The organism is Pontimicrobium sp. SW4 (assembly GCF_039954625.1).
Taxonomy (GTDB): Bacteria; Bacteroidota; Bacteroidia; order Flavobacteriales; family Flavobacteriaceae; genus Pontimicrobium.
This window is the reverse complement of record NZ_CP157199.1, coordinates 864087-921757: the sequence shown is the minus strand read 5'-3', so window position 1 is coordinate 921757 and position 57671 is coordinate 864087. Positions and strand designations below refer to the sequence as shown.

Here is a 57671-nt window from a genome sequence, read left to right as displayed (position 1 = left end):
AAGAATATGTTCTAGGTGACGATTTACGAACTATAAATTGGAAGGCTACAGCAAAGTCCAATCAATTAATGGTGAATCAATTTCAAGATGAGAAATCACAACCTGTATATTCCGTTATTGATAAAGGACGTTTAATGAAAATGCCTTTTGATGGATTGAGTTTATTGGATTATGCTATAAATGCTGCTTTGGTGATATCTAATATTGCCATAAAAAAACATGATAAAGCAGGGATTTTTACATTTTCAAAGAAAGTAGAAAACATGGTAGTTGCGGAAAAGCGAACCTCGCAAATGAATTTGATTCTAGAAGGGCTTTATAATATTAAAACCGATTTTTTTGAAAGTGATTTTGGTCGCTTATATAGTGATGTAAGGCGTAACATTACCCAACGAAGTTTACTTTTACTATATACCAATTTTGAAACCTTAGATAGTTTACATAGACAATTACCTTACTTAAAAGGTATGGCAAAGAATCATTTGTTAGTGGTTATTTTCTTTAAGAATACAGAATTGAATAATTTAATTGAAAACAAAGCAGAGACTATTCAGCAAGTATATGATAAAGTAATTGCTGAAAAATTTGCGTTTGAAAAACGTCTTATAGTCAACGAACTTAAAAAGTATGGTATCTATTCCATTCTAACTACTCCAGAAAATTTAACGCTTGACACCATTAATAAGTACTTAGAAATAAAAGCTAGAGGCTTATTATAACAATTCAGAAGTAAAAAAATACAGTTCGGTAACTCAAATTACCTTACCCCGTTTTTATAATAGACTTTTACAGTGTAAAACAAAATAAAACTATACTTCATGAAAACATTATCACTATTTATTGCACTTATTATAAGTACAACTTTAAGCTTTGCACAAGAATCTAAAGGACAAGACATTACTGTAACAATTGAAAATATTTCTAACGACAGAGGTCATGTTGTTATTGGGCTACATACAGCTGACACTTTTATGAAAACTGAAGCTTTGCAACAAACAGCAGCGAAAGTAAAAGATGGAAAAGTAGTTTACACTTTTAAAAATGTTGCTCCTGGGAATTATGCACTTTTAGCATTGCACGACGAAAATGATAACAAACGTATGGATTTTGAACCTAACGGAATGCCATTAGAATCGTTCGGATTATCAAATAACCCAATGTTAATGGGGCCTCCAACTTTTTCAGAAGGAAAATTTGTAGTAGCAGATAAAAGTATTGAACTAACAATAAAGTTCTAATAACTTACCATATCAATCAAAAAACAAAAAGGAGCATGTTTAAAATATGCTCCTTTTCCAATCAATCAAAAACTAACTATTAATCAATAGTTATACTGTTTCATTTAACCAAGCTTTCATCATCCATACAGTTTTCTCTTGCTGAGAGATAAAATCGCTCATCATCGCATTAGTTCCTTCATCATCAGTATCACCAGACTTATTCAAAATCTCTCTTTCTATCTTTAATAATTCCGTTAGGGAATCAACAATTAACTTTACTGCCTTATTATCTTCCGAAATGTTTTTACCAATTGGTATCTTTTTGTGGCTTGTATAGTCATCAAATGTGTGTAAAGGTATTTCTCCAAGTGTCAAAATTCGTTCAGCAATCTCATCAACTTTTATATTGGCATCGTTATAAAGCTCTTCAAACTTTACATGTAAATCAAAAAACGCTCGTCCTTTAATATTCCAATGAATGCCTCTTAAGTTTTGATAATACAGTTGAAAATTTGCTAATAATGTATTTAAATCTTCTGCTAAAATTTTGGCTTTTTTGCTATCTAAACCTATGCTATTTATTGTTGCCATATCTTATACTTTTTTTATTTACTACAAATTTAATCTATTAAAAAGGTGTTTTTGTATAAATTTTATTGATAGTTTTTATATCTTTATAGCATAAAATTATAAGCATGACAATTACACAATTATACTATGTTTTAGCTGTAGCTGAACATCAAAATTTCACTAAAGCTGCTGAAAAATGCTTTGTAACTCAACCTACATTGAGTATGCAAATTCAAAAACTTGAAGACCAACTAGATATTCAAATTTTTGATAGAAGTAAGAAGCCTATTGAACTTACAGAAATTGGAAAAAAAATAGTAGCTCAAGCAAAAAATATTGTAGATGAAGCCGATAGAATTAAAGATATAGTAGATCAACAAAAAGGATTTATTGGTGGTGAGTTTAGATTAGGAATCATTCCTACTATCATGCCTACTTTATTACCTATGTTTTTAAAAACCTTTATTAAACGTTACCCAAAAGTTAAGTTGAAAATTGAAGAGCTAACTACTGATGAAATTATGCAGCGTATTAATGATGGTCACTTGGATGCTGCCATTGCAGCCACACCATTAGAAAATGAATCCATTAAAGAGCGTCCTCTTTATTACGAACCTTTTGTATGCTATATTCCTCAAGGACATCGTTTACACGACAAGAAAAAAATTGACACTTCAGATTTAGAGATTGAAGACATGCTACTCCTTGAAGATGGTCACTGTTTTAGAGATGGTGTTATTAACTTATGTAAGTCGTTTAAACAGCAAGAGGATGAGACTTTTCAGCTAGAAAGCGGAAGCATAGAAATGTTGGTTAAACTTTCAAATGAAGGCTTAGGTATGACTTTATTGCCATATTTAAACACTTTAGATATTAAAGAAAAAGAGAAAGAGAATTTACATCATTTTAATGACCCAGTTCCTGCTAGAGAGGTTAGTATTATTTATCACAAAAGTGAATTAAAAATGCAAATTATTGAAGCTTTGCATAATGCTATTTCTGGAATTATTAGAGGAGCTATTGCTTTTCATAATGTCAATATTATTAGCCCATTACCAAAATAAAAAAGCGACTCAAATGAGTCGCTTTTATTTATGCTTTTAAATAAATTAAACACTTATTTAATTCTGGGTTCTGCTGTATTAGAGAATTAATAAAAATTTTCAACTCCTCAATTTCATAAGGTAATAATCGTTGAAGTGCTTTTTCAAGTTCTCTACAGAACAACGTAGCGTCAAAACTAACTTTATTAAGTACTGTTTTAGTGTACTCAAACATTGCTCTTGCCATAAGTTACTTAGGTTTTATTGTTAAATAATAAAAAGTAAAAATGTATCTATAGGCTGTTTGTTTATATTTTTATACTTCTAAATGTATAAAAAAAAACGATTGAAAATATTTTTTGTAGAATATTTAACAGCCTTAAAAACATAAATGATTGAAAATCAGTTGGTTTTTAGATAAATAATTAAAATCTATTATCTCCATCCAAGATATCTCCAATCCCTCCTAAGATGCTTCCTTCTCCTCTACTCTTTCCACCTCCTTTTGGAGCTGTTGCTAACACACGTCCAGCTAATCTACTAAATGGCAAGGATTGTATATAAACCGTTCCTGGACCTTGAAGCTTTGCAAAGAATAAACCCTCACCACCAAAAACTGTATTTTTTATGCCACCAACAAATTCGATATCATAATCTACATCTTGAGTAAATCCAACAATGCAACCAGTATCAACCTTTAATGTTTCTCCCGATTGCAACACTTTTTTAGACATAGTCCCTCCAGCATGCACAAATGCCATTCCATCTCCTTCTAGTTTTTGCATGATGAATCCTTCGCCACCAAATAAGCCACGCCCAAGTTTTTTACTAAATTCAATGCCAACACTTACACCTTTTGCTGCACATAAAAATGCATCTTTTTGACAAACGAATTTTCCTCTAAACTCTGTGAGATCAATTGGTATAATTTTCCCAGGATAAGGAGATGCGAAAGATACATTTCTTTTACCACTTAGCGTGTTATAAAATGCAGTCATAAACAAACTTTCTCCTGTTAGGATACGTTTTCCTGCGCCAAGTATTTTCCCGAGAAATCCTGAATCTTTTTGTGAACCATCTCCAAAAATGGTTTCCATTTTTATACCATCGTCCATCATCATAAAACTTCCTGCTTCAGCTACGACACCTTCTTGAGGATCTAATTCAATTTCCACATATTGCATTTCTTCTCCGTATATTCTATAATCTATTTCGTGTGCTGTCATTTTAATATTGTTTATTTATTAATTCGCTTATTTGTTGATTTGTTTTGATTTTTGTTACAATTATGCTCTAACTTTCATAGACCAAGTAAAACTAAATCTTGAAACTTCTTCATTTTCGCTATCACTTCCAATAACATTAAGCGTTACTGTTTGGCCTTCTCCTGTTTTAATAGCTTGTTCTATAACCGAATCTACCAAAAACCCTTCCTGACATTCAAAAGTTATTCTTCCCGTTGCTTTTTTAGAGTAGCTAGCTTCATTCTTTACTAACAACATAGCTATATTTCTTTCACTTTGCTTAATCTTACTAATAATTATTGCGCCTGTAGAAAGTTCGGCTGCCATACCTTGAACTGCCCAAAATAAAGATTTAAAAGGGTTTTGATTAATCCATTTATGCCTTACTGTAGTAATACATTTTTGCTTTTCTAATAATTTCACTCGAACACCACATATATATGCCGACGGCAGCTTAAACATTAAAAAAGTATTGATTTTACTAGGAGTTAGAGTCATCTACATTGTATTTATAACAAAAATATTGAAAATAAACGACATGACAATTTGTTAAATTTATGTTAATTTTTAGTACTTTGTATTGCATAATACCTTTTTTTAGATATATATTTGCATAAGAAACTATTATATGTTTTAAATTATGTTATCAAACCACCATAAAAATGTTGCTGCAGTTATACATTTATCTGCATTATCAAAGTTCATATTTCCATTAGGTAATTTTATTATGCCTTTAATTTTTTGGACAATGAATAAAGATAAATCTGAATTTGTTGACAAGCATGGTAAACAAGCTATCAATTTTCAGTTAAGTATATTGCTTTATACTTTTTTTATAGGAGCTATTACAATACCATTATTTTTATTTGGGGTTTTAAACCATATAGATTTTCCTGAATTTTGGCAAACCTATGATTTTGATTTTAACTTCCATTTGTCTAGTCACGATAGTTATAATGTAATTATATTTTCAATTTTGGCTGGTCTTTTGGTAATTGCAGCGTTTATACTTGAAATCATTTTCATTATTATAGCAACCAGTAAAGCCAATCAAGGGGAACCTTATAAATACCCACTAACAATCAATTTTTTAAAATAAAACAAATCATCAATCAATTATCAATCAATCATCAATCAAAAAATGAACAGTTATTTAAAAACTTTAATTCTAATATCACAAGACCTAATCAATTTTGATATGTTATTAGAACAAAAACAAAAATGAACACATGAAGATAGAAAACACAAAAGCACAAATGCGTAAAGGCGTTTTAGAGTACTGCATACTATCGATCTTAAAAGATGACGATGCGTATGTTGCAGAAATTCTAGACACTTTAAAAGACGCAAAAATGCTAGTTGTTGAAGGCACCATTTATCCGTTGCTTACGCGTTTAAAAAATGCAGGTCTACTCAACTATCGCTGGGAAGAATCAACATCTGGCCCTCCAAGAAAATATTATGGTTTAACCGAAACAGGTAAATTATTTTTAACCGAATTAAATACCACTTGGAGCGAATTACAAAACGCAGTTAACCTAGTAACAAGACAAAAAATAACAAAAAAATGAATAAAACAGTCAATATAAATTTAGCAGGTACATTCTTCCACATAGATGAAGATGCTTACCAAAAGTTACAACGCTACCTTGAGGCTATTAAACGTTCATTTACAGACTCACAAGGTCGAAATGAAATAATTGCAGATATAGAAATACGTATTGCAGAGCTTTTTAATGAGCGTGTTGAAAACGACAAACAAGTAGTCTCTATAAAAGAAGTAGACGAGGTTATTACCATCATGGGACAACCCGAAGACTACATGGTAGATGAAGAAATATTTGAAGATGAGCCAAAACAATCTTACACGTCTTCTAGAACAAACTCTACAAGAAAACTATATAGAGATACCGAAAACGCATATATAGGTGGAGTTTCATCTGGTTTAAGCCATTATTTTGGTATTGAACCACTATGGATTAGACTTATTTGGGTACTATTATTTTTTGGTGCAGGAACAGGAATACTTGTTTATATTTTACTATGGATATTAATGCCAGCAGCCGAAACAACGTCTGAAAAACTGGCAATGTCGGGAAAGCCAGTTAACATTACTAATATAGAAGAAAAGGTAAAAGAAGGGTTTAGTAATGTTAAAAATAGTTTGGATGAAGTTACAGACAAATTAAAAAGCGGTGATTACAATAAAACTGGTGATAAAATTAAAACCAAATCTCGCTCATTTTTCGACGCCCTTGGAAATATAATTATGTTTTTCTTTAAGATTTTTGCCAAATTTATAGGTGTTATCTTAATTATTATTGGTGCTACAACATTGATTTCGCTTATTGTAGGTTTACTTTCAGTAGGTGTGGTAGATTTATTTCATTTTGATGGTATAGAATTAGCAGACACCTTTTATTCATCAACCTTACCAATTTGGGTAGTATCATTATTAGTGCTTTTTGCAGTAGGAATACCATTTTTTTACATCTTTATACTTGGCTTAAAAATATTAGTCGACAACCTTAAATCTATTGGACGAACTGCGAACTTTACAATGTTAGCCTTATGGTTGGCTTCTATAGTAACTTTAGCAATTTTTGGAGCAAGAGAAGTAGCAGAATTTGCAAGGGAAGGTGAATTTACCGATAATATAGAATTGAATGTAAAAGCAAATGACACCTTATTTGTAGAGATGGTTAATAATGAGAAATATGCACGTAACAATTATAGAAGCAATGATTTTGATATTGTTTATAATGAAAACGATGTAAAGCAAATTTACTCATCAGATGTAAGATTTTCAGTAAGATCAACTAGTGACTCTGTTGCGTATATGAAAATTGTAAAAGATGCCAGAGGAAGAACTTATCAAGCTGCAAGAAATCGTGCTGAAGAAATTATATACAATTTTGATTATAACAATGGGAAATTAGTGCTAGATAATTATTTCTTAACAGATGTCGATAACAAATTTAGAGACCAAGATGTAAACATCACTTTATATATGCCAGAAGGAAGTATCATTTATTCAGATAAAAGCACTCGCAACTTTAGAAGCTGGAGATATTCATCAGATATTATATCGCGTAATAAAGAAAACCATTATTTAAAAATAAAATATAATGATGTTGAATGCTTAGATTGTGACGATGAAGAATCAATTATAGAAATTAAAGACGATAAAGGAGCTTTAGAAATAGATAGAAACAAAATTGAGTATAAAGATGGAGAAGTAAAAGCTACTATAGATTCTAGTGGTATTACAATAAAGTCGACAGATAATTAACAGTTTGGAAACAAAATTCTACAATTCAGAATAAAACAAATTGTAGACCATTTAATAACATAGATATTTACAAAAAATATAAAATCAATCAAATCAAATTATGACAACTATATCAAAATTTATCACAGCCCTAATTGTAAGCATATTACTGGTTTCATGCAACTTCGATTTTGGAAGTGGTTTTGGAGTTAGAGGCAACGGAAATGTTGAAACCGCTGAGCGATTTCTTAATGAAGATTTTACCGAAATTAAAGTAAGTAGAGGAATGGATGTGTACTTAACACAAAGCGATGAAGTAAGCTTAAGCGTAGAAGCAGACGAAAATTTACATGACATTATTGTTACTGAAGTGGAAAATGGCATATTACGTATTACTACCAATGAAAACATAAGCTACTCAAAAACTAAAAAAGTAATGTTGAGCTTTGAAAATATTTCTAAGATTACAGCAACTAGTGGAAGCGATGTATACTCAACCAATACAATTGTAGCAGATAATTTAGAATTATCTACTACTAGTGGAAGCGATATGGAATTAGACATTAATACACAAGTAGTCAATTGTAGCTCTACAAGTGGTAGTGACCTGAGAGTTTCTGGAACAACAAATAAATTATACGCTGAAGCTACTAGCGGAAGTGATATAAAAGCTGGAAATTTAAAAGCAAAAATTAGTGAAGCAAGAGCTACAAGTGGTGCAGATATAACAGTAAATACCTCACAAGAATTATATGCTAAAGCTACTAGTGGTGCAGATATTAAGTACTATGGAAACCCAGAAAAAGTCACAAAAAAAGATGGTGTTTCGGGTAGCGTACGTAAACATTAAACCAATCAAAAAAATATACTCTTTAAAAGGGGTATACTAATCAATCATGTTTAACCATTCCAAAGTAAAATATAACTTTGGGATGGTTTTTTATGCTGTAAAAGCATTCTATTTTAAAGCAGTTATATTTAAGTCTAGTGCTATTTCAATTTCATCTTCAACAATTACTAATCCTAAAACCTTCTTTGGAGGCTTCAATTTAAAATCACTTAATTTTAAATTCAGACATCCTGTGGCGTTTAATAATTTAGAATTATCAACATCTAGCCAAATACTATAAAATCTAGAAGTTCCTGCTATATTAATATTTGTTAAAGCAATAATTTCATTATCTTTTTTAGGGTTTATTATAATTTCTTTTAACTCTAAAGTTATATAAGGATGATTTTTAGTATCTAGCATATCTAAAAAATCATTATTTATCATTTTACTCCCACAATCGAAACAAGAGTTAGACAATTCTAATCGCGAGTCTATAAATTTAATTTTATCTCCTTCTTTTTTATAAAAAGTCTTAACTTCTGAGTTTATATCACTAAAAGCTAAGTCACAACTAAATTGACTGATATTTGTTGTTCCCTTTATTCCTAACTTACTATTTCCTTGAATGATATATGAAGCAATTTTATAATCAGTGTTATTAGTTGTAAAACCAAGCATCAAAAAACAAAAAAAACTAATTAATAAATTTTTCATTTTAATATGAATAAGTACTTCGCTTTAAATTTAATAATACTAAACGAGTTTTAAAAATAAGTCTAAATTTAAAACTCGTTTATATAACTATAATCAATGAATTAACTTTAGAAACTAATTGCAGCTTCTAACACCAACCCACTAAATTCACCACCTTCATGAATATCACCAATAGGATAGTCTTTATATTTTTGAGAAACATACTCAGCTTTCATCAAGATGTTTTTTGTCATAAACCAACCAGCCGTTAACTGAAATCTATTTACTTTAACATCGTCACCAGTTGTTAACTCACCACTCACAGAATTGTATCTAGTTCCTAGGTATACATTTTCGCTATCACCAAATCTATAAAGTAATTCACCAGAAAATTGATTCCAAGTTCTTTCGTCAGTCTCTCCGAGTTTCTTTCCTTTTGCAGTTTCAATAATTCCAAAGAATTCTAAACCTTGATATTTAAAGAATGGGTTAATCATGAAAGCGGTCATCTCATTTTTTAAATCTGGATTAATTCTACCAGCTCTAAATCCATCTCCAACAGTTGCTCCAGTACCATCTTTTCCAGACATAACAGTATAATAACGAGAACCTGCTCTATCACCACTGTATAGGTAAATTCCTCTAGCATTATTATGTGCACTGTGAAAAAGTGATCCCGTTAAACGGAAACGAAAATCATCACTAGTTTGCTTATCGTACCCAAATTTTGCTAAAAATGACGGACTAGTTTGATCTTTATCAGTTACATTTTGGTTTAATTTACCATTAGTAAAGCCAACCATACCTAACCAACCATTATTTAAATAGTATACTTCTGCACCAACTTCAGTTGTAAAAGCATCCATCAAATAATTTCCAACAAATGGATTATGAAGCGCCATGGCATTATCACTTCTTCTAAAATGACCATCACCATAGTTATTTTCCATATGACCAATTTTAATTCTCATATACTTCATCAAATCGCTTGCGAAGCCTTCACTAATAAAGTTTAATTTATCAATTTGAATATAACCACCTTTTACATAAGATTCTGTGTGGTGTTGAGATGATAAATAGGTGCGTAAATGCATTCTAACACCATCATAAAGTGCAACATCTAAATCTAAATTAGCAGTCGCTAAATTAAAATTCTTACCTAGGTCTGTAAGTGTAATTGTACTACTAGAGTTATCTTGTGCTAAAGATTGATATTGTAATGTTGAAGCTCCACCAATTCTAACTTTCAAATCACTAAAAGTAGATGCGGAATCTTTTTTTGCCTCAAAATCATTTATACCTCTTTTATCAGGTTGCCTATAGTTATCTAGGCTTCTACTTTGTGCTGAAACATTCAGGGCGAACATTAAAGCTACAGTGTACATCGTGTATTTAAATATTGTTTTCATAATGTTTGTATTTTATAATTGTTTTTAATTGCTTCGTTTTTTTATAAAATTTGAATTAAATTTTATTGTTATTTGGTCGCCTGTTTTAATAGTTCCCAATAATGCAGTGGGTGGTTCAATCTTAAAATCTGTCATTTTTATTATACAGCTACCAGTAATATTTATTCTATCTCCGTTAAGTGTTAACAAAAAATCTAAAGGAACTGAATTAGTTACTCCACAAATAGACATGTCCCCTGTTAACTTAAATTCGAATATCAAATTATCAATTCTTTTTTGCGACTTTACACTGTTCAAGCTAAATGTTACATTAGGAAATTCATCAGTTCTTAAAGCTTTATATGTCTTTTTATCCATAGCTTTTTTACCACTCTTTAATGTTTCTGAATTCACATTAACATATAAAGATTCTAGTTTACCATTTAAAACATCTTGTAGCTTCATATGGCCAGTAAAATCATTAGAAATTACATCCCAATCATGTAAGCTTGAAGTTCCTGAAACTGTAATTGTAGAGCTACTCTTATTTAAGGTATAATCTTGAGAGCATACTTCAATGCTCAACAATAACATAAAAAATACTGCTACTTTTGAAATGCTTAATTTTTTCATGATGCTTGATTTTATACTTTAAAGTTCCTAAAACAGTCTAGTAAAAAGGATGACTTTTATCATATAATCAACCAATACCAAATAATTAATTTTTTAACATTTTTATTGAATTATTTTCATTAAAAATTAAATAAATCGTAGTTATATTTCACAAATCAAACAATTCAATATTGATGTAATAAATTAAAATTCAATAAAATAATTATTAAACCTAAAAATACATACTCTAAATAGTCTAATAAACCATTTACTACATGCTTTTTTTGATAAAGACAGATTATAATAATTAAAACCAAACTATCTCAAATAGCTTTTAACATGATAAGGATGGTTTTTTGTATATATTTGTTAAACACAAATTTGATTATGATGCTTAGAAAAGGATTTATACTAGCTTTAATATTACTCTATAATACAGCAGTTTTTGCTCAAAAGAAAGAAAAGATAAAAGGGAATAAAAATGTAACTACTCAAGAAACACCAATAAATTCATTCAACAAAATCTTGGTTGGAGAAGATTTCTTCATAGATATTATTGAAGGTGAAAGTGCCTCAATTTTTATTGAAGCTGATGACAATCTCCATGACATTATTCAGTTTAATGTAGCCGATAGTGTTTTAAGCTTTAAAACAACTAAAAAAATTACTTCAAGTAAAAAACTTAGTATAAAAGTTATTTACACAACATCTTTAAAAAACATTGAAACGATTGATGATGGAGAAATTAGTTCACTAACATCAATAAATTTAGATGATGTTTCTGTAAAAAGCAGTGGGACATCAAAAGCGTTTTTAAATATTAAATCTCAAACTTTTAACCTAAAAAGCAGCGATAGAGCAAGAGTAAAATTAAATGTTACAGCAAATGAAACTAAGTTTGAACTTAGTGATAATAGCAAATTAGACGCTTTGATTAATGCAGACGGGATGCTTATTGACTTATATCAAAGGTCTGACGCTAAAGTTCGTGGTCATTTAGACAAACTAAAAATAAGAGCAGGCAATTCTTCTAATATCGAAGGAAAAGAGCTAGTCTCAATAAATTGCGAAATCCTATCCGAAGACAATAGCCATGTTGCGGTAAATGTCAACGAAGAATTATTTATAAATGTTTCAGGGAGTAGTGAGATTTATATTTACGACAACCCAAAAATTACACTAAGCAAATTTGCTGATACAGCTAAACTTCATAAAAAGGAACAGAAAAAACAGTAAATATTTTTAAATAATAAAAAGGCGTAAAATAAATTTTATTTTTTTAGATATAAGGTGCAAGTTTAAAAACATCTCTTAGACTTGAAAAAACCGCTTCGTGATTTAAGATGTTTTCTTTCGGAATATCAGAAGCAATGAACTATACACGTTACTATATATAGTTTTTTTGTGATTGCTATCTGCTTTATTAAAATTGATGTCATAAAGAGATTCTCAGCAATTTATATTAGACCTATAAACTATTTTTGAATAGCCAACGAAGTCCATCGGTATATGCTCTAATTTTTGCTGAAGCGTGGCTTTCTCCATTCAAAGTGATAGCCTTCTTTGATGATGTCAATAAATTGTTGTTTATAAATTTGGATAATTTGTTGTAGGATTCGTGCATCATTGGTGTTTCATTCGATCCAACGGATAGAAAAATTGCTTTTTTTGAAAATGATGAGTTTAAATTTTTCAAAATAAAATAGTTGTCCCACCATACAGAAGGGCTCGATACCACATAATTGTCAAATAAGGATGAATTATTAGTGAGTAAATAGGAGCAAAATAAGCCTCCTAATGAATGTCCAAAAAGTGTTCTTGAGCTTTCTTTAACGCGATATTTGTTTTCAATTGTTGGAAAAACTTCGTCTGACAAAATATTGACAAATTTTTGAGCACCACCTGATTTTTCTGCTTTTACATCCTTTGAAGGAGTATAATCTACTCTTCGATGATACTTTGGATAATGCTTATAGCTAATGCCTACAATGACATATTCTTTAAACTCATTTGGAGATTGTAATCGTCTGTAGATACTTGTAAGTAACGAAAAATCATCATTTGCATCAAGTAAATAAATTACAGGATATTCTTTTGTGGAATTTTCATAATCAAATGGTAAAGCAATGAGTAGATTGTATTCTATCTTATTTATACTTGAAGTTAGAGTTAATTCGTTCGTACTTGGTATGGTGACTAAAGATTGCCCGAAAGTATAGTTGTTTATAGTAAGAAAATAAAATATTGCTAATCTATAAATAGTTATAATATGAAATTTTGACATTAGAATTTGTGTTTATTATTTTGTTTGACAATTGGTTATTATGATAAACCGGTTTACTGTATGATTTTGTTACATGTTTCAATAGTTTAAACCCTTTAACTTAGCATGTTTTCTGGTTTGTTAACACATATAAAGTATTCTGAGGAGTCATTTTTAAGAATGCAAATATCTAGAGTCTTTTTACTGATACCAATTCCTATATTTTTTATATAAAGTATTGGCATATCATTACGTATTTTATTGAGAAAAATCTTTTAGCCCTCAAAATTCATAGTCAATTCCAAGTTGGCATTGCATCAAATTCTAAATTATTGGTCAACTGTTTCTCCTCTTTTGTCCCCAAATTAATTTTGAAAATTTCTTGATTTCCTTTCACGCTACCAGTAAATAATAATTCATTTCCAGACTTCGACCAAGAAGGACTTGAGTATGATATAATATTTTTAGCAACAATTTCCAGTTCTTTACCTTTTGGCGACATAATAATTAAATCATAGCCCTTTTCTTTTTTACGGTTAACCGCTATGCTCAGACCATCGGGAGAATACATTGGACGCGTAAAGCTTTCTCCTTCAGGGCTTAATCTCTTTTTGGTTTTTGATTCGAGATGAAGACTATACAACACGTTTTCTCGGATATATGAATAAACTATAGACTTACCATCTGGATGAAAACTGCAAACAGCTCCCCAATTTGGTTTTATTGATTCGTTTTTATTATCAGAAAGTAACTCTTCAATTCCTCCTTCACTAGGAATAAGTATAATTTCCCAAACTCCATGTCTTCGTCCACTAAATATTATTTTTTTACCATTTGGACTCCAATTTGGGTACATTCCTTCTTTTGTAGTAATTTTCTTTAGATTGGAACCATCAGTATTCATTGTCCATATTGTATATTTATCATGACCATCAGGATCACTTTGAAATACAATTCTTGAACCATCAGGCGAAATCTGCGGATTTATATTATGAGGATAATGCCCGTTTCCTATTTTCTTAGTAAGTTTTTGTTTATTACTCCCATCGGCGCTCATTTTATAAATATCTCTACCTTTAGAATTTGATTCTGAGGTGTAATAAATATCATTGTCATTGATGTTATTGACGTTGTCAAAGCGTGAATTTGAACTAAAAAAGAACAGCAGTAATAATATAGATAATATTTTCATTTTTAATTGATTTAGTTTTTATAATGTTTGCTAACTCGAACAACCTATTCGTAAGCTAGACTTTTTAAACTTTAATAAAAGTATCTTATGACGCTAGCTATACAACCAGCTTAGTTAATTTACAGATGATAATGTCTGTTACCAAACACTTTATGGTTAGGGCTATTTTTCTGTAATTTTTATTTCATTTCTACCATCACGGTCTATTAGGAATATATCTCCTTTATCTTTCTTGCCATATCGGTAGGAGGAAAATGCAATTTGAGTTCCGTCGGGAGACCAACTTGGTAATACGTCTTTATTGTTATTGAATGTAATCTGTCGTTGATTAGATCCATCGAATTTCATCGTGAACAATTCATAGTCACCATCCCTATTTGATATGAACACTATCTCATTATTTATAGACCAATCTCCATGAATATCTAAATGTTTATTGTCTGTTAATTGTATCAATTCTGTAGTTTCTAAATCCAGCACAAATAATTCAAAATTACCAGTTCGATTACTTTCAAATAAAACTTTTTTACCATCTGGTGACCAACTTCCATATCTATCTTTTGATGGATGATTTGTAAGATTTACTGGGTTTGTTCCATCTACTTGTATTAAAATCACTTCACTGTTTACATCATTACCCAGACAATTGGAGCAGTATAATAACTGTTTACCATCTCTTGAAACCCGTGGGCTTATATTAAATGAAGTTGAATCTGAATCATAAGTAATTCTAATCAAGGAATCATTTTTGTCTAAAGCAAAAATTTCAGATCCACCAAATCGTTTTGATTTTCCATAGTCTGAGCTAATGAAAATTGTACTGTCTTTAGGAGAAAAATCACTCCACCATTCGTTATGATATGTATTTGTTATTCTGGTTAAACCAGTTTTATCAGGATAAATAGTGTAAAGTTCGGCACCTTCTGAATCATGTCTGTAGGTGTAGAACAAAATTCTATTACTTACTTTGGACCATCTTGGACCAGTATCGTAAACTAATGAATCCTGGTTCATTTTAACTTCTTGTGCTGAGCTTTTTTTATGTTTTTTTTGACAACCTGATAGAGCCATAAGAGTGATTAAGTAGACTGGTATAATGTTTTGAATTCTTTTCATTTTATTTTACATGTTATAGTAGTGTTCATTTTTAAATTAATTACAAATCCTAATGTGTTTAGGTAGGTTCGAATCTGGCCTCGTCCTCCGAATTACGATTATATTTTGTAGGTAATAGTATTATTTTAACATTTTCCATATTCAATTCCATTTATAAGATAAAATTCTCCAATAGGTTTAATCCCAAAACCTTTATTACATTTTTAGAGATGTTGTAGTAAATGAAGCTGCATAATTATACCCATTATTGGTTAACTTTTTTACATTGCTTCCATTGCTATCCATAATATATATATGATGGTTACTTCCTTTATTACCGCGTTCAAATATGATTTTTTTATCATCATAAGACCATCGAGCTCTCATATCCATTAAAGGATGATTCGTTAATTGGGTGGTTTTGTTTTGCTTTAAGTTCAATACATAAATTTCCAGATTTCCAGAAGCATCACCATAATAGAGCAATTGTGTTTTGTCATTAGACAGCTGAGGCATTAATTTGTTGCCATTGCTGTTGGTAAGAACTTCCTTTTTTGTACCATCAGGATTCATTCTCGCTATTTGATATGCGCCATTCATTTTTATGGAGTAGTAGATTTTGTTATCCTTGCCCCAAGACGGAGTTGCGTATGCTTTATTATCATCTGTTAAATTTTGCTGACTTTTTCCATTCGCATCCATTTTAAATATTTGAGAACTGCCGTTTCTAGAGGAAATAAAAAGTATCTCTTTACTATTTGGAGACCATGAAGGGAAATATTCAGCATTTTTAGAGTCAGTCAGCTGTTTATAAGTATTTGTTTTAAGATTTAATAACCAAATTTTCCACCATCCAACCCTTTCTGAGGTAAATACAATATACTCTCCATTTGGAGACATAACTGGACTGCTATCTTTTCTTTTGTGTTTTGTTATGATTTTAGACAGGCCTTCTTCATTGATAAGATAAATATTATCATTATTGTTTTGTTGCTTGGTAATGAGCATTTCGTAACTCTGTGAAAAAGAAGAAATTGAACAGAAAGTATAAAGCAAAAACAAAATCGTTTTATTTTTCATTTCCTGTTATTTGAGTTATTTGTCCTGTTTTTAAATTCTTTTTATAGAGAAAAAAAGATTTCTCCGATCTTCCAGAAGAAAATACTAAAAATTTTCCTGTTGGATCAATACTTGGCATGTAGTCGCTACTTTCATGGGTGGTTATCCTTTTCAGGTTTTTCCCACTTAATCTTACAGAATAAATATCAATATTTCCATTCTGAGTCGCCTCAAAAAATATCATCTTATTTTTCTTAGAAAAAACAATGTTTCTTGCCACCAAATTAGTAAGTTTTTTTGTGGTGCCATCCATACCCAATAACCATGCCCCTTTTTTAGACTCATCCTCAACTGAAAGTATGCGATAGTCGTTGTTATTACTTGTTACCAATGAGTACTTTTCAAAACCTTGAATTTTTATGGGTGCTGTATTGTTATGAGCAAAATTATAATTGTAATATTTTAATCCGTCTTTATCTTTTAAGGCAAATTCCAATCCTTGTTGGGTCCAACTACTTATAAACTGAGTTCCTGTCATTTCTTTCTTTAAAGGAAGCATCATTGTTTCTTTATTCTTAATGTTGAACGTATTAACTTTTAAACTCCCCATATTCTCTCCCATAGAAAAACCTATTGATTCATCGTCTGGAGACCATCTGGGTTCTATAGCCCATTTACCATCAGAAGGAGTAATCTGCTTTAGATTTTTTCCATCGGCATTGATCACAAAAATCTCTGGCTCACCATTATTTCTATACGAATAGAATGCTATCTTATCTCCCTTATTTGAAAACCTTGGCGAGAAATCTTTTTGGGCAAATACAAGGGTTGTACTTAATACTAAGAATGTTGTAAAATGTATTTTTTTCATGATTTAAAATTTGTTAAGACAAACCTAAATCATAATGCCCTATGAAAAAGTTAAGAAATTTATAAACAATCATTCATTTCATGAATTGAACAATTGTTTATAGTTAGATGGAGTCATTTTTTCAACTTTTTGAAAAGATCTATTAAAGGTTGATATAGATTTAAATCCACTTTCTTTAGCAATCGCTTCTAGAGTATACATTTCATATTTCTTATTTTGTATAAGTTGTTTTGCATATTCAATTCTAAATTGATTGATAAAATCACTAAAGTTTATTTTGTAAGAAAGATGAATTGCTTTTGATAGATAGTTGGAATTTGTATTAATAGATTTGGAAAGTGATTGAAGATTTAAATCAGGATCCAAAAAGACTTTTTGGCTAATAATGTAATCTTTAGCTTCTTTAGCAATTTTATATAATTCTTTAGAGTCTTTTTTCTTTTTTACATAAGCTTTTGGTATTCCTTCTGTGTTTGTTAAAGCTAATTGTGATATTAAAAACACTTCACCAGCTATAAATAAAATGGGAACAGGATTTTTAATAGAAATAGGAATAACAAAATACCCTAATAAAAATAGCAGGTATTTAATAACCCAAAGTATAAGAAAACCATAAATTAATATTCTTAACCATTTTTTACTGAGACCATTTTCTTGACCTTCTGAAGTAGACAAATAATTTCCAATTTTTCGCAATAAGATGATAATATAAATTAGTGGCTGCAATCTGTATAGAACAAAATCATTGAAAAAAAAATTCAATTTAAAATCTCTAATTGATAGTGCTCCTGAATCCAGTTGTGCATAAAAGTCTATGAGTAAATTGTATTTGTCATTCCCAGACATGCTGTAATCGTTAAATCTGTAAATTGTGTATAGCATAAATGGAAGAAAATGCAGTACGTCATATGTGTTTACTTTTTCGTTAAGGATTTTTTTAGAAATAAGATAAAGAAGAGGCCAAATAGCCAACGTTAATGCTTCTCCAGTAAAGGTAAAATGAGGTGCTTTTAGAATATATCTAGTATGAATAATCAATTCATGTATTATAATAAAACCTAAACAAAGAAGTAGTAACAGAAAAAATCTTGAGATGATTTTTTGTTTAAGGTGTTTTATTGAATTTACCGATAGAATCAGTAATTGTCCAAGGGCCATTAACGCAATAATACTATAAAATGTCATTTATTCAATTTCAACTAAATAATGTGTACTAATATATGAACTTGAATGAAAAAACTAGAAAAAAGAAGAGAGTTTATGCTATTAATTTTTGATTGTTCATTTCTATTTCAAATTCTTCTATAGATTTTATCCCTAAAGTAGCGTGCATTCTCTCTTATTGTACCAAATTTCTACCCGTTTAAATGAAGATAACGTTGCTTCGGATATCGTTTGATTTTTAAAGGTGTATACCCATTCTACATTTAAAGATTTAAAAAATGATCCTGCTGCTGCATTCCCCCAACAATTTTCTTTTCTACTGATGATTGTTTCATTAAACCAAAAAACACTGAAAATCATACGATCAACAGTGTTTTAATTCTAGTTGTTACTAGGTTCGTCGGGGTGGCAGGATTCGAACCTGCGGCCTCCACGTCCCAAACGTGGCGCGATAACCGGGCTACGCTACACCCCGAAAGGTTATTAAAATTAGAGGTGCAAATATATAGTTTTCTTTTAAGAACAAATAATTTTTTATTTGTATTTTCAAGTCAAAATAATAATACCATGAAACCATATAATTTATCTTTCTCTCTACTACTAATAATTAGTCTTTTTTCTTGCAAAGAAAATAAAACAAATGATGCTATATCTATAAATAGTTCGGTAATAGCAGACTATTCACATGAAGTAGTTGTACCAAACATAAATATTCCATGGGGATTTATTTTTCTTCCAGACGGTTCCATGTTAATTACCGAAAAAAGTGGTGAATTAATTCATTTTAAAAGCAATAAAAAAACATCTGTTAGTGGTTTACCAGAAATTAAAGTACAGGGTCAAGGAGGTTTAATGGATATAGAATTGCACCCAAATTATAAAGATAATGGCTGGATTTATTTGTCTTATGCATCTTCTAATGATGGAAACGGTGCAAATACAACAATTATGAGGTGTAAATTAGAAAATAATACCTTAATTGATAAGAAAGTGCTGTATAAAGCGCAACCAGATAGTAGACGTGGGCAACATTTTGGGTCAAGATTAGCTTTTGATAATGATGGATATTTATATTTCTCAATTGGAGATCGTGGTAATAGAGATATTAACCCACAAAACATAGAAAGAGATGGCGGCAAAATTTACAGGCTACATGATGATGGTCGTATTCCTGTCGATAATCCATTTGTTAAAGATAGGAATGCAAAAAAAGCCATTTATTCTTATGGACACAGAAATCCTCAAGGTATGGTAAAGCATCCAGAAACTGGAAAACTTTGGGCACATGAACATGGACCTAGAGGAGGCGATGAAATAAACATTATCGCTCCAGGTAATAATTATGGTTGGCCAGTAATAAGCTATGGTATTAATTACAGCGGTACAAAATTTACCGAAATTACCGAAAAAGCAGAAATGGAACAACCTATACACCAATGGACACCATCTATTGCACCGAGTGGAATGGCATTTGTTACAAGCAATATTTATCCAGAATTTAAAGGAAACTTATTGGTTGGGTCGCTCAAGTTTCAATATTTAGACTTGTGTATTTTAGATGGTAATAAAATTGTTAAAGAAAAGAAGCTTATTGAAGGTTTAGGACGTGTAAGAAGCATAGAACAAGGTCCAGATGGCTATATTTATGTTGGAGTAGAAAATGTTGGTATTGTTAAAATAATTTCGAAGAAATAACCTTAAATTTGCTCTGATTAATCAAACAAACTATTCATGCTAATAATTGGAATTGCTGGAGGTACAGGTTGCGGAAAAACAACAGTTGTTAACCAAATACTTAACGAATTACCTGAAGGAGAAGTTGGTGTAATTTCTCAAGATTCCTATTACCAAGATACTACGCATCTAAGTTATGAAGAGCGTGTAAAAATAAATTTTGATCATCCAAGATCTATAGATTTTGGTTTGTTAGCAAATCATTTAAAAGAATTAAAAAATCAAAAGCCAATTAATCAACCTGTATATTCTTTTGTTCAGCATAATAGAACTGGCGATACCATACTAACACATCCAAGAAAAGTGATGATTGTAGAAGGTATTTTAATACTTACTAACCCTGAACTTCGTGATATGTTTGATATTAAAATATTTGTACACGCCGATAGTGACGAACGCCTTATAAGACGTTTAAAACGTGACATTTCAGAAAGAGGAAGAGATCTAGATGAGGTATTATCTCGTTACCAAACTACCTTAAAACCAATGCACGAACAGTTTATTGAACCTATGAAAGAGTATGCCGATATTATTATACCAAACAATAAGTACAACACCGTTGCAGTTGACATAGTAAGAACAATTATTAATGAAAGATTGTAATGGTAAATTTTATAAAAAAAAATAAGCGCTTTCTTAAACCATTTAAAAATGTTGTCTTTGTCATTTCTTTAATATTTGCTATTTGGATGCTTTTTTTTGATACTAACTCTTGGTTTATTCACAACGAATTAAATAACGATATCAAGGCTCTTGAGAATGAAAAAGAATTCTACAAGAAAGAAATTGAAAAAGATAAAAAAGAAGTAAAAAAACTTAGTAGTGATAAAGGTATCGAAAAATATGGTAGAGAAAAGTATCATATGAAAAAAAAGGATGAAGAAATTTATTTAATTGAATACGAAGACAGTCTTAAAAATAATAAGAATGACTAAACAATTATTCAACGAGTTTGACCCAGTTTCAGCTAAAGCTTGGAAACAAAAAATTCAGCTGGATTTAAAAGGTGCAGATTACAATAAAACTCTCATTTGGAACTCTATAGAAGGCATCGATGTAAAACCTTTCTATAGCGCTGAGGATATAGAGAAAACTACTTTTACTGTAAATACAAACAAAGACTGGAAAATATGCCAATCTATCGATGTTAAAAACTCAAAAGAAGCTAACTTAAAAGCTCATGATGTTTTAAATAGAGGTGCCGAAAGCTTGCGTTTTATTATAAAAAATGAAGAAATAAACGCATCAGAACTACTAAAAAACATAGGCTTAAAAAACATTCCTGTCTTTTTTGAATTGGACTTTCTTTCTTCTGTTTATATATCAGAATTAAATAATATTGCAGAAAAAGAAAATGCCATTTTCTATCTTCAAGTAGATATTTTAGGTCATCTGGCAAAAAGCGGCAATTGGTTTTATAGCCTAAAAGAAGATCATAAAATTTTAGAAGATATCATCTATAGGTACTCCTTTTTAAAGTCATCAATTTCAATAGATACATCATTATACCAAAATTCAGGTGCAAATATTACGCAACAATTAGCGTATGCCTTAGCTCATGTAAATGAATACCTAAACCATTTTGGAGAAGCGATTAAAAACAAGATATTGTTTAAAGTTTCAGTTGGCTCTAATTACTTTTTTGAGATTGCCAAACTGAAGGCTTTACGATTATTATGGCACTCGTTAGCCTCAGAATATTATAAAACCCCTTTCGATTGCCTAATTATTACAACTCCAAGCAAACGAAACAAAACCATATACGATTACAACACCAATTTACTTCGTACCACAACGGAATGCATGAGTGCAAGTTTAGGAGGCTCTGATTATATTGATAATCTTAGGTATGATACAATATATCATAAAGAGAATGAATTTGGAGAGCGAATTGCGCGTAATCAGTTACTAATACTAAAACATGAAAGCTATTTTAACATGGTTAACAATCCAACTGAAGGTGCCTATTATATTGAGTCTTTAACACATCAATTAGCGGATAAAGCCTTAAGTGTCTTCAAAAATATTGAGAGTAATGGTGGCTATTTAAAGCAGCTTAAGGAAGGTGTTATTCAAAGGAAAATTAAAGAAAGTGCCTCAAAAGAGCAGGAATTATTTAATAAAGAAGACATTGTGCTATTAGGAACCAATAAGCATAAAAATAAAAACGATAGTATGAAACATGATTTAGAACGTTTTCCATTTCTTAAAAAGAACAAAAGAAAAACCCTTATAGAACCAATAATACCACATCGATTATCCGAAAAAAATGAACAAGAACGTTTAAATGATGAAAAATAATAACAACCTACTATTACATATTATGAGTTTCAAATTTAACTATTACATACTACTAATCTTACTTTTCACTCTATCGTGCAAAGATAGTAGTAACTCAACAGCAAATAAGCAAAGTGAACTATCGAAAAACCTATTAGGGAAATATCATTTTCTAGAAGATACTGGAACTCAAATTTATTTACCAGAAGCTTTCGAAAGGTATTCTTTAACAAAATATCAGCGCTTATTAGATTCGTTAACCACAAAAAAAGAATATAAAATAGAAACCGAAAGATTAGACGCTTTGGGTAAAATGGATGGTTCTTTGTATATCTATTACAATAAAGACAATGGAGCAACATATACTATAAATACTAGGCCTTATTTTGCTTTTACAAAAGATGACGCACCCCAATTGCTAGGTTTAATAACTTCCAGTAACGATAAAGTAAAAGAAAATAGCGATGCAGTATTTACAAAAATGACAGCCAAGTATGGTGGCGATATAAACCAGCAATTATTTAAAACGGTTTACAAGGTTAGTGGCAAGAGCATGAAAAACGATGTCTACAATACGTCCTATATTATATCCTCTAAAGGAAAAACAGTTTTTATACAATTATCAACATTAGATGATATAAATTTTGATCCATATATTGAAAAAATGCTGCTGAAATAATTTTATGAAATTTAGATTTTTACTCATATTGATTATTTCACTCTTTTCTTGTCAAGAAACGAAAACTGTAAAAAGCAATAAAGCAATTGTTGATGGAAAGCACATAAAATTAGATGGTGAGTTTCTTAAAATATTTGTTCCTAAATCATTTACTAAATTTACTTTAGATGAGTATAAAAATGAAATTTTAAAAATTGAAGATTCTTTAACAAGAAAAAATCAACTATTAAAATTTAATCAATTAAAGTTCTCAAAAGGGGATATTTATTTTATAAAAGAAGAAAACAGCACATCCGAAATTTTAGTCAAAGAAATGGATTACTTTCCTTTTACTAAAAAAGAATCTGGTATGCTTCTTACAATGCTATCTAATTCATGTCAAGAATTTGCAAGTTCTAGTGGTGCAACATGCGAAAAAAGAGATGCTGGTTATTCCGGTAATTCTAAAACTAAAGTTTTTAAAGCTGTCTTTGAAATTGATTATAAAAGTCATAAAGCGTATAATTGTTATTATGCTATTACTTCTAATTCTAAAACATACATGGTTAGGGTTTTTACAAATTATCCGCTTAACTATGATCATTACTTAGAAAAATTAATTATTCGATAATGAGAAAAAATGTACAACATATTAGTCTTAAGTCTAAAGTAAAAGGCAAAAGCAAAAATGTAGAAAGCCATTTAACTGCTGAGGAAATTTCAATTAAGTCTACATACACAAAAGAAGACTTAAACAATGTTGAACATATAAATTTTGTAGCAGGAATTGCACCAAATCTTCGTGGACCATACAGTACAATGTATGTTAGACGACCTTGGACTATTAGACAATATGCAGGATTCTCAACAGCCGAAGAAAGCAATGCTTTTTATAGACGTAATTTGGCTGCTGGACAAAAAGGACTCTCCGTAGCGTTCGATTTAGCAACACATCGTGGTTACGATAGCGACCATGAGCGCGTCGTTGGAGATGTTGGAAAAGCTGGGGTTGCTATAGATTCTGTTGAAGATATGAAAGTATTATTCGATCAAATTCCGCTTGATAAAATGTCTGTGTCCATGACCATGAATGGTGCAGTGTTACCAATTATGGCATTTTATATCGTTGCAGCCGAAGAACAAGGTGTAAAACCTGAGCAGCTAGCTGGAACCATTCAAAATGATATTCTTAAGGAGTTTATGGTACGTAATACATATATCTATCCTCCTACACCATCGATGAAAATCATTTCAGATATTTTTGAATATTCAAGTAAGAACATGCCAAAATTTAACAGCATTAGTATTTCTGGTTATCATATGCAAGAAGCTGGGGCAACTTGTGATATTGAATTGGCTTACACTTTGGCTGATGGTTTAGAATATATTAGAAAAGGGCTGGAGGCAGGAATGGATATCGACACCTTTGCTCCTAGATTGTCATTTTTCTGGGCAATTGGCATGAATCATTTTATGGAAATTGCTAAAATGAGAGCAGCTCGTATGCTGTGGGCGAAATTGGTCAAGCAATTCAATCCTAAAAATCAAAAATCTTTAGCATTACGAACACATTGTCAAACTAGTGGTTGGAGTTTAACCGAACAAGACCCATTTAATAATGTTGCTAGAACCTGTATTGAAGCAGCTGCAGCCGCTTTTGGAGGCACACAAAGTTTGCATACCAATGCATTAGATGAAGCTATTGCTTTACCAACAGATTTTTCGGCAAGAATAGCTCGAAACACTCAAATATATCTTCAAGAAGAAACAAATATCGCAAAAACAGTCGATCCGTGGGCTGGAAGTTATTATGTAGAAAAGCTAACACATGATATTACACAAAAAGCGTGGTCTCTAATTGAAGAAGTGGAAGAACTTGGTGGAATGACCAAAGCTATTGAGGCTGGCATACCAAAAATTAGAATTGAAGAAGCTGCTGCACGTAAACAAGCACGTATTGATTCTAGTCAAGATATTATTGTAGGCGTGAATAAATACAGACTAGACCAAGAAGATGCTATTGCTACTCTAGAAGTTGATAATCAAACTGTAAGAAATGCACAAATTGAACAATTAAAACAGTTAAAAATCTCTCGAAATAACGACGCTGTAAAACAAACATTATCTAAATTAAGTGATGCAGCACGTTCAGGAAAAGAAAATTTATTAGCTTTAGCTGTAAATGCAGCAAGAGAAAGAGCTACGCTAGGTGAAATTAGTGATGCCCTCGAAGCTGTTTTTGGAAGATATAAAGCACAAATAAAATCATTTTCAGGTGTGTACAGTAAAGAAATAAAAGACGATAAATCCTTTAAAAAAGCTCAAGAATTAGCAGATAAATTTGCTGAGCAAGACGGTCGTAGACCTCGTATTATGATTGCCAAAATGGGACAAGATGGTCACGATCGTGGAGCAAAAGTAGTAGCAACTGCATATGCTGATGTTGGTTTTGATGTAGATATTGGACCCCTATTCCAAACTCCCGAAGAAGCAGCAAAACAAGCTGTTGAAAACGATGTACATATTTTAGGTGTATCTTCTTTAGCTGCTGGACATAAAACCTTAGTACCTAAAGTTATCGAAGCTTTAAAAGGGTATGGTCGTGAAGATATTATGGTGATTGTTGGTGGTGTCATACCAAAGCAAGATTATCAATACTTATTTGATGCTGGAGCAGTAGCAGTGTTTGGTCCAGGAACAAAAATTAGTGAAGCTGCTATTAAAATTTTAGAGATTTTGATTGATTGATAAAATGAATTAACATTCCTATTATCCGGGAAATAAAAAGGTATAATGAGTATATTAATCCACATATAACCAGTTGTACGTAAGCTGAACAAACTATGAGTTTTAGTTATAAAGAATTTCCTAAAGATGTTTTTGATTCATTTTCACCTTTAATTGAAAAACACAACTTGTCTAAAACATTTAAAGGAGATTATTTTGTTCAACTTACAGGAAAAAAAGTAGTTCTTCAATTTGAATTTGATAGAGGAGATTTGTTTTGTGAAATTAAAAAGATAGGTGACGATTTTAAATTTGCTTTGTGGCAAGTTTATGAGTTTTTATTTCCTATCAGTCAAAAAAAGAATGATTCAAAAGATTATCCGAAAGCTGAATTAAAATTCTACTGTGAATTACTAAACAATGAAATGGAATCGATTATGCTCGGAGATTTTAGTTGGTATAATGAATTGAAAAAAGAGATTGAATATGAAAGTAGTCTAATAGCTGTGATTTATGGACCTGAAATGGATTATGAGCATCCAATCAGTCAAAAATTTTGGAAAGGAGATAAAAGTTGGAAATCTGACATGGAAGATTTCATAAAACAAAAAGGAATAAAATTAAAATAAAGCCTACGTACAACAACGTTTATAATTAATTGCTTGGTTCAGGTTTACGTGGAAATTCCTTCGGAATTTCCTCTGGTTCGTGAATGTTTGCTAAATTAGTTGCTTAACCACGCAACTAACCATACACAAGACCGATGGTATGTAATTGCCTGCGGCACGTAGAATCGCGTTTTGCAAACGCTTCCTTTCTACTAATTACATACCATCGTCCACTGTTAATTGCACCTCGCCAAATTAATTGTATATTTATTCGAGTCTACGAGAACTCCTCACGAAACTACACACATCAGCGTGTATAGCGAATGAGGCGCAATTATGGCTCTCCGTGAGGCGCGCCTCACTACGCCATACACAGTGGACGTTGGCAGTAATATCGAAAACCCAATCTATGAGAATAATTGTTGTTTTATTTATTTGTATTCTATTTTCAAATTGTAATGGAAAGTCGGATGAATTGAAAACATTTAATAGTTTGAAAAATACTGTATGGATTGATTCACTTTGTAACGAATTTCATTTTAAGGATTCCACTATTTCAAAAAGACTTTTATATCAAGAAAATTTGTTTCTTGACCCAATTGGAAAATTGAAATTTAATAATGAAATCGAATTAGAATTTGACTACGGGAATGATGATATTGAAAAGTATTATCTGGAAAGTAAACTAAATGGAAAATTAGTATTTAGACCTTTAGACGAATATAATGACAATCTGACTTTAATAAAAGCTGACTCAATTAAAACATCTGATTTAAAACTTCAAAAATTACACCTAAAAGTAACACCAAATTTTTATTATTCTGGTTTTAGAGAAATCACTATAACCAATGACAAAAAAATCACTTACAGAAAAGAAAGAAATGAAGGGAAATTAGAAACTGCAATCTTTTCTGATTCAACATTTCATCAAATAGAAACCTATTTAGAAATTTTAAAATTCGATGAATATAAAGACAAATATGAATTCTATATTTCTGATGGAGCTGATTATGAATTTAATATAATAACGAATAAGTACGTAAAAATCATTGAATCTACTATGCGACCACCAGAAGGATTGTGGAATTTGATTTCATTTATCGATTTTAAATTACAAACTGAACAAAATACTACTGCCAACACCGTGTATAATTAATTGCTTGGTCACTGCCGACTTACGAACATTCCTGCGGAATATTCTATCTGTGATTTATTTGCTAAATTAGTTGCTTAACCACGCAACTAACCATACACAACAACGTTACCCACCATTTGAGAAAAGATGAAAATACTAACAAACATTTTGATTTTATTAATTTCTGTTTCAGTTTTCGGACAGACAACATCTGAAATAAAACTAAACGAAGCTGTTTCAAAAAATCTTGAAAAAAATACAATTGATATTGTTGATAAAACTTATCTATACATAAATGATGGAACTTCTAATGAACTTTTTTATTATGCAATAAAACCTAAAGGTAAAATTGAGGGAACTCTAATTCTATTACCGCCAACTGCACAAAGTACAGAAGATGTAATCAATAACAATATTAAACTATCTGAAATTGCATTTGAAAAGGGAATTTTAGTAATAATACCATCAATTAATTACAATCTTTATCTTGATAAGATTACAATGACCTTTTTGAATACTACTTTCAAAAAAGCTATATCTAAATATAAAGCACCGAATGACAAAATAATAATCGGAGGTTTCTCTTTGGGAGGAATGAATGCGATTAGGTATATAGAACTCTCAAAAGAAAATCCTGCTTTAACATCAATTCACCCTATTGCCGTTTATGGAATAGACCCACCTTTGGACTGGACAAGAATTTACTATTCATTTCAACGAACTAAAGAGTTAGGCTTTTCAGAAGTAGCAGTAAATGAGGCAACTGATTATTTAGACAAACTGGATAAACAATTCGGAGGTTCACCAGAAAAAGCACCAAATACTTACATTCAACATTCAATGTATTCAAAAACTGAAAAAAACGGAGGAAATGCGAAATTTCTAATTGACTCACCTATTAGAATTTACTCTGACCCAGATATTGATTGGCATTTAAGAGAAAGGCAAACTGATTTTTATGACATCAATGCATTAGACCAAACAGCAATGATTAATGAATTAAGAATTTTGGGTAACGAAAATGCGGAATTTATTAACGCACTGGGAAAAGGGTATCGCTTAAACGGAATGAGACATCCACACTCTTGGTCAATTGCTGAACCGAATGAATTAATGGAATGGATAGTTGACAATTTGAAATAAAACGGTGGGTAACACGGTGTATAAAACATAGCTAATAAGCGCTTAACCAAAAGGTTTGTGTTTATTTACTAAGACCGCCAAATTTTTAATTTGGCTTTTAAAAAATGTAAAGTTAAAAACAAAATATAAAAATTCGGCTCTGTGTTAATCCGAAAAGTTAGTGTCTTTTTGCACGCTACGTTTCATACACAAGACCGTTGTGTTTCATTAAAAAGTCATCAAATAATGAATATTAAAATTCGAAATGCTGAACTTGAAGACCTAGCTGAACTTCAAAATCTATTCTCGGATACAATCATGGAAACTTGCCAAAATGAATATTCATTAAATCAAAGAAAAGTATGGAGTAACGCTGTGAAAAAAACAGAAAAATGGAATAAATCTTTAAAAGAAGAATTTTTCATAGTGGCGGAAAATGATGGAATGATTGTAGGGTTCAGTTCTCTTAAAAATGAAAATTATTTGAATTTAATGTATATACATAAGGACTTTACTCGGAAAGGAATTGCAAGTAGACTTTATGAAAACATTAAAACAAAATCTATTGAATATGGAACTAAAAAACTGAGTGCCGACGTCAGTAAAACTGCTAGACCATTTTTTGAAAAATTAGGATTTAGAGTTTTAAAAGAAAATAAAAATATTGTAGACAACGAAATTGTGATTAATTACAATATGTCTGAATGAAAAACGAAAACACAACACGGTGTATAAAACATAGCTAATAAGTGCTTAATCGAAAGGGTTGTGTATATTTAGAAAGTCCGCCAAATTTTTAATTTGGCTTTTAAAAAGAGAAAAATTAAAAACAAAATATAAAATTCGGCTCTGTGTTAATCCGAAAAGTTAGTGTTTTTTTACACGCTACGTTTCATACACAGATCGTTAGCTGCAAGCAAAAAACAGGACAATGACATTTAACGAAATCTGGAATAAGCACAAAGGTCATTTACTAAATTTTATCAAAACTAAAATTGATGACGAACATATTGGAGAAGATATTTTACAAGAAGTTAGCATAAAACTACTTAATAATCTAAACCGAAAAATAGAGATTAAAAACTACAAAACTTGGCTCTTTCAAGTCACTAGAAATACAATTGCAGATTATTATAGAAAGAACAAAAAACATTCTGAATTATCAATAACCCAATCTGAAATCAACACCAATTCAAGTGCTTGTGTCTGTGATTTATCAGGTTTTGTGATTCAAACTTATCTACCCGAAAAATATAGTAGACCTCTTTATTTAAGTGATATTGAGCAAAAACCACAGCAAGAAATTGCTGAGATGCTTGATTTGAGTCTAACTGCAACAAAATCAAGAATACAAAGAGGACGAAAAAAACTAAAAGAATTAGTAAGTGATTGTATTGATATTTTTTACAATAACAAAGGTCAAGTCTGTGATTTTCAGTTAAAACACAACTGCGAACTTCCTCAAGAATTAAAAAATGAAATGGAAAGAATAAATTTAATTCCATAATCCTGCATCTTTTTGCTTTCACCTTGCGACTACAAGAGAAAGTAAACAAATGAAACATAAAATTGCATCCTCAGTAGTTGTACCAGCATTATTAATTTTAACAGGTATATTTAGTTATTTAACACTTCAAAATAATTGGAATTTTGAAATAGTATCCTATTCCATTTTCCTCTTTACCCTTTTTTACATTCTAATTTTAGAACGAATCATTCCGTTAAAGAAAAAATGGAAACCAAATAAACAGACTTTTTGGACAGATATTAAACATTTCATTTTTTCAACAGCAGTATTTGATGCTTTAGGAAAAATGCTTGCTTTATCATTGGTTATTTATTTTCAAGAAAAATTCTTTACAATATCTGATTTTTGGGATTCCTTACCATTTTTGGCAACATACATTATTGCTAATTTAATAGGCGAATTTCTTCCATACGTTTATCATAGAGTTAGCCATAAAGGAAATACGAACTCGTATTTAAGTCTTTTGTTATGGAAAATACATTCCATTCATCATTTACCAACAAGTTTAAATTGGTTTAAAACAAATTGGATTCATCCAATCAATATTTTCTTAAATACTTTTTTGAAAATGACGCCTCTTCTACTTTTAGGATTTAATAAAGAAATCATATTTTTAGTAGGTATAACACACGTAGTGATTGCCTACATCTCTCATGCAAACATTCAAACCAAAAAAAGTTTTTGGGATTACCTGATAGTAACACCTCAAATTCACCATTTTCATCACAGTAAAAAAATGGAAGAAGCAAAAAATTTTGGTAATATTTTTCCATTTTGGGACTTACTATTTGGCACATATTATAACCGAAAAGGAGCAGTTAAAGAAGTTGGAGTTATTGAAAACCATAAAACAAATTATCCAAAAAGCACAGCATATTTTAAGCAATTATTATTCCCTATAACAATTTCAAAGGAATGTTGTAAATAAATATATAAAATGAAAAAATATCAAATAACGACCATAATAATTACTACCGTTTTCATCTTTAGTCTTTTATCTTCTTGTCAAGTAGGAAGATACGTTTGGTTCAATTATGCCAATATTACAGACCATAAAATTTTTCCGTCAAGAACAATCCATAAAAGCACAGTTCCATTTACATTTGAGCAATCTAAAAATGGAAATGTTCCAAAAAAACTCATTGCCAAAAACAAATTAGATCATAATGAAGAATTTGATTTTGACAATTATTTAGAAGAAAGTAAAACAGTCGCTTTTTTAATAATTCAAAACGACACGATTAAATACGAAAACTACTTTAACGGTTATAAACAAACCTCTGTTTCGTCTTCTTTTTCAATGGCAAAATCAGTTGTTTCCATTTTAATAGGTATTGCAATAGATGACGATTTAATAAAATCGGTTAATGAACCAATTACAAATTATATTCCTGAATTAAAAGTAAACGGATTTGACAAAGTTACTATCGAACATTTATTGCAAATGACCTCAGGATTAGATTTTAATAAAAGTTATGTAAGTCCTTTTAGTGAAGCATCTAGTTATTATTATGGTACAAATCTTAGAAAAGCAATTCCTAAATTGAAATTGAAGAAAGAACCTGAACAAGAGTTTGAATACACAAGTGGAAGTCCCCAAATACTCGGTTTAATATTAGAACGTGTAATTAATGGAAAATCGGTAACTCAATATTTAGAGGAAAAACTATGGATTCCTTTAGGTATGGAATATGAGGCAAGTTGGAGTTTAGATAGAAAGAAAAACGGGTTAGAAAAAACGTATTGTTGTATTAATGCACGAGCGCGCGATTTTGCTAAAATTGGTAGACTATACTTAAATAAAGGCAATTGGAATGGCAAGCAGATAGTTTCAAAAGAATGGGTAGAGAAATCCACAAAAATTGAAACGTTGAAAGGAAGTGCACCTTATTACCAATATCAATGGTGGATTCCTAATAAGGATTCTTTTATTGCAGAAGGTCATTTAGGTCAATTTATTTATGTAAATCCTTCCAAAAATTTAATAATAGTACGATTAGGAGAAAAACACGGAGGTGTAGAATGGTGGTCTATTTTTGATAGGTTAAGTGAAAATTTAGGCAATGAATTCTTGCAATAGTAAATTAATAGAAACAGCCAGTGTATAACAAGCTATAAAATAATAGCAGTTTTAGTGCTAAATTCAAAGTGAGTATCTTTGTCCAAAGTTTAGTGCTAAACTGAAAGGCAAACACCTTAAAATCCGCTACTATTCTTATACTAGACCGTTGTGCATAAAAATGAACTCAGAAATTTACATAAAAAACATGGTTTGTCCTCGTTGTATTGACGTGGTTAACGATATTTGTGAAGAATTAAATATCCCTTTAAAACATATTCAATTAGGTAAAATAGAATGTACCTCAGAAATTAGCGAGAAAATAAAATCTAAACTGAATGAGAAGTTAACAGAAAGAGGATTTGAATTACTTCAAGATAAGAATCAAAAAACTATTGAACAAATTAAAACCACAGTTGTTACACAAATACATCATTCAAAAGAAGAATTAACCACTAATTTTTCTGTATTCCTTTCCGAAAAACTGAATCAAGAATACGCTTCACTTAGTCGTCTCTTTTCATCAGTAGAAGGTATTACGATTGAACGATTTATTCTCAAACAAAAAATTGAACGCGTAAAAGAATTTCTTTTCTATAAAGAATATACCCTTTCGGAAATAGCCTTTCAGATGGGCTATAGCAGTGTAGCTCACCTTTCTGCTCAGTTCAAAAAAGAGACAGGTATGTCTCCTTCTGAATTTAAAAAATTAAATGGCCCAAATCATCAACATTTAGATTCACTTTAAAATAAATATTTAGACGGATCAAAATTCTATAACTAATAGTCATAATTCTGTAATAGATTCTGTAAGTAACAGCTATACTTTTGTTCTATCGAGAAAGACGGAGTATGAAAGAACAATATAAAATAGCAGGAATGACATGTGCAGCATGCGCAGTCAGTATAGAATCATATCTAAAACCACAAGATGGCATTCTTGAAGTAGCTGTGAATTATCCAAATCAATCTGTTACTATAGAGTACGATAACAAAATAGCTCTTGAAACGATTCAACAAAAAATTAAAGAAATAGGCTATACACTTATATTAGGAACAAGCCAAGACACTCAAAAAGCATTTGAAGAATTAGAAGAAAAAAGATTAGCCTCACTTAAATCCAAATTAGTTTTTTCCGCCATTTTCTCTATCCCCATATTTGTAATGGCTATGTTCTTTATGGGGAAAATACCCTATGAAAATTGGATTATGATGGCCCTCTCACTCCCCGTACTATTCTGGAGTGGGGCTGAATTTTATACCATTGCCTGGAAAAAACTAAAACATTTTTCTGCCAATATGGATACGCTCGTAGCATTGAGTACAGGAATTGCTTTTCTATTTAGTGTATTCAATACTGTAAATCCCCAATACTTTTTAAGCAAAGGGCTTATGCCTCATGTTTATTACGAATCAGCGGTCATCATTATTACCCTAATCCTATTAGGGCGTTTTTTAGAGGAAAAAGCAAAAAGTAAAACATCTTCAGCCATTAAAAAACTGATGGGTTTAACACCCAAAAAAGTAATGGTGATTAGAAATGGAGAAGAGAGCATAATAAACTATGATGAAATTCTTAAAGGGGAACTCATTATTCTAAAACCTGGTGACAAAGTACCTGTTGACGGCAAAGTGAAGAAAGGAACCTCTTTTATTGATGAAAGCATGATTTCCGGAGAACCTATTCCTCTTGAAAAAACAAAAGGAAGTAAGGTGTTTGCAGGTACCATAAATCAAAAAGGAGCATTACGAATAATTGCAACTAAAGTAGGTAACGAAACCTTGCTTTCTCAAATCATTAAATTAGTGGAGCAAGCACAATCCAGCAAACCAGCCATCCAAAAAATGGCAGATAAAGTTGCCGGAATATTTGTTCCTATTGTGATTGGATTAGCTATACTAACATTTGCACTATGGTATTTTCTTGCTCCAGAAGCATCCTTAACCTATGCATTGCTTACACCTATTACCGTATTAATAATTGCTTGCCCCTGTGCTTTGGGATTGGCTACTCCTACTGCACTAATGGTGGGAATTGGAAAAGGAGCAGAACAAGGAATCTTAATAAAAGATGCTCAATCTCTTGAAACAGCTTATAAAATTGACACTTTAATTCTTGACAAAACAGGAACAATAACCGAAGGAAAGCCTCAAGTAACAAATATTATTTGGGATGAAAATATAATTTCAGATACACTAGAAAAAGTAGTGTTAGCCATAGAGTCAGAATCAGAACATCCAATAGCAGAAGCCATTGTTCAGCATCTTAAAGCGTCAAAAACTCCAGGTGTAACGATTGAAGCATTTCAAAGCATAACAGGCTTAGGGGCAGAGGCAACTTTTGAAAATACAATGTATAGAATAGGCAATGAAAATTTAATGCTCCAACATAAAATCAATACTCCTCATGCATTAGATCAAAAAGCAAATGCCCTAAAATTAGAAGCAAAAACAGTGGTTTATATTAGTCAACAAGACACTGTGGTAGGAATTATTGCTGTAGCAGATAAAATAAAGGCAACCACTATTTCTGCCATTAAAAAACTACAAAAAATTGGAGTCAATATCCACATGCTAACTGGAGACAATGAGCAAACGGCCAAAGCCATTGCACAGCAAGTTGGAATTAAACAATTTCAAGCCAATGTAATGCCTGCTGAAAAAGGGAAATTTGTGGAACAATTACAAAAACAAGGAAAAGTGGTTGCCATGGCAGGGGACGGCATAAATGATGCTCATGCCCTAGCTCAAGCAGATGTAGGTATTGCCATGGGAAGTGGAACAGATATAGCTATGGAAAGTGCCGGAATTACCTTAATGCAATCTGATTTAAAACAAATTGTAAAAGCAGTTCAATTGTCAAAAGCAACCATGCAAACTATCAAACAAAACTTATTTTGGGCGTTTATATATAACCTAATAGCTATTCCTATTGCAGCAGGTATCCTCTATCCTTTCAACGGATTTCTTTTAAACCCAATGATTGCAGGAGCAGCCATGTCTATGAGTTCAATCTCTGTACTAGCTAATAGCTTACGACTAAAAAATAGTGTAATTAATTAAAAACAAATAAAATTATGACAATCGTAAAATACAAAACAAACATACAGTGTACGGGTTGTATAAAATCGTTGACTCCTGTATTAAACAATTTAGATAATATCGATTCTTGGAAAGTAGATCTTGAAAGTTCCAATAGAATTTTGGAAGTGGATTTAGATGATAATGACAAAGAAACCGTATTCAATGCAGTAAAAGGTTTAGGTTTTGAGATTGAAGAAATTTCATAGAGAATAGAGATAAAACGGTATACAACACGGTATAAAAATAATAGTGGTTTTGTGCATAAATCAAAGTAAGTATCTTTGTATAAAGTTTAGTTGATAAATTGCAAGGTATTTGTCTTGGAATCCGCTACTATTCTTATACAAGCACGTTAAAAGACACTAAAAAATTAACTTATCTAATAATTATGATTTCACATTGATGATTTGTTGTTAGTTTTTAAATCAACAAAAATCACAAAAACCTCTATGCTTTTGTTAACAACTTCAGTTTCTTAAACTCACAAATAATTGTATTTTTACTGCTGTTAAAAACCAAATCAATCAATGGGTAAAATAATAGCAATCGCTAATCAAAAAGGAGGAGTTGGAAAAACAACTACCTCGGTAAACTTAGCTGCTTCACTTGGCGTTTTAGAAAAAAAAGTCCTACTTATAGATGCCGACCCTCAAGCGAATGCAACCTCTGGTTTAGGTATAGATGTCGAAAATATTTCTTTAGGAACCTATCAATTGTTAGAACATAGCTGTTCTGCCGAAGAATGTATCATTCCAACCGACTCACCAAATGTGGACATTATTCCAGCACATATAGACCTTGTGGCTATAGAGATTGAGCTGGTTGACAAGGAAGAGCGTGAATACATGCTTAAAAAAGCGATCACGCATTTAAAATCGGCTTACGACTATATTTTAATAGATTGCGCACCTTCACTAGGTTTATTAACACTAAATGCGCTTACTGCTGCTGATGCTGTTATCATCCCAATACAATGTGAGTATTTTGCACTTGAAGGTCTTGGAAAATTATTAAATACTATTAAAAGTGTTCAAAAAATACATAATCCAGATTTAGATATTGAAGGCTTGTTGCTTACTATGTACGATTCTCGATTACGACTATCTAATCAAGTAGTTGAAGAAGTACAAAAGCATTTTACCGATATGGTTTTTCAAACAATCATTCAACGTAATGTACGTTTAGGAGAAGCACCTAGTTATGGAGAAAGTATAATTAACTACGATGTAAGTAGTAAAGGAGCAACTAATTACTTAAGTTTGGCTAAGGAAGTTATCACAAAAAATGAAGCGTAATGGCGAAGGCAACAAAAAAACAAGCACTCGGTAGAGGACTTTCGGCACTTTTAAAAGATCCTAGTAACGATATACAATCTGCACAAGACAAAAATGCAGATAAAGTGGTTGGAAATATTATAGAATTAGAATTAGATCGCATTGAGGTAAATCCATTTCAACCTAGAACAAAATTTAACGAAGAATCCCTTCGTGAATTAGCTTCATCTATTAAGGAGTTAGGTGTTATTCAACCAATAACTGTTCGCAAAATTGCATTTAACAAATACCAATTAGTGTCTGGTGAGCGTCGTTTTAGAGCATCTTCATTATTAGGTTTAAAAACCATTCCTGCGTATATTAGAATTGCCAATGACCAAGAATCTCTAGAGATGGCATTGGTTGAAAATATTCAACGTCAAGATTTAGACCCAATTGAAATCGCTTTATCATATCAGCGTTTAATTGACGAAATAAATCTTACGCAAGAGCAAATGAGCGAACGTGTAGGCAAAAAACGTTCTACTATTGCCAACTACTTACGTTTATTGAAACTAGATCCAATTATTCAAACAGGAATGCGTGATGGGTTTATCTCAATGGGACATGGTCGAGCAATTATTAACATTGAAAATCAAGTTGCTCAACTTGAGATTTATGAAAAAATATTAACTAACAAATTGTCTGTTAGAGATACTGAGCGTTTAGTTAAAAACTATCATGAAAACAAAGAAGCAATTGTGCCAAAAATAATAGAAACACCTAAGTACATTAAAAAAGGTGTTAAAGAAATATCGGAGTATTTTGGTCATAAAATTGACGTTAAACTAGGAAAGAATGGTAGCGGAAAGATTACTATTCCATTTCATTCTGAAGAAGATTTTAATAGAATAAAGAAATTAGTTAGACGTGAAAAATAAGGGTCTCCTTTTAGTTGCATTATCGCTACTTCCCTTCGTAGTCATCTCTCAAAATAATAGTGATATTCTTGGTGAAAACATAGTGATTCAAGATACTATTATTAAAGATTCATTTGACCCTTTACGACCATCAAAAGCAGCATTTTATTCTGCTATTTTACCAGGATTAGGGCAAGCATACAATAAAAAATACTGGAAAATCCCAATAGTCTATGCCGCTTTAGGAACGGGTATTTATTTCTATGCAGATAATAATAAAGATTATAAACGCTACCGAAATGCTTATAAACGGCGTTTGGCTGGTTTTAGTGATGATGAATTTTGGGGAGAAAGCACTGACGGAAGCCCGTTATCATCACCAAACATATCTAACGACGGTTTAATTAGAGCACAGCGTACTTTGCGCAGAAACAAAGAAATTTCATTATTGGTCACCATTGGCTTATACGCTTTAAACATTATCGACGCCAATGTAGATGCACATTTACTACAATATAATGTGGATGATAATTTGGCTATAAAACCACATTTTAACTTCAACGAAATGGATGCTACAACCAACTTAGGACTTACCGTAGGTTTTAAATTTTAAACAGATGAAAATTGCATTACTTGGCTATGGAAAAATGGGAAAAGCTATCGAAAACATAGCTTTAGAACGAGGTCATTCTATTGTGCTTAAAATAAACGATGATATAAATAATTATAATATTAAAACTGCTGATGTTGCTATAGATTTTAGTATTCCTGAAGCAGCAGTTAAAAACATTTCTAATTGTTTAAAAAATGGTGTTCCTATTATCTCTGGAACTACTGGATGGCTAAAAAACTATCACGAGATGGTTGCTTTGGCTAAAGAGCGAGATGGTGCTTTTATTTACGCTTCTAACTTTAGTTTAGGAGTTAATGTTTTCTTTGAGTTAAATAAACAGTTAGCTAAAATGATGTCTAACTTATCTCAATATAACGTTGATATAGAGGAAATTCATCATACTCAAAAACTGGATGCACCAAGTGGCACAGCTATTACTTTGGCTGAAGGCATTATTGAAAACACAACTAATAAAAGCTGGTCTTTGGGTAAAAAAAATGAAGCTAACACCATTCCGATAGAATCAAAGCGTATTGAAGCTGTTCCAGGTACACATTTTGTAAATTACAACTCGAATGTAGATACTATTTCAATATCTCATATAGCACATAACAGACAAGGTTTTGCCTTAGGAGCAGTTATTGCTGCTGAATGGATTATTGGAAAAACTGGCGTATTTACAATGAACGATGTGTTAAATATTGGTTAAGATGCTTTATTATTGTAACACTCAAATAGGACTTTGGTACTAACTAACAACAAAAAACTACGATTATGACATTGACGCAATGGCTTATATTCATTTTAATAATTCAAGTAGTACATGGATTAGGAACTTGGAAGCTATATATAAAAGCAGGAAGACAAGCATGGGAAGCATTTATTCCTGTATACAATGCTGTTATTTTAATGAAGATTATTAATCGTTCACCTTGGTGGACAATATTGTTATTTCTTCCTATAATCAATCTTATCATGTTCCCAGTTGTTTGGGTAGAAACAGCTAGAAGTTTTGGCAAAAACACGTATACGGACACTTTTTTAGCAATTGTAACTCTTGGTTTTTACAACTATTACTTAAACTATGTAGCTGATGTTAGCTATGTTGAAAATAGAGACATCAACCCTAAATCATCGTCTGGTGAATGGGTTAACTCTATTCTATTTGCGATTGTTGCTGCAACACTTGTACACACCTATTTCATTCAGCCTTATACTATTCCTTCATCATCATTAGAAAAATCCTTGTTAGTAGGTGATTTTCTATTTGTAAGCAAAGTGAATTATGGTGCTAGAATCCCAATGACCACTGTCGCGGCACCAATGGTTCACGATACCATTCCTGTGCTTAAAAAGAAATCGTATTTATTTAACGATGATATTACTAAAAAGAAAACTTCATGGCTCAACAAATTACAGTTACCATATTTACGTATACCTGGATTTGAAAAAATAGACAGAAACGAAATAGTCGTGTTTAATAGTCCTGCAGACTCAACCGATAATATAAAATACTTTACATCTTTATCCAATCGTAATTTTAATAAACCAATAGACAAAAAAATTAATCTAGTAAAACGCTGCGTCGGTGTTCCTGGAGATTCATTAGAAGTACGTGATGGTTTTATTTATATTAATGGCGTAAAGAATGAATTACCAGATAGAGCAGAGTTACAGTTTAGTTATTTTGTACAGCCAAAGACCAATCAATTTAATCCACAACTGCTTAAAGAAAGGTATGATATTACAGATGATTTTGATATAATTAATCAACAAAACACTTACTATTTTTCTGCTATTTCTGATGAAGCTTTAAGTAGATTTAAAAACCATCCAAATGTTTTAAGTATCACGCCAAACAAACAAGAAAAAGGTGCGAGAGACCCAAATATTTTTCCACATCATCCTGATTATAATTGGAATAACGATTTTTTTGGACCACTTTATATTCCTGAAGAAGGAAAAACAATAGATATTAATTTAGAAGTACTTCCACTATACAAAAGGGTTATTGAAGAATATGAAGGTAATAGTCTTCGTGTTGAAGGCAATCAAATTTTTATTAATAATCAATTAGCAACCAACTATACCTTTAAGCAAAATTATTATTGGATGATGGGAGACAACCGTCATAACTCACTAGATGCGAGAGCTTGGGGTTTTGTGCCATTTAATCATGTGGTTGGAAAACCTGTATTTATTTGGATGAGTTGGGATGGTTTAAAAAACCCACGTTGGGAACGTTTCTTTACAACTGTTCATGGAAGTGGAGAACCTGTATCATATTTAATTCCATTTTTAGTACTGTTATTCGGATATTATGGATTTAAAAAATGGCGCAAACATAAAAAGGCAAATAGTTAATTCGTTTTTTGTTGATTTGTTGATTTGATATGTATACGTACAGTTTTGAAAAATTAGAAGTCTGGATTGAAGCTAAAGAGCTTTCTAAAAACATCTATTTCATTACTAAAAAATTTCCTGATGAGGAAAAATTTGGCTTGACATCACAATTAAAAAGAGCTTCAATTTCGATTTGTTCTAACATTGCTGAAGGTTCTGCTAGAAAAACCAATAAAGACAAAGCACATTTTACTGTAATGGCCTTTAGTTCTGCTGTAGAAGTTTTAAATCAAATAATCATTGCTCACGATTTAAAATTTATCAATGAATCAGAATACAAACCACTTAGACAACAAATTGAAAGTATTACCAATAAATTAAACGCGTTGAGGAATTATCAAATAAACAAATAAACGCATCAACAAATGAACGTATTAATACATCCAACATATTTTCCAAATGTTGCTCACTTTGTAAGTATGATTCATTCAGAGAAGTTGCTGTTTGAAGTTCATGATAATTATCAAAAACAAACCTATAGAAATAGGGCAAATATTTATGGCGCAAATGGTAAATTAGCATTAACGATTCCTGTAATCTATTCGCAAAAAAACAGACAACTATATCGAGACATTAAAATTTTTAATGACAACAAATGGCAAGCGTTACATTGGAAATCGTTACAAAGTGCCTATAGAACATCTCCTTTTTTTGAATTTTATGAAGATGACCTAGCACCTTTATTCCATAGTAAGCAAACGTTTATTTTAGACTTTAATTTTAAATGCCTGGAAGTGGTTTTTAATTGCTTACAGCTAGATTTCAACTATCAAATAACTTCGGTATTTGAAACTAAACCAAGCAATTGTTTAGATTACAGGCGCTTGGTTAATGCCAGAAAGGAAAAAAAATATCAATTTGAACCTTACACGCAAGTTTTCTCAAATAAGCATGGTTACATAAATAATTTGAGCATCCTAGACTTGTTATTCAACGAAGGCACCAATACTGTTCCTTACCTACAATCACAAAAAATACAATTCTAATGTTGCAGCCATTTGTACATTATGGTATTCATTTTTTGATTCCGCTATTTATTGCTTTAATCTTTTTTAAAAATGATTGGAGAAAGGCATTTCTAATTATGATAGCGACGATGTTAATTGACTTAGACCATCTTCTCGCTTCTCCAATTTTTGATGCTAATAGATGTAGCATTAATTTTCACCCACTGCACTCCTATTTTGCTATTGGTGGATATATTATTCTAACTTTTATAAAGAAAACAAGACTACTTGGAATTGGTCTCTGCATTCACATTATCGCAGATTGGTGCGATTGTTTATTTATGTAAACTTACTTTTGCCCGAATTGGGTAATGGTCGGATAACTTTTCTTCATACACTTTAAAGCTATTGACTTCAAAAGCGTCATCAACTAAAATAAAATCAATTCGGACAGGGAAATATTTAAAATTAAATGTTCTTCCAAAACCATTACCAGCTTCTTCAAAACTATCTTTTAAATCGCCTTTTATCTCTTTATAAACATACGAATAGGGAGAGTTATTAAAATCGCCACAAATCACCATTTTATAAGGTGATTGTTCTTTATGCTTAATAAACAATTCGGCTTGTTCTTGTTGCATTTTAAACGTTTCACTTACCTTATTAATAAGTTTTTCGGAATCCTCTTTTTTTAAGCTTTCAACGTTCGCATCAATATGTAGCGATTGTAAATGCACATTATACACTCTTACAGTGTCATTACCTTTTACTATGTCAGCATAAATAGCATTATTAGCAGTGTTTGGAAATTCCACTGAACCAGAACCAATAATAGGGTATTTAGAAAAAATGGCTTGCCCATATTTTACTCGATTCCCAGAAAGCTTTTCATATTTATACTTATAAAAAGACAAGTCAATACGTTCGTGAGGATGGTATTCTTGAAAAGAAATAACATCAGGGTTATCCTGTTTAATGAGTTCTATAATTTCTTGTTCAACGCTATCGTTGTCTATCCAATTATATAAATTAAATAATCTAACATTGTAGTTCATTATTGAGATATTGTTGTCTTCTTCAACATTTTTTGAAGATGAAAACTTATATAATGACCCCACATAACTGTAGCCCAATAACAATACTAAACCTGATAAAAGTAGGTGCTTTTTGGCTTTTAACAGCCAATACAACATGAATAGTGCGTTTAAAATAATAAATAGCGGAACTGCTAAACTTAATACAGAAAGGAAGGCGAAATTTTTAGGAGCTACATAAGGTAAAAGGTAGGATAATAATAGTACAGCAGCCACCAGAGAATTGATGAAGAAGATAATTTTTTCTGAACCTTTTAATTGCTTCATAGCGCTTTTTACTTTCCAGATCTGAATAAAAATTCTTTTTCCTCCTTGCTTAAACTTTCGTAACCACTCTTGCTTATCTTGTCTAATATAATATCGATTTGCTTCTGTTTATTAAACTCGTCAAATTCATCTTTAGTATGTCCTGCATAAGCCTTTCCCTTTGTTTTTGACCTATGAACAGTTTTTAACCTTGATTTTTTAGAAAATAGGCTCGAAACACTATCCATAATACGCTCAAAATCTTTACCGATATCTGTACCCTTTTTTAATTGCGTAGCGTATAAAAAACCCAAAAGAATACCGCCTATATGAGCAATATTTCCTCCAATATTTGAATTTGATGGTATATCTGCCGACATTGAATTTAATAAACCTACAACATCCAAGAATACAAACACCAATCCTATGTACAACAGTTTAATATTAAAATTTACTATTCTAACTTCATAATTAGGCATGTAAGCGCATAAAAAGATTAATACTGCCCTAACACCTGCAGAAGCACCAATTAATGACCCTGTAGATTTTAAAATACCATTAGGGAAAACAACAAATGCTAACATATACGCTAATGCTCCTGTAATTATTCCTAAAAAATAAATATTGAGTGATAATTTGCTACTGAATAAATTAGAGAGTGAACGACCAATAAAATATAGCACTAGCATATTAAAAAATAAATGCCAAAAACCCACATGTACAAAACCATAAGTGATGATGGACCAAGGCTGAAATATAAATTCCGAAAATTCTTTTGGCAACTCCAACCAAGCTAAACTCTGTCTTCTGGATGCACTCGAAAAATTAGCAATCAACCAGCCAATTATATAAACAACAACGTTAGCTGCGATTATTTTCTCAAAGGCAGTTAATCGTTTAAGCTTATCTTGGATATCGTGAGTTAACGACGTCATTTTAATTCCAACGGTTTCGGTTAAATTGATTCTTTTTCCAGTACCACATAATGATAAATCCAGTAATAGCACCACCAACGTGAGCCATATAAGCAGTATTACTTGGGCTAAAGAATGACTGTCCTGTTAATGCAGAAACAATATCAAGAATAATAATTCCAGGAATAAAATACTTTGCTTTTATTGGAATAGGCAAAAAGATAAGCATCAATTTAGCTTCAGGATTCATCATCCCAAAAGCAGCTAATACTCCCATAATACAACCTGAAGCTCCAACCATGGATGCATTAAAGATTGGAAAAAGTTCCTTCAGCTTTAAAAACTGAATCTCACTAATACCATTAATCGCTTCATTAGTAGTGAGCATTTGAATTATTTGGTCACTAGTTAAACCAGAACCAATTAATTCTCCATGAAGTGGCATATAATTGAAATAATAATATCCTAGCTGAAATAACATGGCTCCAAAGCCTGCGGAGATATAAATAAATAAAAACTTTTTACTTCCTAATTGTTGCTCCACAGCTGTACCAAACATCCAAAGTGCAAACATATTGAACAATAAATGCGTAAAGCCACCATGCATAAACATGTGGGTGATTACTTGCCAAGGTTGAAACAAATCATTCTTTGGAAAATATAATGCAAACCATTTATAAAATAACTCACCATTTCCACCACCAACAAGCATAGTACCTATAAACATAATCACGTTGATGATTAATAAATGCTTTACTGTATCTGTTATGCCTCTCATCATTTCTTCTAATTAAATTTTTTATCAATATCATCAACTTGCATAGTAATAAACGTTGCTCTATTTGTCGGTGAAACTGAAGGTTCTTTGCAAGCAAATAAACTATTTACTAAATGCTCCTGTTCTTGCAATGTTAAATATTGTCCTTTTTTTATTGCTAAACTTTTTGCTAAGCTTTTTGCTATTAAGTCTGTTTGACTAAAATGATTATCAGGCACTTCATTTTCAACATCGTTAATAAGTCTTTCCAATACTTCTGAAGCCTTAGAAGCTTCAACACTTATAGGTATACCTGATATTTCAATCGTATCGCCTTCCAACTTAGAAAACACAAATCCTGTTTGCTCTAATTGTTCTCTAAAATTCGCCAATATGGCAATTTCCATATTAGAAAACTCCATTTTTAAAGGAAATAGTAATTGTTGACTCACAGCTTCTTTAACTGTAATATGTTGCAAAAATTGTTCATACAACACACGTTGATGTGCCATATGTTGGTCAATAAACAACATTCCCGATTTAATGGTGTTAACAATATACTTTCCATGAACCTGAAACGTCTTTTGTGTCTTCTCTTTATTGGCGTCATCAAACATCGAAGGCATTTCTTCGTCGTTTTCAACTTGTAGTCGACTAAATACTTCCGTTTTGTTATTACCTTTAGATTCTAAACCAACATATAAACTTTCCCAACTACTAGCAGTTTCTTTTTTAAATGAAGTTCCAGAATTTCTGCCAGAATTTTTTTCGTTTTTAAATGGATTAAAACTTCTATCTACTTCAACAATAGGATTCGATGCTTGCTTATTTTTATAATCATAAGGCGTATCCATACTGCTGTTGTGCTCAAAATCTAAAACTGGCGCAATATTAAATTGTCCTAAACTATGTTTTACTGATGAACGCAATAAAGCGTAAAGCGTATGTTCGTCATCAAACTTAATCTCAGTTTTTGTAGGGTGAATGTTAATGTCTATCGTTTTTGGGTCAACTTCTAAATATAAAAAGTAACTAGCGTGTGTACCTTCTCGCAGCAAGCCTTCAAACGCTGCATTTACTGCATGGTTTAAATAACCACTTTTTATATATCGATTATTTACAAAAAAGAATTGCTCGCCTCTAGTTTTTCTAGCGAACTGCGGCTTACCGACAAATCCTGATATTTTTAAAACCTCTGTTGATTCTTCAACAGGCACTAATTTTTCATTGGTTTTTCCACCAAAAACATTTACTAAACGCTGTCTTTTATTGGTAATTGGCAAGTTGAATAGCTCACTTCCATTATGATACATAACAAAAGTGATGTTTGGATGTGCCAAGGTTACACGATTAAATTCATCGATGATATGTCTGGATTCTACCGTATTGGATTTTAAAAAATTACGTCTCGCAGGAATATTAAAAAAAAGATTTTTTACAGCGATAGACGTTCCTGTTGGAGTTGCAATAACCTCTTGCGAAACCACCTCGCTTCCTTCTATTTTTATATATGTACCAACATCGTCAGTATCAAGCTTTGTTTTAAGCTCCACATGTGAAATGGCTGCTATACTAGCCAAAGCCTCTCCACGAAAACCTTTGGTGGTTAAATTAAATAAATCGTCGGCTGATGTGATTTTTGATGTTGCATGACGCTCAAAACTTAAACGAGCATCAGTCACACTCATACCTTTACCGTTATCAATAACTTGAATTAATGTTTTACCAGCATCTTTAACAATAAGTTTTATTGAAGTTGCGCCAGCATCAATAGCGTTTTCTAACAACTCTTTCACAACCGAAGCTGGACGCTGTACGACTTCGCCTGCAGCAATTTGGTTCGCTACATGATCTGGTAATAACTGAATAATATCTGCCATTAATTTTTATGAAAAGAAAATGGATAAGTCAAAGTCAATGATGAATAGAAATATTAATACAAGAATGGCAACTATAATTAAAATTCGTCTGTTAGCTTCTTTGTCTTTTTCTCCTTTAAGATCGGCTAAAGCGTTATTAAGTTTTGCTTTCAAGCTATGCTTACCAATAGTGGTTCTATACTCATCAAATTTATGTTTAATCGCATAAGGGTTACCTTCTCCTTTATCATCAAAATATTGAGGTGTATAATTGTACTTTTTGTTTTGGCGTGTTTTAAAAATTCCCATAGCTTATTATTTTTACATGAACTTATTTTCTAATACATACATACAAATCAATAACAATACCAAAATGATAATTAATGTACGCATTGAAAATCCACGTCTTCCAGTTCCAAGATTAACGTCTCTTTGTTTTTGCCATTTAGACGCTAAATTATGCTCCTTAGAATGCTCTCCAACTTGATTTTCTTTTGAAAACCTAGGTTTATAATTAAACTTTTTATTCTTGCGTTGCTTAAACAATCTATTATATACTAATGTTTCAAATGTACTTAAAATACAGGGAAATTACACTTTGGAAATGCCAAAAATTGTTAACAAAATGGTATTTAAAAAATACAGGATTATTTAGTGAAACTTCGTTTTATAAAGAAAAAAAACGTAATACTATTGTTTATTGTTTACTTAGGAAAGCCATTTTTATTGCAGCAATAGCAGCTTCAGTACCTTTATTACCATGAATACCACCAGAACGTTCAATAGCTTGCTGTAATGTATTGTCGGTTAGTACACAAAAAATCACAGGCGTTTCATGTAACACATTAAGATCTTTGATGCCTTGAGAAACACCTTCGCAAACAAAATCAAAATGCTTCGTTTCTCCTTGTATAACGCTTCCAATAGCTATAACTGCATCTACATTTTGTTGTTGCATCTTTTTGCATCCGTATATAAGCTCAAAACTTCCTGGAACATCCCAACTAATAATATTGTTTTTAGAAGCCCCACAATCTAATAACGCTTCTATAGCTCCTTTGTAAAGACCTCCTGTAATGGTTTCATTCCATTCAGAAACAACAATCCCAAACCGAAAATCTTTCGCGCTTGGGATTGTTGTCTTATCGTAATGTGATAAATTTTTATTTACAGTTGCCATGTTTTAGTTACTAGCAGCTTCAGCTTTACCAATAAATGCATCAATATTTGCTGCTTCATTACTTGAAGCGAATTCTTCTTTTATTCTCTTAAAATTTTGTAAAGCCTTAGTGTTATCACCTAAATCTAGTGCTACACTACCAGCTTTAAATAAATACAATGGCGTTGTGAAGTCGTTTGCAGACATATTTGCAGCTTTAGTATAATAATCTAAAGCGTCTTCTTTTTGTCCTAACTGAATAAATGCATCTCCAATACCTCCTTGAGCGATAGGTCCTAAAACCATATCATCAGATTTAAAATTACTTAAATGCTCAATAGCATTTTGATAATCTTTAAGATTCAAATAAGACATTCCAGCATAATAGCTTGCTAAGTTTCCTGCATTGGTACTTTTGTATTCTGAAATGATATCTAACATTCCAAACTTACCTTCACCTCCATTTAAAGCTAGGTTAAATAATGAATCTTTTTCAACACCGGTAGTAACAGCTTCATCAAAATATTTTTGAGCTTGGAACATATCGTTCATAGCTACACTTTCTTTAGGCTCTTGAATAAATTTGTTATATCCTAAATACCCTAAAACAATTATTGCGGCTAAACCAACAATAATAAAAATATACTTTTGGTTTTTTGCAACCCACTCTTCAGTTCTAGAAGCACCTTGATCTAAAGTATTAAATACCTCAGCCGTTGCCGATTGTTCTTCTATTGCGTCAGCTTTCTCTGCCTTTGTTTTTGGTTTATAACCTCTTTTCTTATAAGTCGCCATATATTCTATATTAATGCGCCGCAAAAATAAAATTTTTATTGGTATAAAAAAGGTAATTTATTTGTTATTTTTCAATAATTTGCAGCTTCTTTTTAAAGAATTACACCTTCTTTTTAGATTTATAACTTACATTTTTGATGGTTTTAAAAACATTATCTGTACTAAATTACAAAAATTTTGATTCAAAAACTTTTGAATTTGACACAAAAATAAACTGCTTTGTTGGCTCAAATGGTATTGGTAAAACAAATATTTTAGATGCTATTTACCACCTTTCTTTTGGTAAAAGTTATTTTAACCCAATAGCCTCTCAAAATATAAAACATAATGAAGATTTTTTTGTAGTGGACGGTGTATACTCTAAATTAGAAAAACAAGAAAAGATAATTATTTCTTTAAAAAAAGGTCAAAAAAAGATTATTAAACGCAATGGAAAGGTATATGATAAGTTTAGTGATCATATTGGTTTTTTGCCTTTAGTTATTATTTCGCCAGCTGATAGAGACTTAATAATTGAAGGAAGTGATACAAGGCGCAAGTTTATGGATGGTGTTATCTCGCAAAGTGATAAAACATACTTGCAAGAACTTATTTCGTATAATAAAGTTTTAGCACAGCGTAATGCACTATTAAAATACTTTGCAGTTAATAACACTTTTAATAGCGATACTTTAGAAATTTACAATTCGCAATTAAATCAATTAGGCCAATCTATACATGAAAAGCGCAACGAGTTTCTTAAAGTATTTGTGCCTATATTTAAAGAACGTTATAAAGCGATTAGTAATGGTAACGAAATAGTAAATCTTACATATAAAAGCGACTTATTTAGCGACTCATTACAAACGCTATTAGAAACTAATTTAAATAAAGATAAAGCTTTACAACATACTAGTGTTGGTACACATAAAGACGATTTAAAATTTGAAATTGAAGCGTATCCTATTAAAAAATTTGGCAGTCAAGGGCAGCAAAAATCATTTTTAATAGCTCTAAAATTAGCCCAATTTGATTTTACTAAAGCACAAAGTGGTGTGACACCAATTTTACTTTTAGATGATATTTTTGATAAATTAGATGAAAATAGAGTATCTCAAATTATAGCATTAGTTGATAATGAAAATTTTGGTCAAATATTTATTACTGATACACATCCAGATAGAACCGAAAATGCAATAAAGCAAGTACACCAAACTTATCAGATTTTTCACTTACAATAATGAAAAAATGAATTTTAGATCCCTCCTATATATTGTAATAATTGCTTTTACTTTTAGTAATTGTACTTCTAACCCTGAAGATGAGATTGCTTTTATTGAAGGGTATTGGGAAATTAAAGAAGTAAAAAAAGACAACAAACTTATTAAGGCGTATAATGCAAATCTTTCGGTTGACTATTTTGAAATTAATAATGACTTAACAGGTTTTAGAAAAAAAGTTACGCCTACGCTAAATGGCACTTTTATTGTAAATCAAGATGAAGCTCCTTTTACTTTGAAAATTGAAAATGATTCTTTAAACATCTATTACAATCATAATAGTATCATTACTAAAGAAACTATTATTAGAGCCACAAAAGAAGAACTTGTTATCGTTAATTCTCAAGGCTTTCGTTATATTTACAACCCTTACAAAAGCATTAACATTGACGAGTAAAAAACGACATAATGAAAATATGGCTTTAAGTGATGTACTTAAAGAGTTTGTATCTACCAATAAACTTCAAGAAGGTTTAGACAAGGTTGAAATTAAAGATGCTTGGGAAAACCTTATGGGAAATGGTGTTAATAGTTATACAACTTCTGTACAACTAAAAAGAGACACTTTATATGTGCAACTTAGCTCATCTGTGCTACGAGAAGAATTAAGCTATGGGAAAGAAAAAATTATCACCATGCTTAATGAAGCTTTAGGTAAACCTCTTATTAAAACCTTAATTCTAAAATAATTTAATTTCTAAAATATACGTAGTTCTACGTATTGTTTTTCACCAAAGAAACCACTAATTTTATTACATCCCTCTATAATAATTGTGTGAGCAATGCTTATACATAATAATTATAGCTTAAAAGTTTAACAATGAAACCGATTTCCCTAACAATAATCATTGTTTCTAGTACTATACTATTTGGTTTAGACAGGAATAAATTGTATTGTTTTTTTAGATATAACAATTATGACCATTCTTTGTTGGAATTAGGTCAATATCTTTCTAAGGTGTCTGTTTCTTTATCTAATTTATTCCCTTATGAGCAAAAACCTTAAAATTTTTTGTATTAAAAACCTACTTAATTTAGTAGCTCTTTGTTTGTTTTTAACAGGTAATATTTATTCTAACACTTATTTAATTATTATTGGTGGCTGTGGAATGATTGTGTTTTCTTTTATATTATATCATCAATTTTTAAATCCATTAATTGCCATTGTTTTAGGAATATTCTTAATGTTTATCTTGTCACCATGGTACCTTAGTGTTTTTTGGGCAGTAAGTATTTATTTAATATTTCAAATTGTAACATTACTACACAGTTTGTTTACCAAAAAAGATTTTTTTAAAACTACTTTTAATGCCAATTAGTTTGAACTAAATACTTAACCCTACATATTGTAATTATTTGAGTTGTATTAATGCAAATATGACGCATAAAAAAAGCTACAACTTTCGTTGTAGCTTTTAATTTAATTTTATTACTCTCTAAAACATTTCTCTTCCCGAAAAGTGAAACGCACCTTCTATTGCAGCATTGTCATCACTATCACTACCGTGAACAGCATTTTCTCCAATAGATGCGGCATATAGTTTACGTATAGTTCCTTCAGCAGCTTCAGCTGGATTTGTTGCCCCAATTAACGTTCTAAAGTCCTCAACTGCATTCTCTTTTTCTAAAATTGCAGCTACAATTGGTCCTCTAGTCATATACTCAACTAACTCTCCAAAAAATGGACGTTCATTGTGCACTGCATAAAATGCTTCAGCATCTGCCTTAGTCATTTGAGTTAACTTCATTGCTACAATTCTAAATCCTGAAGCTGTTATTTTTTCTAATATTGCGCCAATATTCCCTTTTTCAACTGAATCAGGTTTTAGCATTGTAAATGTTCTATTTGTTGCCATTGTTTTATTTAAATTTCGTGCAAAAATACAGTTTTTATATAAATTACCAAGCTTTAATAAGTTTGTGTTAGTTCTTGCTGTAATACATTATTCTCTCCTCGCATTTGCATAACAACCTTTTTGGTATCAAAATTAATTTTAAGTAGTCCAAAACTTAAATCGGAAACTACTTGTCCCTCTCTATATTGATTTGGTTCACCATCAAAACTAGTATACGAGTGTGTCATTCCGCTTGAAGTAAAATCAATTAAAGGATAATCTAACCCTTCTATGGTAATTTTAGAAAACTCCGAAATATGTCTGTCACCAGACAATACAATAACACCATTTGCTTTAGATGTACTAATTAAGTTTTTAAGCTTATCCACTTCATGAGGCATAGTTCCCCAAGTTTCAAAACCGTGTTCAGCAGATAAAAACTGGATACTACTTACAATTAGGTTAAAATCAGATTTTGAGGAATTTAATTCATTCTCTAGCCATTGCCATTGTATATCGCCTAACATTGTACCTTCTCCATAGACATTTGGTTGATATCGATGCTCAGGATTATCAGATGGTGTTAAAGCACTTCTAAAATAACGTGTATCTAAAACAATAACTTTCACACTTCCTTTATCTGTTTCTATAACTTCTGAATGGTATACCCCTTCACGTTTCCTTCTACTATCTGTCTTCGAAACACCTATAAAATCTAAAAATAATTGCTGACTTTCTGCTTTAGCTACATACTCCAAACCACCATCATTTAATCCATAATCATGATCATCCCAAGTACCTAAAACTTTCATTCCCTTAATTATCTGGTCGTAACCTTCTTGTTGAAGTTGTTGCTGATAATGTTGTGACATTAATTTCATATCATCAGTATCAGAATAAATAACATCGCCTCCCCAAATCCAAGCTATAGGTTTATTTTCTAAAACAGGTTTCCAGAGTTTGTTTTCAAACGATTGCCTATTACAAGATCCAAAAGCGATTATAAAGTCAATTTCTTTAGTTTCTTTTAAATTAATTGATTTCTCCTTATTGCTTTTACATGAAATTACAAGTAAAACTAGCAATACATATTTAAAAATTGTCTTCATGAGTAATTATAAAAAAGGTTAATTTTTTACAAAAGTAGTATATTACATTTAAAGGATTTGTTATTAAATTGTATCTTCGCTTCTTATGACTAAAACAGAGATTTCAAAAATAAAAGCTTTATTAAAATCACCTAAAAAAATAGTGATTGTCCCTCATAAAAATCCTGATGGGGATGCTATGGGTTCAACACTTGGATTATATCATTACTTAAAGCTATATAATCATAATGCTATAGTCATTGCGCCTAATGATTATCCCGATTTCTTAAAATGGCTCCCTGGAGATGACTTAGTTTTAAAATATGATTCTGATAAAACTAAAGCAGATGACTTAATTTTGAATGCTGATATTATTTTTACTTTAGATTTTAACGCCTTACATAGAACTGGCGATATGGAAACCATTTTAGCAAATGCTGAAGCTATAAAAATTCTAATCGATCACCATCAGCAACCTGATGATTATGCACAGTATATTTACTCTGATGTAACTATGTGCTCTACATCTCAAATGATTTATCATTTTATAGAAATGCTTGAAGATGTTAAAGCTATTAACGCTAATATTAGTACTTGCTTGTATACTGGAGTAATGACAGATACTGGATCTTTTAGGTTTAGGTCTACGACAAGCACGACGCATCGTGTAATTGCAAGTCTTATAGATAATGGAGCAGACAATGCTCAAATACATAATAATGTATATGACACAAATAGTTTTAATAAACTGCAGTTATTAGGACGTGCTTTAAGTAACCTAAAATTGATTTCAGATTTTAATACTGCTTATATTACTTTATCTCAAAAAGAGCTAAATTTATTCGATTATAAAAAAGGAGATACTGAGGGTATTGTTAATTATGCTTTATCCTTAAATGGCGTAAAATTTGCTGTTATTTTCATTGAAAATCAAAGTGAAGGTATTGTAAAAATATCGTTACGATCTAAAGACCATTTTGATGTAAACATGTTTGCAAGAGAACATTTTAATGGTGGAGGACATATAAATGCAGCAGGTGGAAGAAGCGAATTATCACTTAAAAAAACAATTGAAAAATTTATTAGTATCTTACCAATCTATAAAAATGACCTCAAATCATGAAAAGACTACTAATTCTAACCCTAACATCCATTCTTTTTTTTGGATGTAAATCGCCTGAAGCGAGGCGGCCGGTTTCTGTTAAAACAGGCTCATTTATTGATGCTTCTGTAGAACGAAACAAAAAACTTAATGAAACTGAACGAAACAGAATACTAGAGCTTATCCGAAAAGATAAAAACGCAGAATATATAGCATCTGAAAATGGGTTTTGGTATAGCTACAATACTAAAATTGAAGAAGATGATATTACTCCTGAGTTTGGTGATATAGTTAATTTTAAATATAATGTATCCGATTTAAACGGAAACTCTATTTATACCGAAGACGAATTAAAACCTAGAGATTATACCATGGATAAAGAAGAATTATTTTCTGGTTTAAGAGAGGGGTTAAAACTTATGAAAGCTGGTGAAACAGTTACCTTTTTATTTCCATCTCAAAAAGCTTATGGCTACTATGGTGATACTAACAAAATAGGAACAAGCGTACCTTTAATATGTAATGTAACAATAAACTCAATAACACAAACAGAAACTAATTAACAATGAAGATTTTTAAACACTCAATGAAAATTTTTGCTTTAGCAATATGTACACTATTATTCTCATGCGATGAGAAGTATCCAGATTTAGGAGATGGCTTATTTGCTGAAATAGTGACCAATAAAGGCACCATGGTAGCCAAACTATATTATGATAAAACACCTGTAACTGTTGCTAATTTTGTAGCGTTAGCCGAAGGCAATCATCCAATGGTTGACAGTATATACAAAGGGAAGAAATATTACAATGGATTAATCTTCCATCGTGTTATGAATGATTTCATGATTCAAGGTGGTGATCCTCTTGGAACAGGTACTGGAAACCCAGGATACCGCTTTGGTGATGAATTTGATGATACTTTGAAGCATGATAAACCAGGTATTTTATCAATGGCAAATGGTGGTCCAGGAACCAATGGAAGTCAGTTTTTTATTACCGAAAAACCAACTCCTTGGTTAGATAACATTCATACTGTTTTTGGTGAATTAGTTTTAGGACTAGACATACAAGATTCAATTTCTAATGTAAAGGTTGCTGAACGAAACAAACCAATTGAAGATATAGTAATTCAAGAAATGAATATTATTAGACAAGGTTTTGAAGCTCGCAATTTTGACGCTATTAAAACTTGGGAAACTGAATTACCTAAACTTGCTGAGCGTGCAAAAGAAAAAGCTAATAGCGCACAATTGGAAGCCGATGAAGCTCAAAGAAAAAGAGAAGAAAAGAATTTAGCAGCAGCTAAAGAGCTATTACCAACACTAAATGACTATAAAAGCAAAGCTAAAACATTGCCTTCTGGACTAATGACTTACTTAGTCAAAAAAGGTACTGGTGAAAAGCCAAAACAAGGAGCAAAAGTAAAAGTTTGGTATGAAGGTTATTTTACAGATGGCAGATTACTAGATTCAAATATAAAAGAAGTAGCCGAAAAATTTGGCCACTATAACGAAATGAGAGACCAACAAAAAGGTTACACACCAATGCCAACTCAAGTAAGTCCAAATGCAAGAAACATTGCTGGATTTAACGAAGGTTTAGCAAATATGAATGTTGGTGATAAAATGTATTTATACATCCCATCTCATTTGGCTTGGGGAGAAAATGGCAGACCACCAGTTGAACCAAATACAGATTTAGTGTTTTTTATTGAAATGGTAGAAATAACTAAATAGTATATCTTTCATAAAATAAAAAAGGCAGCTTTTAAGCTGCCTTTTTTATTTACTTCTTAGGAATGCTTTTCAGTATCTCTAACACAAACTTCCAATACTTTTGAACTGATGAGATTTGAGCTCTTTCATCTGGTGAGTGAGCCCCTTTTATATTAGGCCCAAAACTTATCATTTCCATATCTGGATAATTAGTCCCCAAGATACCACATTCTAATCCTGCATGACAAGCAGCAACATGTGGCTCGCTTCCGTTAAGTTGAACATATAATTTATGCATTACATTTAAAATTGAGGAATCCATATTTGGTGTCCAACCAGGATAGCTTCCCGAAAACTCTACATTGCAACCAATTAACTCAAAAGTAGCACGAAGCATATTAGCCAAATCCATTTTTGAAGACTCAACCGACGAGCGTGTTAAACAACCTATTTTAATTTGTCCGTCTTTTACAATAACTCTTGCTATATTATTAGATGTTTCAACCAATTCTGGTATATCTGCACTCATTCTATAAACACCATTATGTGCTGCATAAAGAGCTTTTGTTAAGCCTTCTTGAACACCTAATTCCATCATTTTATTTGGAAGCTCTACTTTTGAAACAATAATTTCTAAATTAGGCTCCATAGTTTTTAACTCATTAGAGATAATTTCTGATAATTGCTTCATTTCATATTCAAAAGCATTTTCATGAACCGAATCTATAACAACATTAGCAAAACTTTCTCTAGGAATAGCGTTTCTTAAACTTCCTCCATCAATTTCATTAATACATAGTCCAAAATTTTCAAACCCATCAAAAAGAAGTCTATTTAATATTTTATTAGAATTACCCAAACCTTCGTGAATTTGCATTCCTGAATGACCCCCTTGTAACCCTTTTACTGTAATTTTATATCCTTTTTTCCCTTCAGGAATAGGCTCTTCTTTATAAGTTCGTGTAGCAGTAACATCTATTCCACCTGCGCAACCAACACCAATTTCGTCATCTTCTTCGGTGTCTAAATTCAATAGAATATCACCTTCTAAAATATCACCTTTTAAACCCATTGCACCAGTCATTCCTGTTTCTTCGTCAATAGTAAATAAAGCTTCAATAGCTGGATGTTCAATGGTTTTACTTTCTAATATTGCCATAATAGTTGCGACTCCTAAACCATTATCAGCTCCTAAAGTCGTGCCTTTTGCTTTTACCCAATCTCCATCAATATACATTTCAATACCTTGTGTATTGAAATCGAAATTAGTATCTGCATTTTTTTGATGTACCATATCTAAATGCGACTGTATTACAATCATCTTTCTATCTTCCATTCCAGGAGTAGAAGGTTTTTTAATAATAACATTACCAACGGTATCTTTTATAGTTTCAAGTCCTAAATCATTTCCAAACTCCATCATAAAAGCAATGACTCTTTCTTCTTTTTTAGATGGTCTTGGAACTGCATTTAGGTCGGCAAACTTATTCCATAGTACTCTTGGTTCTAGATTTCTTATTTCTGAATTCATTTAACGTATTATTTATGTTTTACAAAGGTAAATAAGTAAAGTAATTATCAAACTATTATGTACTTTTGAATAATGCTGAACAAGAAAAAACTAATAATAGCCTTAAGTATTATACCGCAATACTTCATTATTAAGATATTAGCCAACTATCCTGAATTTATTGAAACTTATTATAGTAATGGCTTATATCAATTAACTTCAAAAATATTGAGATATGCTTTTGGTTGGATTCCTTTTTCAATTGGTGATATAATTTATACCATAGCAGGAATATATATACTAAGGTGGTTAGTAATAAATAGAAAACGTATAAGATTAGATACAAAAAACTGGTTAATTGATCTGTTTTCAGCTATTTCAATTGGATATTTTGCTTTTTATATGTTTTGGGGACTTAACTATTACCGACTTCCTGTTTATAAATCACTTAACATAGATTACAAATATACTACTGAAGAATTAATACAGGTAACAGAAGCTTTTATAGAGAAGTCTAATGCTATCCAAAAATCTATCACAAATAATGATTCAATTAAAGTAACTATTCCATATAGCAAAAAAGAATTATTTAATGGAACATTAAATGGTTATAAAGCTTTAGGCAAAAAACATCTTATGTTTAATTATCAAGCCAAAAGCGTTAAGCAATCCATTTATAGTTTACCACTTACCTATATGGGATTTAGTGGTTACTTAAATCCGTTTACAAATGAGGCTCAAATAGATG

General features: G+C 31.1%; 65 protein-coding genes and 1 tRNA gene (2 of these 66 cut by a window edge). 41 read left to right on the top strand and 25 right to left on the bottom strand.

From position 1 onward, the window contains the following. Both ABGB03_RS04360 and ABGB03_RS04355 read left to right on the top strand, forming a co-directional pair. On the top strand, positions 1 to 719 hold the 3' portion of the coding sequence (locus ABGB03_RS04360) for a DUF58 domain-containing protein (protein WP_347925147.1). The gene continues 613 nt to the left of window position 1, outside the view; only the last 719 of its 1332 coding nucleotides appear in the window; the start codon falls outside the window, past its left edge; its stop codon occupies positions 717 to 719. Between the two features lie 99 nt (positions 720 to 818). Next, a complete protein-coding gene (locus ABGB03_RS04355; protein WP_347925145.1) occupies positions 819 to 1238 on the top strand; it encodes a DUF2141 domain-containing protein in 420 nt (139 codons plus the stop codon). Positions 1239 to 1328: 90 nt separating this feature from the next. Here the strand turns inward: ABGB03_RS04355 and ABGB03_RS04350 are convergent, their stop codons facing one another. Continuing rightward, a complete protein-coding gene (locus ABGB03_RS04350; protein ID WP_347925143.1) occupies positions 1329 to 1811 on the bottom strand; it encodes a Dps family protein in 483 nt (160 codons plus the stop codon). A gap of 104 nt (positions 1812 to 1915) precedes the next feature. On the opposite strand from ABGB03_RS04350, the gene ABGB03_RS04345 reads away from it, so the two are divergent. Beyond that, the gene (locus ABGB03_RS04345; protein ID WP_347925141.1) at positions 1916 to 2854 is read left to right on the top strand and encodes a LysR substrate-binding domain-containing protein; all 939 of its coding nucleotides are present in this window, start codon (positions 1916 to 1918) and stop codon (positions 2852 to 2854) included. Between the two features lie 28 nt (positions 2855 to 2882). On the opposite strand, the gene ABGB03_RS04340 is transcribed toward ABGB03_RS04345, so the two are convergent. From ABGB03_RS04340 to ABGB03_RS04330, 3 genes are all read right to left on the bottom strand, one after another. Next, on the bottom strand, positions 2883 to 3080 hold the full coding sequence (locus ABGB03_RS04340; protein WP_347925139.1) for a hypothetical protein: 198 nt from the start codon (positions 3078 to 3080) through the stop codon (positions 2883 to 2885). A gap of 178 nt (positions 3081 to 3258) precedes the next feature. Beyond that, the gene (locus ABGB03_RS04335) at positions 3259 to 4059 is read right to left on the bottom strand and encodes a TIGR00266 family protein (protein WP_347925137.1); all 801 of its coding nucleotides are present in this window, start codon (positions 4057 to 4059) and stop codon (positions 3259 to 3261) included. Between the two features lie 60 nt (positions 4060 to 4119). Continuing rightward, on the bottom strand, positions 4120 to 4575 hold the full coding sequence (locus tag ABGB03_RS04330) for a DUF4442 domain-containing protein (RefSeq protein ID WP_347925135.1): 456 nt from the start codon (positions 4573 to 4575) through the stop codon (positions 4120 to 4122). Positions 4576 to 4717: 142 nt separating this feature from the next. Here ABGB03_RS04330 and ABGB03_RS04325 point away from each other — a divergent pair, with 142 nt between their 5' ends. The 4 genes from ABGB03_RS04325 (at position 4718) to ABGB03_RS04310 (ending at position 8198) form a co-directional block, all read left to right on the top strand. After that, positions 4718 to 5176 carry a DUF4870 domain-containing protein gene (locus tag ABGB03_RS04325; RefSeq protein WP_347925133.1) on the top strand — a complete coding sequence of 153 codons (459 nt, stop codon included), beginning with the start codon at positions 4718 to 4720 and terminating at the stop codon, positions 5174 to 5176. Between the two features lie 130 nt (positions 5177 to 5306). After that, the gene (locus ABGB03_RS04320) at positions 5307 to 5648 is read left to right on the top strand and encodes a PadR family transcriptional regulator (protein ID WP_347925132.1); all 342 of its coding nucleotides are present in this window, start codon (positions 5307 to 5309) and stop codon (positions 5646 to 5648) included. After that, positions 5645 to 7369, top strand: a complete 1725-nt coding sequence (locus tag ABGB03_RS04315; RefSeq protein ID WP_347925130.1) for a PspC domain-containing protein — start codon at positions 5645 to 5647, stop codon at positions 7367 to 7369. Before ABGB03_RS04320 ends, ABGB03_RS04315 begins: the two co-directional genes overlap by 4 nt. 100 nt (positions 7370 to 7469) lie before the next feature. Then, positions 7470 to 8198 (top strand): head GIN domain-containing protein, encoded by a 729-nt coding sequence (locus ABGB03_RS04310; RefSeq protein WP_347925128.1) that lies wholly within the window; start codon positions 7470 to 7472, stop codon positions 8196 to 8198. A 108-nt stretch (positions 8199 to 8306) separates the two neighbouring features. Here the strand turns inward: ABGB03_RS04310 and ABGB03_RS04305 are convergent, their stop codons facing one another. From ABGB03_RS04305 to ABGB03_RS04295, 3 genes are all read right to left on the bottom strand, one after another. Continuing rightward, entirely contained in the window at positions 8307 to 8894 is a 588-nt protein-coding gene (locus ABGB03_RS04305; RefSeq protein ID WP_347925126.1) for a hypothetical protein, read from the bottom strand. A gap of 107 nt (positions 8895 to 9001) precedes the next feature. Next, the gene (locus ABGB03_RS04300; RefSeq protein WP_347925124.1) at positions 9002 to 10282 is read right to left on the bottom strand and encodes a hypothetical protein; all 1281 of its coding nucleotides are present in this window, start codon (positions 10280 to 10282) and stop codon (positions 9002 to 9004) included. Between the two features lie 24 nt (positions 10283 to 10306). Further along, entirely contained in the window at positions 10307 to 10894 is a 588-nt protein-coding gene (locus ABGB03_RS04295; protein WP_347925122.1) for a YceI family protein, read from the bottom strand. Between the two features lie 366 nt (positions 10895 to 11260). Here ABGB03_RS04295 and ABGB03_RS04290 point away from each other — a divergent pair, with 366 nt between their 5' ends. Continuing rightward, complete coding sequence (locus ABGB03_RS04290; RefSeq protein WP_347925121.1) at positions 11261 to 12109, top strand: DUF2807 domain-containing protein; 849 nt, start codon at positions 11261 to 11263, stop codon at positions 12107 to 12109. A 232-nt stretch (positions 12110 to 12341) separates the two neighbouring features. Here the strand turns inward: ABGB03_RS04290 and ABGB03_RS04285 are convergent, their stop codons facing one another. From ABGB03_RS04285 to ABGB03_RS04255, 7 genes are all read right to left on the bottom strand, one after another. Then, positions 12342 to 13157, bottom strand: a complete 816-nt coding sequence (locus ABGB03_RS04285) for an alpha/beta hydrolase-fold protein (RefSeq protein WP_347925120.1) — start codon at positions 13155 to 13157, stop codon at positions 12342 to 12344. A gap of 274 nt (positions 13158 to 13431) precedes the next feature. Next, positions 13432 to 14328: a hypothetical protein gene (locus ABGB03_RS04280; protein ID WP_347925119.1), complete on the bottom strand. Its 897-nt coding sequence runs from the start codon at positions 14326 to 14328 to the stop codon at positions 13432 to 13434. 162 nt (positions 14329 to 14490) lie between these two features. Beyond that, a complete protein-coding gene (locus ABGB03_RS04275; protein ID WP_347925117.1) occupies positions 14491 to 15444 on the bottom strand; it encodes a hypothetical protein in 954 nt (317 codons plus the stop codon). A gap of 195 nt (positions 15445 to 15639) precedes the next feature. After that, positions 15640 to 16503, bottom strand: coding sequence for a DUF5050 domain-containing protein (locus ABGB03_RS04270; RefSeq protein ID WP_347925115.1), 864 nt, complete (start codon positions 16501 to 16503; stop codon positions 15640 to 15642). Then, a complete protein-coding gene (locus ABGB03_RS04265; RefSeq protein ID WP_347925113.1) occupies positions 16493 to 17353 on the bottom strand; it encodes a hypothetical protein in 861 nt (286 codons plus the stop codon). The genes ABGB03_RS04270 and ABGB03_RS04265 overlap by 11 nt, the downstream gene beginning before the upstream one ends. 78 nt (positions 17354 to 17431) lie before the next feature. Continuing rightward, the gene (locus ABGB03_RS04260) at positions 17432 to 18391 is read right to left on the bottom strand and encodes an AraC family transcriptional regulator (protein WP_347925112.1); all 960 of its coding nucleotides are present in this window, start codon (positions 18389 to 18391) and stop codon (positions 17432 to 17434) included. Between the two features lie 526 nt (positions 18392 to 18917). Continuing rightward, positions 18918 to 18992: transfer RNA gene (locus ABGB03_RS04255), tRNA-Pro, on the bottom strand. Between the two features lie 92 nt (positions 18993 to 19084). Between ABGB03_RS04255 and ABGB03_RS04250 the strand changes: the two genes are divergently transcribed. From ABGB03_RS04250 to ABGB03_RS04130, 25 genes are all read left to right on the top strand, one after another. Then, positions 19085 to 20212, top strand: coding sequence for a PQQ-dependent sugar dehydrogenase (locus tag ABGB03_RS04250; protein WP_347925110.1), 1128 nt, complete (start codon positions 19085 to 19087; stop codon positions 20210 to 20212). 36 nt (positions 20213 to 20248) lie between these two features. Further along, a complete protein-coding gene (gene udk / locus ABGB03_RS04245) occupies positions 20249 to 20854 on the top strand; it encodes a uridine kinase (protein WP_347925109.1) in 606 nt (201 codons plus the stop codon). After that, positions 20854 to 21186: a septum formation initiator family protein gene (locus ABGB03_RS04240; protein WP_347925107.1), complete on the top strand. Its 333-nt coding sequence runs from the start codon at positions 20854 to 20856 to the stop codon at positions 21184 to 21186. The genes udk and ABGB03_RS04240 overlap by 1 nt, the downstream gene beginning before the upstream one ends. Continuing rightward, positions 21179 to 22552 carry a methylmalonyl-CoA mutase subunit beta gene (locus ABGB03_RS04235; RefSeq protein ID WP_347925105.1) on the top strand — a complete coding sequence of 458 codons (1374 nt, stop codon included), beginning with the start codon at positions 21179 to 21181 and terminating at the stop codon, positions 22550 to 22552. The genes ABGB03_RS04240 and ABGB03_RS04235 overlap by 8 nt, the downstream gene beginning before the upstream one ends. Positions 22553 to 22574: 22 nt before the next feature. Continuing rightward, on the top strand, positions 22575 to 23210 hold the full coding sequence (locus tag ABGB03_RS04230; RefSeq protein ID WP_347925103.1) for a hypothetical protein: 636 nt from the start codon (positions 22575 to 22577) through the stop codon (positions 23208 to 23210). A gap of 4 nt (positions 23211 to 23214) precedes the next feature. Continuing rightward, the gene (locus tag ABGB03_RS04225; RefSeq protein WP_347925101.1) at positions 23215 to 23820 is read left to right on the top strand and encodes a hypothetical protein; all 606 of its coding nucleotides are present in this window, start codon (positions 23215 to 23217) and stop codon (positions 23818 to 23820) included. Beyond that, positions 23817 to 25937, top strand: coding sequence for a methylmalonyl-CoA mutase (gene scpA, locus ABGB03_RS04220; RefSeq protein ID WP_347926376.1), 2121 nt, complete (start codon positions 23817 to 23819; stop codon positions 25935 to 25937). Before ABGB03_RS04225 ends, scpA begins: the two co-directional genes overlap by 4 nt. Before the next feature lie 95 nt (positions 25938 to 26032). Then, positions 26033 to 26545 (top strand): hypothetical protein, encoded by a 513-nt coding sequence (locus ABGB03_RS04215; protein WP_347925099.1) that lies wholly within the window; start codon positions 26033 to 26035, stop codon positions 26543 to 26545. Positions 26546 to 26933: 388 nt separating this feature from the next. Beyond that, positions 26934 to 27680 carry a hypothetical protein gene (locus ABGB03_RS04210; RefSeq protein WP_347925097.1) on the top strand — a complete coding sequence of 249 codons (747 nt, stop codon included), beginning with the start codon at positions 26934 to 26936 and terminating at the stop codon, positions 27678 to 27680. Between the two features lie 126 nt (positions 27681 to 27806). Next, positions 27807 to 28802 carry a hypothetical protein gene (locus ABGB03_RS04205; protein ID WP_347925095.1) on the top strand — a complete coding sequence of 332 codons (996 nt, stop codon included), beginning with the start codon at positions 27807 to 27809 and terminating at the stop codon, positions 28800 to 28802. Between the two features lie 141 nt (positions 28803 to 28943). Continuing rightward, positions 28944 to 29489 carry a GNAT family N-acetyltransferase gene (locus ABGB03_RS04200; protein ID WP_347925093.1) on the top strand — a complete coding sequence of 182 codons (546 nt, stop codon included), beginning with the start codon at positions 28944 to 28946 and terminating at the stop codon, positions 29487 to 29489. Positions 29490 to 29712: 223 nt separating this feature from the next. Next, on the top strand, positions 29713 to 30288 hold the full coding sequence (locus ABGB03_RS04195) for a sigma-70 family RNA polymerase sigma factor (RefSeq protein ID WP_347925091.1): 576 nt from the start codon (positions 29713 to 29715) through the stop codon (positions 30286 to 30288). A gap of 49 nt (positions 30289 to 30337) precedes the next feature. After that, positions 30338 to 31237 (top strand): sterol desaturase family protein, encoded by a 900-nt coding sequence (locus ABGB03_RS04190; RefSeq protein WP_347925090.1) that lies wholly within the window; start codon positions 30338 to 30340, stop codon positions 31235 to 31237. Positions 31238 to 31246: 9 nt separating this feature from the next. Further along, complete coding sequence (locus ABGB03_RS04185; RefSeq protein WP_347925088.1) at positions 31247 to 32389, top strand: serine hydrolase; 1143 nt, start codon at positions 31247 to 31249, stop codon at positions 32387 to 32389. A gap of 160 nt (positions 32390 to 32549) precedes the next feature. Next, on the top strand, positions 32550 to 33116 hold the full coding sequence (locus ABGB03_RS04180) for an AraC family transcriptional regulator (RefSeq protein WP_347925087.1): 567 nt from the start codon (positions 32550 to 32552) through the stop codon (positions 33114 to 33116). A 104-nt stretch (positions 33117 to 33220) separates the two neighbouring features. Beyond that, the gene (locus ABGB03_RS04175) at positions 33221 to 35431 is read left to right on the top strand and encodes a heavy metal translocating P-type ATPase (protein WP_347925085.1); all 2211 of its coding nucleotides are present in this window, start codon (positions 33221 to 33223) and stop codon (positions 35429 to 35431) included. 14 nt (positions 35432 to 35445) lie between these two features. Continuing rightward, positions 35446 to 35658 carry a heavy-metal-associated domain-containing protein gene (locus ABGB03_RS04170; protein ID WP_347925084.1) on the top strand — a complete coding sequence of 71 codons (213 nt, stop codon included), beginning with the start codon at positions 35446 to 35448 and terminating at the stop codon, positions 35656 to 35658. Positions 35659 to 35979: 321 nt separating this feature from the next. Next, a complete protein-coding gene (locus tag ABGB03_RS04165; RefSeq protein ID WP_347925082.1) occupies positions 35980 to 36747 on the top strand; it encodes an AAA family ATPase in 768 nt (255 codons plus the stop codon). Next, the gene (locus ABGB03_RS04160) at positions 36747 to 37646 is read left to right on the top strand and encodes a ParB/RepB/Spo0J family partition protein (protein WP_347925080.1); all 900 of its coding nucleotides are present in this window, start codon (positions 36747 to 36749) and stop codon (positions 37644 to 37646) included. Before ABGB03_RS04165 ends, ABGB03_RS04160 begins: the two co-directional genes overlap by 1 nt. Further along, complete coding sequence (locus ABGB03_RS04155) at positions 37636 to 38238, top strand: DUF5683 domain-containing protein (protein WP_347925078.1); 603 nt, start codon at positions 37636 to 37638, stop codon at positions 38236 to 38238. The genes ABGB03_RS04160 and ABGB03_RS04155 overlap by 11 nt, the downstream gene beginning before the upstream one ends. 4 nt (positions 38239 to 38242) lie before the next feature. Further along, positions 38243 to 38947 (top strand): 4-hydroxy-tetrahydrodipicolinate reductase, encoded by a 705-nt coding sequence (dapB, locus tag ABGB03_RS04150; RefSeq protein WP_347925076.1) that lies wholly within the window; start codon positions 38243 to 38245, stop codon positions 38945 to 38947. Positions 38948 to 39012: 65 nt separating this feature from the next. Beyond that, positions 39013 to 40602, top strand: coding sequence for a signal peptidase I (gene lepB, locus ABGB03_RS04145; protein WP_347925074.1), 1590 nt, complete (start codon positions 39013 to 39015; stop codon positions 40600 to 40602). Between the two features lie 29 nt (positions 40603 to 40631). Continuing rightward, a complete protein-coding gene (locus tag ABGB03_RS04140) occupies positions 40632 to 40994 on the top strand; it encodes a four helix bundle protein (protein WP_347925072.1) in 363 nt (120 codons plus the stop codon). A 12-nt stretch (positions 40995 to 41006) separates the two neighbouring features. Further along, the gene (locus ABGB03_RS04135; protein ID WP_347925071.1) at positions 41007 to 41627 is read left to right on the top strand and encodes a WbqC family protein; all 621 of its coding nucleotides are present in this window, start codon (positions 41007 to 41009) and stop codon (positions 41625 to 41627) included. Next, complete coding sequence (locus ABGB03_RS04130; protein ID WP_347925070.1) at positions 41627 to 41935, top strand: DUF6122 family protein; 309 nt, start codon at positions 41627 to 41629, stop codon at positions 41933 to 41935. The genes ABGB03_RS04135 and ABGB03_RS04130 overlap by 1 nt, the downstream gene beginning before the upstream one ends. On the opposite strand, the gene ABGB03_RS04125 is transcribed toward ABGB03_RS04130, so the two are convergent. The 8 genes from ABGB03_RS04125 to ABGB03_RS04090 form a co-directional block, all read right to left on the bottom strand. Continuing rightward, entirely contained in the window at positions 41924 to 42949 is a 1026-nt protein-coding gene (locus ABGB03_RS04125) for an endonuclease/exonuclease/phosphatase family protein (protein ID WP_347925068.1), read from the bottom strand. The two genes, ABGB03_RS04130 and ABGB03_RS04125, sit on opposite strands and share 12 nt — an antisense overlap. Positions 42950 to 42957: 8 nt before the next feature. Next, positions 42958 to 43938 (bottom strand): rhomboid family intramembrane serine protease, encoded by a 981-nt coding sequence (locus ABGB03_RS04120; RefSeq protein ID WP_347925066.1) that lies wholly within the window; start codon positions 43936 to 43938, stop codon positions 42958 to 42960. Continuing rightward, entirely contained in the window at positions 43865 to 44620 is a 756-nt protein-coding gene (locus ABGB03_RS04115; RefSeq protein ID WP_347926374.1) for a rhomboid family intramembrane serine protease, read from the bottom strand. Before ABGB03_RS04115 ends, ABGB03_RS04120 begins: the two co-directional genes overlap by 74 nt. Positions 44621 to 44628: 8 nt before the next feature. Beyond that, a complete protein-coding gene (mutL, locus tag ABGB03_RS04110) occupies positions 44629 to 46479 on the bottom strand; it encodes a DNA mismatch repair endonuclease MutL (RefSeq protein ID WP_347925065.1) in 1851 nt (616 codons plus the stop codon). A gap of 6 nt (positions 46480 to 46485) precedes the next feature. Further along, positions 46486 to 46767, bottom strand: coding sequence for a riboflavin synthase subunit beta (locus ABGB03_RS04105; protein ID WP_347925063.1), 282 nt, complete (start codon positions 46765 to 46767; stop codon positions 46486 to 46488). A gap of 12 nt (positions 46768 to 46779) precedes the next feature. Then, positions 46780 to 47004, bottom strand: a complete 225-nt coding sequence (locus ABGB03_RS04100; RefSeq protein ID WP_347925061.1) for a hypothetical protein — start codon at positions 47002 to 47004, stop codon at positions 46780 to 46782. Positions 47005 to 47155: 151 nt separating this feature from the next. Then, on the bottom strand, positions 47156 to 47638 hold the full coding sequence (ribH, locus tag ABGB03_RS04095; protein WP_347925059.1) for a 6,7-dimethyl-8-ribityllumazine synthase: 483 nt from the start codon (positions 47636 to 47638) through the stop codon (positions 47156 to 47158). A 3-nt stretch (positions 47639 to 47641) separates the two neighbouring features. Beyond that, positions 47642 to 48412, bottom strand: coding sequence for a tetratricopeptide repeat protein (locus ABGB03_RS04090; protein WP_347925057.1), 771 nt, complete (start codon positions 48410 to 48412; stop codon positions 47642 to 47644). 137 nt (positions 48413 to 48549) lie between these two features. Between ABGB03_RS04090 and recF the strand changes: the two genes are divergently transcribed. The 4 genes from recF (at position 48550) to ABGB03_RS04070 (ending at position 50990) form a co-directional block, all read left to right on the top strand. Further along, complete coding sequence (gene recF / locus ABGB03_RS04085; RefSeq protein WP_347926372.1) at positions 48550 to 49632, top strand: DNA replication and repair protein RecF; 1083 nt, start codon at positions 48550 to 48552, stop codon at positions 49630 to 49632. Positions 49633 to 49639: 7 nt separating this feature from the next. Further along, positions 49640 to 50068 carry a lipocalin family protein gene (locus ABGB03_RS04080; protein ID WP_347925056.1) on the top strand — a complete coding sequence of 143 codons (429 nt, stop codon included), beginning with the start codon at positions 49640 to 49642 and terminating at the stop codon, positions 50066 to 50068. Between the two features lie 19 nt (positions 50069 to 50087). Then, complete coding sequence (locus ABGB03_RS04075; RefSeq protein ID WP_347926370.1) at positions 50088 to 50360, top strand: DUF721 domain-containing protein; 273 nt, start codon at positions 50088 to 50090, stop codon at positions 50358 to 50360. Between the two features lie 300 nt (positions 50361 to 50660). Further along, positions 50661 to 50990, top strand: coding sequence for a hypothetical protein (locus tag ABGB03_RS04070; RefSeq protein WP_347925054.1), 330 nt, complete (start codon positions 50661 to 50663; stop codon positions 50988 to 50990). Positions 50991 to 51107: 117 nt separating this feature from the next. Here ABGB03_RS04070 and ABGB03_RS04065 read toward each other — a convergent pair whose 3' ends face one another. Together ABGB03_RS04065 and ABGB03_RS04060 are read right to left on the bottom strand one after the other, a co-directional pair. Beyond that, positions 51108 to 51527 carry a nucleoside-diphosphate kinase gene (locus ABGB03_RS04065; RefSeq protein WP_347925053.1) on the bottom strand — a complete coding sequence of 140 codons (420 nt, stop codon included), beginning with the start codon at positions 51525 to 51527 and terminating at the stop codon, positions 51108 to 51110. A 53-nt stretch (positions 51528 to 51580) separates the two neighbouring features. Further along, entirely contained in the window at positions 51581 to 52615 is a 1035-nt protein-coding gene (locus ABGB03_RS04060; protein ID WP_347925051.1) for an alkaline phosphatase D family protein, read from the bottom strand. Between the two features lie 85 nt (positions 52616 to 52700). Between ABGB03_RS04060 and ABGB03_RS04055 the strand changes: the two genes are divergently transcribed. Genes ABGB03_RS04055 through ABGB03_RS04045 form a run of 3 tightly spaced genes read left to right on the top strand, consistent with a single transcriptional unit; the run spans position 52701 to position 55434 of the window. Beyond that, on the top strand, positions 52701 to 53717 hold the full coding sequence (locus ABGB03_RS04055) for a bifunctional oligoribonuclease/PAP phosphatase NrnA (RefSeq protein ID WP_347925050.1): 1017 nt from the start codon (positions 52701 to 52703) through the stop codon (positions 53715 to 53717). Further along, positions 53714 to 54259: a gliding motility-associated peptidyl-prolyl isomerase GldI gene (gene gldI, locus ABGB03_RS04050; protein ID WP_347925048.1), complete on the top strand. Its 546-nt coding sequence runs from the start codon at positions 53714 to 53716 to the stop codon at positions 54257 to 54259. The genes ABGB03_RS04055 and gldI overlap by 4 nt, the downstream gene beginning before the upstream one ends. Before the next feature lie 2 nt (positions 54260 to 54261). Next, complete coding sequence (locus ABGB03_RS04045; RefSeq protein ID WP_347925047.1) at positions 54262 to 55434, top strand: peptidylprolyl isomerase; 1173 nt, start codon at positions 54262 to 54264, stop codon at positions 55432 to 55434. A gap of 49 nt (positions 55435 to 55483) precedes the next feature. On the opposite strand, the gene ABGB03_RS04040 is transcribed toward ABGB03_RS04045, so the two are convergent. Beyond that, complete coding sequence (locus ABGB03_RS04040; protein ID WP_347925046.1) at positions 55484 to 56944, bottom strand: aminoacyl-histidine dipeptidase; 1461 nt, start codon at positions 56942 to 56944, stop codon at positions 55484 to 55486. Positions 56945 to 57016: 72 nt separating this feature from the next. On the opposite strand from ABGB03_RS04040, the gene ABGB03_RS04035 reads away from it, so the two are divergent. Next, positions 57017 to 57671, top strand: the 5' portion of a protein-coding gene (locus tag ABGB03_RS04035; RefSeq protein WP_347925044.1) for a DUF3810 domain-containing protein. 413 nt of this gene lie beyond the right edge of the window; the window shows 655 of its 1068 coding nt (coding positions 1–655); the start codon lies at positions 57017 to 57019; its stop codon lies off the right edge, out of view.

Excerpts from the sequence above, each read along its gene's own strand:
- ABGB03_RS04355 (WP_347925145.1), top strand. The coding sequence starts at position 819 with ATGAAAACATTATCACTATTTATTGCACTTATTATAAGTACAACTTTA.
- ABGB03_RS04350 (WP_347925143.1), bottom strand. The coding sequence starts at position 1,811 with ATGGCAACAATAAATAGCATAGGTTTAGATAGCAAAAAAGCCAAAATT.
- ABGB03_RS04345 (WP_347925141.1), top strand. The coding sequence starts at position 1,916 with ATGACAATTACACAATTATACTATGTTTTAGCTGTAGCTGAACATCAA.
- ABGB03_RS04340 (WP_347925139.1), bottom strand. The coding sequence starts at position 3,080 with ATGGCAAGAGCAATGTTTGAGTACACTAAAACAGTACTTAATAAAGTT.
- ABGB03_RS04335 (WP_347925137.1), bottom strand. The coding sequence starts at position 4,059 with ATGACAGCACACGAAATAGATTATAGAATATACGGAGAAGAAATGCAA.
- ABGB03_RS04330 (WP_347925135.1), bottom strand. The coding sequence starts at position 4,575 with ATGACTCTAACTCCTAGTAAAATCAATACTTTTTTAATGTTTAAGCTG.
- ABGB03_RS04325 (WP_347925133.1), top strand. The coding sequence starts at position 4,718 with ATGTTATCAAACCACCATAAAAATGTTGCTGCAGTTATACATTTATCT.
- ABGB03_RS04320 (WP_347925132.1), top strand. The coding sequence starts at position 5,307 with ATGAAGATAGAAAACACAAAAGCACAAATGCGTAAAGGCGTTTTAGAG.
- ABGB03_RS04315 (WP_347925130.1), top strand. The coding sequence starts at position 5,645 with ATGAATAAAACAGTCAATATAAATTTAGCAGGTACATTCTTCCACATA.
- ABGB03_RS04310 (WP_347925128.1), top strand. The coding sequence starts at position 7,470 with ATGACAACTATATCAAAATTTATCACAGCCCTAATTGTAAGCATATTA.
- ABGB03_RS04305 (WP_347925126.1), bottom strand. The coding sequence starts at position 8,894 with ATGAAAAATTTATTAATTAGTTTTTTTTGTTTTTTGATGCTTGGTTTT.
- ABGB03_RS04300 (WP_347925124.1), bottom strand. The coding sequence starts at position 10,282 with ATGAAAACAATATTTAAATACACGATGTACACTGTAGCTTTAATGTTC.
- ABGB03_RS04295 (WP_347925122.1), bottom strand. The coding sequence starts at position 10,894 with ATGAAAAAATTAAGCATTTCAAAAGTAGCAGTATTTTTTATGTTATTG.
- ABGB03_RS04290 (WP_347925121.1), top strand. The coding sequence starts at position 11,261 with ATGATGCTTAGAAAAGGATTTATACTAGCTTTAATATTACTCTATAAT.
- ABGB03_RS04285 (WP_347925120.1), bottom strand. The coding sequence starts at position 13,157 with ATGTCAAAATTTCATATTATAACTATTTATAGATTAGCAATATTTTAT.
- ABGB03_RS04280 (WP_347925119.1), bottom strand. The coding sequence starts at position 14,328 with ATGAAAATATTATCTATATTATTACTGCTGTTCTTTTTTAGTTCAAAT.
- ABGB03_RS04275 (WP_347925117.1), bottom strand. The coding sequence starts at position 15,444 with ATGAAAAGAATTCAAAACATTATACCAGTCTACTTAATCACTCTTATG.
- ABGB03_RS04270 (WP_347925115.1), bottom strand. The coding sequence starts at position 16,503 with ATGAAAAATAAAACGATTTTGTTTTTGCTTTATACTTTCTGTTCAATT.
- ABGB03_RS04265 (WP_347925113.1), bottom strand. The coding sequence starts at position 17,353 with ATGAAAAAAATACATTTTACAACATTCTTAGTATTAAGTACAACCCTT.
- ABGB03_RS04250 (WP_347925110.1), top strand. The coding sequence starts at position 19,085 with ATGAAACCATATAATTTATCTTTCTCTCTACTACTAATAATTAGTCTT.
- udk (WP_347925109.1), top strand. The coding sequence starts at position 20,249 with ATGCTAATAATTGGAATTGCTGGAGGTACAGGTTGCGGAAAAACAACA.
- ABGB03_RS04240 (WP_347925107.1), top strand. The coding sequence starts at position 20,854 with ATGGTAAATTTTATAAAAAAAAATAAGCGCTTTCTTAAACCATTTAAA.
- ABGB03_RS04235 (WP_347925105.1), top strand. The coding sequence starts at position 21,179 with ATGACTAAACAATTATTCAACGAGTTTGACCCAGTTTCAGCTAAAGCT.
- ABGB03_RS04230 (WP_347925103.1), top strand. The coding sequence starts at position 22,575 with ATGAGTTTCAAATTTAACTATTACATACTACTAATCTTACTTTTCACT.
- ABGB03_RS04225 (WP_347925101.1), top strand. The coding sequence starts at position 23,215 with ATGAAATTTAGATTTTTACTCATATTGATTATTTCACTCTTTTCTTGT.
- ABGB03_RS04215 (WP_347925099.1), top strand. The coding sequence starts at position 26,033 with ATGAGTTTTAGTTATAAAGAATTTCCTAAAGATGTTTTTGATTCATTT.
- ABGB03_RS04210 (WP_347925097.1), top strand. The coding sequence starts at position 26,934 with ATGAGAATAATTGTTGTTTTATTTATTTGTATTCTATTTTCAAATTGT.
- ABGB03_RS04205 (WP_347925095.1), top strand. The coding sequence starts at position 27,807 with ATGAAAATACTAACAAACATTTTGATTTTATTAATTTCTGTTTCAGTT.
- ABGB03_RS04195 (WP_347925091.1), top strand. The coding sequence starts at position 29,713 with ATGACATTTAACGAAATCTGGAATAAGCACAAAGGTCATTTACTAAAT.
- ABGB03_RS04190 (WP_347925090.1), top strand. The coding sequence starts at position 30,338 with ATGAAACATAAAATTGCATCCTCAGTAGTTGTACCAGCATTATTAATT.
- ABGB03_RS04185 (WP_347925088.1), top strand. The coding sequence starts at position 31,247 with ATGAAAAAATATCAAATAACGACCATAATAATTACTACCGTTTTCATC.
- ABGB03_RS04180 (WP_347925087.1), top strand. The coding sequence starts at position 32,550 with ATGAACTCAGAAATTTACATAAAAAACATGGTTTGTCCTCGTTGTATT.
- ABGB03_RS04175 (WP_347925085.1), top strand. The coding sequence starts at position 33,221 with ATGAAAGAACAATATAAAATAGCAGGAATGACATGTGCAGCATGCGCA.
- ABGB03_RS04170 (WP_347925084.1), top strand. The coding sequence starts at position 35,446 with ATGACAATCGTAAAATACAAAACAAACATACAGTGTACGGGTTGTATA.
- ABGB03_RS04165 (WP_347925082.1), top strand. The coding sequence starts at position 35,980 with ATGGGTAAAATAATAGCAATCGCTAATCAAAAAGGAGGAGTTGGAAAA.
- ABGB03_RS04160 (WP_347925080.1), top strand. The coding sequence starts at position 36,747 with ATGGCGAAGGCAACAAAAAAACAAGCACTCGGTAGAGGACTTTCGGCA.
- dapB (WP_347925076.1), top strand. The coding sequence starts at position 38,243 with ATGAAAATTGCATTACTTGGCTATGGAAAAATGGGAAAAGCTATCGAA.
- lepB (WP_347925074.1), top strand. The coding sequence starts at position 39,013 with ATGACATTGACGCAATGGCTTATATTCATTTTAATAATTCAAGTAGTA.
- ABGB03_RS04140 (WP_347925072.1), top strand. The coding sequence starts at position 40,632 with ATGTATACGTACAGTTTTGAAAAATTAGAAGTCTGGATTGAAGCTAAA.
- ABGB03_RS04135 (WP_347925071.1), top strand. The coding sequence starts at position 41,007 with ATGAACGTATTAATACATCCAACATATTTTCCAAATGTTGCTCACTTT.
- ABGB03_RS04130 (WP_347925070.1), top strand. The coding sequence starts at position 41,627 with ATGTTGCAGCCATTTGTACATTATGGTATTCATTTTTTGATTCCGCTA.
- ABGB03_RS04125 (WP_347925068.1), bottom strand. The coding sequence starts at position 42,949 with ATGAAGCAATTAAAAGGTTCAGAAAAAATTATCTTCTTCATCAATTCT.
- ABGB03_RS04115 (WP_347926374.1), bottom strand. The coding sequence starts at position 44,620 with ATGAGAGGCATAACAGATACAGTAAAGCATTTATTAATCATCAACGTG.
- mutL (WP_347925065.1), bottom strand. The coding sequence starts at position 46,479 with ATGGCAGATATTATTCAGTTATTACCAGATCATGTAGCGAACCAAATT.
- ABGB03_RS04105 (WP_347925063.1), bottom strand. The coding sequence starts at position 46,767 with ATGGGAATTTTTAAAACACGCCAAAACAAAAAGTACAATTATACACCT.
- ribH (WP_347925059.1), bottom strand. The coding sequence starts at position 47,638 with ATGGCAACTGTAAATAAAAATTTATCACATTACGATAAGACAACAATC.
- ABGB03_RS04090 (WP_347925057.1), bottom strand. The coding sequence starts at position 48,412 with ATGGCGACTTATAAGAAAAGAGGTTATAAACCAAAAACAAAGGCAGAG.
- recF (WP_347926372.1), top strand. The coding sequence starts at position 48,550 with ATGGTTTTAAAAACATTATCTGTACTAAATTACAAAAATTTTGATTCA.
- ABGB03_RS04080 (WP_347925056.1), top strand. The coding sequence starts at position 49,640 with ATGAATTTTAGATCCCTCCTATATATTGTAATAATTGCTTTTACTTTT.
- ABGB03_RS04075 (WP_347926370.1), top strand. The coding sequence starts at position 50,088 with ATGGCTTTAAGTGATGTACTTAAAGAGTTTGTATCTACCAATAAACTT.
- ABGB03_RS04070 (WP_347925054.1), top strand. The coding sequence starts at position 50,661 with ATGAGCAAAAACCTTAAAATTTTTTGTATTAAAAACCTACTTAATTTA.
- ABGB03_RS04065 (WP_347925053.1), bottom strand. The coding sequence starts at position 51,527 with ATGGCAACAAATAGAACATTTACAATGCTAAAACCTGATTCAGTTGAA.
- ABGB03_RS04060 (WP_347925051.1), bottom strand. The coding sequence starts at position 52,615 with ATGAAGACAATTTTTAAATATGTATTGCTAGTTTTACTTGTAATTTCA.
- ABGB03_RS04055 (WP_347925050.1), top strand. The coding sequence starts at position 52,701 with ATGACTAAAACAGAGATTTCAAAAATAAAAGCTTTATTAAAATCACCT.
- gldI (WP_347925048.1), top strand. The coding sequence starts at position 53,714 with ATGAAAAGACTACTAATTCTAACCCTAACATCCATTCTTTTTTTTGGA.
- ABGB03_RS04045 (WP_347925047.1), top strand. The coding sequence starts at position 54,262 with ATGAAGATTTTTAAACACTCAATGAAAATTTTTGCTTTAGCAATATGT.
- ABGB03_RS04040 (WP_347925046.1), bottom strand. The coding sequence starts at position 56,944 with ATGAATTCAGAAATAAGAAATCTAGAACCAAGAGTACTATGGAATAAG.